This window comes from Selenomonas sputigena ATCC 35185 (assembly GCF_000208405.1).
GTDB lineage: Bacteria > Bacillota > Negativicutes > Selenomonadales > Selenomonadaceae > Selenomonas > Selenomonas sputigena.
Genome location: NC_015437.1, coordinates 1,679,000 through 1,736,670, shown reverse-complemented (window position 1 = coordinate 1,736,670; position 57,671 = coordinate 1,679,000). Strand labels below are relative to the sequence as shown.

Annotated in this window: 52 protein-coding genes and 2 pseudogenes (2 of these 54 running past the window's edge); 42 read left to right on the top strand and 12 right to left on the bottom strand. The window is 56.3% G+C overall.

Annotation, left to right across the window (positions count from 1 at the left end; translation table 11 throughout):
- On the top strand, nt 1–312 hold the 3' end of the coding sequence (locus tag SELSP_RS07980; RefSeq protein ID WP_232362318.1) for an ATP-binding protein. It extends 1,644 nt beyond the left edge of the window; only the last 312 of its 1,956 coding nucleotides appear in the window; the start codon falls outside the window, past its left edge; the stop codon is at nt 310–312.
- A 64-nt stretch (nt 313–376) separates the two neighbouring features.
- Here SELSP_RS07980 and SELSP_RS07975 read toward each other — a convergent pair whose 3' ends face one another.
- Nucleotides 377–712, bottom strand: a complete 336-nt coding sequence (locus SELSP_RS07975; protein ID WP_006191498.1) for a hypothetical protein — start codon at nt 710–712, stop codon at nt 377–379.
- A 184-nt stretch (nt 713–896) separates the two neighbouring features.
- Between SELSP_RS07975 and SELSP_RS07970 the strand changes: the two genes are divergently transcribed.
- The 8 genes from SELSP_RS07970 to SELSP_RS07935 are packed head-to-tail and all read left to right on the top strand — an operon-like array spanning nt 897 to nt 9,188.
- Nucleotides 897–2,810 carry a sigma 54-interacting transcriptional regulator gene (locus tag SELSP_RS07970; protein ID WP_006191499.1) on the top strand — a complete coding sequence of 638 codons (1,914 nt, stop codon included), beginning with the start codon at nt 897–899 and terminating at the stop codon, nt 2,808–2,810.
- Nucleotides 2,811–2,822: 12 nt separating this feature from the next.
- Nucleotides 2,823–3,473, top strand: coding sequence for a tRNA (guanosine(46)-N7)-methyltransferase TrmB (gene trmB, locus SELSP_RS07965; protein WP_013740904.1), 651 nt, complete (start codon nt 2,823–2,825; stop codon nt 3,471–3,473).
- 11 nt (nt 3,474–3,484) lie between these two features.
- Entirely contained in the window at nt 3,485–4,702 is a 1,218-nt protein-coding gene (locus SELSP_RS07960; RefSeq protein WP_013740903.1) for an FtsW/RodA/SpoVE family cell cycle protein, read from the top strand.
- 16 nt (nt 4,703–4,718) lie between these two features.
- A complete protein-coding gene (locus SELSP_RS07955) occupies nt 4,719–5,354 on the top strand; it encodes a GTP pyrophosphokinase (RefSeq protein WP_006191505.1) in 636 nt (211 codons plus the stop codon).
- Nucleotides 5,351–6,019, top strand: coding sequence for a response regulator transcription factor (locus tag SELSP_RS07950; protein WP_006191507.1), 669 nt, complete (start codon nt 5,351–5,353; stop codon nt 6,017–6,019). The genes SELSP_RS07955 and SELSP_RS07950 overlap by 4 nt, the downstream gene beginning before the upstream one ends.
- Nucleotides 6,020–7,258 (top strand): sensor histidine kinase, encoded by a 1,239-nt coding sequence (locus tag SELSP_RS07945; protein WP_006191508.1) that lies wholly within the window; start codon nt 6,020–6,022, stop codon nt 7,256–7,258.
- 12 nt (nt 7,259–7,270) lie between these two features.
- Nucleotides 7,271–8,293: a glycosyltransferase family 2 protein gene (locus SELSP_RS07940; RefSeq protein ID WP_006191510.1), complete on the top strand. Its 1,023-nt coding sequence runs from the start codon at nt 7,271–7,273 to the stop codon at nt 8,291–8,293.
- Nucleotides 8,262–9,188 carry a YitT family protein gene (locus SELSP_RS07935; protein WP_006191512.1) on the top strand — a complete coding sequence of 309 codons (927 nt, stop codon included), beginning with the start codon at nt 8,262–8,264 and terminating at the stop codon, nt 9,186–9,188. Before SELSP_RS07940 ends, SELSP_RS07935 begins: the two co-directional genes overlap by 32 nt.
- Nucleotides 9,189–9,323: 135 nt before the next feature.
- On the opposite strand, the gene SELSP_RS07930 is transcribed toward SELSP_RS07935, so the two are convergent.
- Nucleotides 9,324–10,553 (bottom strand): NAD(P)-dependent oxidoreductase, encoded by a 1,230-nt coding sequence (locus SELSP_RS07930; RefSeq protein WP_006191513.1) that lies wholly within the window; start codon nt 10,551–10,553, stop codon nt 9,324–9,326.
- 394 nt (nt 10,554–10,947) lie between these two features.
- On the bottom strand, nt 10,948–11,961 hold the full coding sequence (gene bioB / locus SELSP_RS07925; protein WP_006191523.1) for a biotin synthase BioB: 1,014 nt from the start codon (nt 11,959–11,961) through the stop codon (nt 10,948–10,950).
- 132 nt (nt 11,962–12,093) lie between these two features.
- On the opposite strand from bioB, the gene SELSP_RS07920 reads away from it, so the two are divergent.
- From SELSP_RS07920 to SELSP_RS07880, 9 genes and pseudogenes are all read left to right on the top strand, one after another.
- Nucleotides 12,094–13,188 carry a PhoH family protein gene (locus SELSP_RS07920; RefSeq protein ID WP_049781126.1) on the top strand — a complete coding sequence of 365 codons (1,095 nt, stop codon included), beginning with the start codon at nt 12,094–12,096 and terminating at the stop codon, nt 13,186–13,188.
- Nucleotides 13,185–13,643: pseudogene (gene ybeY, locus SELSP_RS07915) on the top strand (rRNA maturation RNase YbeY); the annotation flags it as partial. The gene SELSP_RS07920 and the pseudogene ybeY, both read left to right, overlap by 4 nt.
- A 61-nt stretch (nt 13,644–13,704) precedes the next feature.
- On the top strand, nt 13,705–14,598 hold the full coding sequence (era, locus tag SELSP_RS07910; RefSeq protein ID WP_006191527.1) for a GTPase Era: 894 nt from the start codon (nt 13,705–13,707) through the stop codon (nt 14,596–14,598).
- A 28-nt stretch (nt 14,599–14,626) separates the two neighbouring features.
- Nucleotides 14,627–15,328, top strand: a complete 702-nt coding sequence (locus SELSP_RS07905) for a DUF502 domain-containing protein (RefSeq protein WP_006191530.1) — start codon at nt 14,627–14,629, stop codon at nt 15,326–15,328.
- Nucleotides 15,309–16,082, top strand: coding sequence for a DNA repair protein RecO (gene recO, locus SELSP_RS07900; protein WP_006191531.1), 774 nt, complete (start codon nt 15,309–15,311; stop codon nt 16,080–16,082). Before SELSP_RS07905 ends, recO begins: the two co-directional genes overlap by 20 nt.
- 44 nt (nt 16,083–16,126) lie before the next feature.
- A pseudogene (gene galE / locus SELSP_RS07895) lies at nt 16,127–16,775 on the top strand (UDP-glucose 4-epimerase GalE); the annotation flags it as partial.
- Between the two features lie 85 nt (nt 16,776–16,860).
- Entirely contained in the window at nt 16,861–17,889 is a 1,029-nt protein-coding gene (locus SELSP_RS07890) for a nuclease (RefSeq protein ID WP_013740901.1), read from the top strand.
- Nucleotides 17,890–18,239: 350 nt separating this feature from the next.
- The gene (locus SELSP_RS07885) at nt 18,240–18,797 is read left to right on the top strand and encodes a gamma carbonic anhydrase family protein (RefSeq protein WP_006191537.1); all 558 of its coding nucleotides are present in this window, start codon (nt 18,240–18,242) and stop codon (nt 18,795–18,797) included.
- Nucleotides 18,798–18,902: 105 nt separating this feature from the next.
- Nucleotides 18,903–20,258: a sodium-dependent transporter gene (locus tag SELSP_RS07880; protein ID WP_006191539.1), complete on the top strand. Its 1,356-nt coding sequence runs from the start codon at nt 18,903–18,905 to the stop codon at nt 20,256–20,258.
- Nucleotides 20,259–20,359: 101 nt separating this feature from the next.
- On the opposite strand, the gene uraA is transcribed toward SELSP_RS07880, so the two are convergent.
- Nucleotides 20,360–21,619: a uracil permease gene (gene uraA, locus SELSP_RS07875; RefSeq protein ID WP_006191540.1), complete on the bottom strand. Its 1,260-nt coding sequence runs from the start codon at nt 21,617–21,619 to the stop codon at nt 20,360–20,362.
- A 71-nt stretch (nt 21,620–21,690) separates the two neighbouring features.
- Complete coding sequence (locus tag SELSP_RS07870; protein ID WP_006191547.1) at nt 21,691–22,584, bottom strand: RsiV family protein; 894 nt, start codon at nt 22,582–22,584, stop codon at nt 21,691–21,693.
- A 155-nt stretch (nt 22,585–22,739) separates the two neighbouring features.
- Here SELSP_RS07870 and SELSP_RS07865 point away from each other — a divergent pair, with 155 nt between their 5' ends.
- Nucleotides 22,740–23,897, top strand: coding sequence for an MFS transporter (locus SELSP_RS07865; protein ID WP_006191552.1), 1,158 nt, complete (start codon nt 22,740–22,742; stop codon nt 23,895–23,897).
- Nucleotides 23,898–23,971: 74 nt separating this feature from the next.
- On the opposite strand, the gene recQ is transcribed toward SELSP_RS07865, so the two are convergent.
- Nucleotides 23,972–25,753 carry a DNA helicase RecQ gene (recQ, locus tag SELSP_RS07860; RefSeq protein WP_006191555.1) on the bottom strand — a complete coding sequence of 594 codons (1,782 nt, stop codon included), beginning with the start codon at nt 25,751–25,753 and terminating at the stop codon, nt 23,972–23,974.
- Nucleotides 25,754–25,908: 155 nt separating this feature from the next.
- Here recQ and SELSP_RS07855 point away from each other — a divergent pair, with 155 nt between their 5' ends.
- The 4 genes from SELSP_RS07855 to SELSP_RS07840 are packed head-to-tail and all read left to right on the top strand — an operon-like array spanning nt 25,909 to nt 30,635.
- Nucleotides 25,909–27,507 (top strand): TolC family protein, encoded by a 1,599-nt coding sequence (locus SELSP_RS07855; RefSeq protein WP_006191559.1) that lies wholly within the window; start codon nt 25,909–25,911, stop codon nt 27,505–27,507.
- Nucleotides 27,504–28,646, top strand: coding sequence for an efflux RND transporter periplasmic adaptor subunit (locus SELSP_RS07850; RefSeq protein WP_006191565.1), 1,143 nt, complete (start codon nt 27,504–27,506; stop codon nt 28,644–28,646). Before SELSP_RS07855 ends, SELSP_RS07850 begins: the two co-directional genes overlap by 4 nt.
- Nucleotides 28,647–28,664: 18 nt before the next feature.
- A complete protein-coding gene (locus tag SELSP_RS07845) occupies nt 28,665–29,405 on the top strand; it encodes an ABC transporter ATP-binding protein (protein WP_006191570.1) in 741 nt (246 codons plus the stop codon).
- A gap of 12 nt (nt 29,406–29,417) precedes the next feature.
- Nucleotides 29,418–30,635, top strand: coding sequence for an ABC transporter permease (locus tag SELSP_RS07840; RefSeq protein ID WP_006191572.1), 1,218 nt, complete (start codon nt 29,418–29,420; stop codon nt 30,633–30,635).
- A gap of 136 nt (nt 30,636–30,771) precedes the next feature.
- On the opposite strand, the gene SELSP_RS07835 is transcribed toward SELSP_RS07840, so the two are convergent.
- Nucleotides 30,772–32,916, bottom strand: coding sequence for a methyl-accepting chemotaxis protein (locus tag SELSP_RS07835; protein ID WP_006191577.1), 2,145 nt, complete (start codon nt 32,914–32,916; stop codon nt 30,772–30,774).
- Nucleotides 32,917–33,103: 187 nt separating this feature from the next.
- Nucleotides 33,104–33,541, bottom strand: a complete 438-nt coding sequence (locus tag SELSP_RS07830) for a hypothetical protein (RefSeq protein ID WP_006191581.1) — start codon at nt 33,539–33,541, stop codon at nt 33,104–33,106.
- 208 nt (nt 33,542–33,749) lie between these two features.
- Here SELSP_RS07830 and SELSP_RS07825 point away from each other — a divergent pair, with 208 nt between their 5' ends.
- The 15 genes from SELSP_RS07825 (at nt 33,750) to sucD (ending at nt 50,847) form a co-directional block, all read left to right on the top strand.
- On the top strand, nt 33,750–34,610 hold the full coding sequence (locus SELSP_RS07825; RefSeq protein WP_006191586.1) for an Rpn family recombination-promoting nuclease/putative transposase: 861 nt from the start codon (nt 33,750–33,752) through the stop codon (nt 34,608–34,610).
- A 90-nt stretch (nt 34,611–34,700) separates the two neighbouring features.
- Nucleotides 34,701–36,161: a serine/threonine protein kinase gene (locus SELSP_RS07820; RefSeq protein ID WP_006191587.1), complete on the top strand. Its 1,461-nt coding sequence runs from the start codon at nt 34,701–34,703 to the stop codon at nt 36,159–36,161.
- A gap of 222 nt (nt 36,162–36,383) precedes the next feature.
- On the top strand, nt 36,384–36,632 hold the full coding sequence (locus SELSP_RS07815; protein ID WP_006191590.1) for a helix-turn-helix domain-containing protein: 249 nt from the start codon (nt 36,384–36,386) through the stop codon (nt 36,630–36,632).
- A 26-nt stretch (nt 36,633–36,658) separates the two neighbouring features.
- Nucleotides 36,659–37,021: a hypothetical protein gene (locus SELSP_RS07810; protein ID WP_013740900.1), complete on the top strand. Its 363-nt coding sequence runs from the start codon at nt 36,659–36,661 to the stop codon at nt 37,019–37,021.
- Between the two features lie 60 nt (nt 37,022–37,081).
- Nucleotides 37,082–38,008: a GTPase gene (locus SELSP_RS07805; protein ID WP_232362319.1), complete on the top strand. Its 927-nt coding sequence runs from the start codon at nt 37,082–37,084 to the stop codon at nt 38,006–38,008.
- Nucleotides 38,009–38,013: 5 nt separating this feature from the next.
- Nucleotides 38,014–38,436 (top strand): hypothetical protein, encoded by a 423-nt coding sequence (locus SELSP_RS07800; protein ID WP_006191602.1) that lies wholly within the window; start codon nt 38,014–38,016, stop codon nt 38,434–38,436.
- Nucleotides 38,437–38,451: 15 nt separating this feature from the next.
- Nucleotides 38,452–40,254, top strand: a complete 1,803-nt coding sequence (locus SELSP_RS07795) for a GTPase domain-containing protein (RefSeq protein WP_006191612.1) — start codon at nt 38,452–38,454, stop codon at nt 40,252–40,254.
- A 26-nt stretch (nt 40,255–40,280) separates the two neighbouring features.
- Nucleotides 40,281–41,447, top strand: coding sequence for a radical SAM/SPASM domain-containing protein (locus SELSP_RS07790; protein WP_006191613.1), 1,167 nt, complete (start codon nt 40,281–40,283; stop codon nt 41,445–41,447).
- Complete coding sequence (locus tag SELSP_RS07785; protein ID WP_006191614.1) at nt 41,434–43,206, top strand: B12-binding domain-containing radical SAM protein; 1,773 nt, start codon at nt 41,434–41,436, stop codon at nt 43,204–43,206. Before SELSP_RS07790 ends, SELSP_RS07785 begins: the two co-directional genes overlap by 14 nt.
- Nucleotides 43,207–43,220: 14 nt before the next feature.
- Nucleotides 43,221–44,981 carry a GTPase gene (locus SELSP_RS07780; RefSeq protein WP_006191615.1) on the top strand — a complete coding sequence of 587 codons (1,761 nt, stop codon included), beginning with the start codon at nt 43,221–43,223 and terminating at the stop codon, nt 44,979–44,981.
- A gap of 29 nt (nt 44,982–45,010) precedes the next feature.
- On the top strand, nt 45,011–45,379 hold the full coding sequence (locus SELSP_RS07775) for a hypothetical protein (RefSeq protein WP_013740898.1): 369 nt from the start codon (nt 45,011–45,013) through the stop codon (nt 45,377–45,379).
- Nucleotides 45,380–45,876: 497 nt separating this feature from the next.
- Nucleotides 45,877–47,301: a carbon starvation CstA family protein gene (locus tag SELSP_RS07770; RefSeq protein ID WP_006191617.1), complete on the top strand. Its 1,425-nt coding sequence runs from the start codon at nt 45,877–45,879 to the stop codon at nt 47,299–47,301.
- Nucleotides 47,302–47,496: 195 nt separating this feature from the next.
- Nucleotides 47,497–48,477, top strand: a complete 981-nt coding sequence (locus SELSP_RS07765) for a KpsF/GutQ family sugar-phosphate isomerase (protein ID WP_013740897.1) — start codon at nt 47,497–47,499, stop codon at nt 48,475–48,477.
- 252 nt (nt 48,478–48,729) lie between these two features.
- Complete coding sequence (sucC, locus tag SELSP_RS07760; protein ID WP_013740896.1) at nt 48,730–49,920, top strand: ADP-forming succinate--CoA ligase subunit beta; 1,191 nt, start codon at nt 48,730–48,732, stop codon at nt 49,918–49,920.
- Between the two features lie 21 nt (nt 49,921–49,941).
- Complete coding sequence (sucD, locus tag SELSP_RS07755; protein WP_006191625.1) at nt 49,942–50,847, top strand: succinate--CoA ligase subunit alpha; 906 nt, start codon at nt 49,942–49,944, stop codon at nt 50,845–50,847.
- A gap of 204 nt (nt 50,848–51,051) precedes the next feature.
- Here the strand turns inward: sucD and SELSP_RS07750 are convergent, their stop codons facing one another.
- Nucleotides 51,052–51,294 carry a hypothetical protein gene (locus tag SELSP_RS07750; protein WP_013740895.1) on the bottom strand — a complete coding sequence of 81 codons (243 nt, stop codon included), beginning with the start codon at nt 51,292–51,294 and terminating at the stop codon, nt 51,052–51,054.
- 120 nt (nt 51,295–51,414) lie between these two features.
- On the bottom strand, nt 51,415–52,770 hold the full coding sequence (locus tag SELSP_RS07745) for a sensor histidine kinase (protein WP_006191629.1): 1,356 nt from the start codon (nt 52,768–52,770) through the stop codon (nt 51,415–51,417).
- A 112-nt stretch (nt 52,771–52,882) separates the two neighbouring features.
- Here SELSP_RS07745 and SELSP_RS07740 point away from each other — a divergent pair, with 112 nt between their 5' ends.
- From SELSP_RS07740 to SELSP_RS07725, 4 genes are all read left to right on the top strand, one after another.
- Nucleotides 52,883–53,614 carry a LytR/AlgR family response regulator transcription factor gene (locus tag SELSP_RS07740; RefSeq protein WP_006191630.1) on the top strand — a complete coding sequence of 244 codons (732 nt, stop codon included), beginning with the start codon at nt 52,883–52,885 and terminating at the stop codon, nt 53,612–53,614.
- A 235-nt stretch (nt 53,615–53,849) separates the two neighbouring features.
- On the top strand, nt 53,850–54,515 hold the full coding sequence (locus tag SELSP_RS07735) for a DUF5105 domain-containing protein (protein ID WP_006191631.1): 666 nt from the start codon (nt 53,850–53,852) through the stop codon (nt 54,513–54,515).
- An 87-nt stretch (nt 54,516–54,602) separates the two neighbouring features.
- Nucleotides 54,603–55,394 (top strand): hypothetical protein, encoded by a 792-nt coding sequence (locus tag SELSP_RS07730; RefSeq protein ID WP_232362320.1) that lies wholly within the window; start codon nt 54,603–54,605, stop codon nt 55,392–55,394.
- A gap of 70 nt (nt 55,395–55,464) precedes the next feature.
- On the top strand, nt 55,465–55,707 hold the full coding sequence (locus SELSP_RS07725) for a hypothetical protein (RefSeq protein ID WP_006191636.1): 243 nt from the start codon (nt 55,465–55,467) through the stop codon (nt 55,705–55,707).
- Between the two features lie 164 nt (nt 55,708–55,871).
- On the opposite strand, the gene SELSP_RS07720 is transcribed toward SELSP_RS07725, so the two are convergent.
- A complete protein-coding gene (locus SELSP_RS07720) occupies nt 55,872–57,203 on the bottom strand; it encodes a threonine/serine exporter family protein (RefSeq protein WP_006191638.1) in 1,332 nt (443 codons plus the stop codon).
- Between the two features lie 127 nt (nt 57,204–57,330).
- A protein-coding gene (locus SELSP_RS07715) for a threonine/serine exporter family protein (RefSeq protein WP_006191639.1) crosses the window boundary here: on the bottom strand, nt 57,331–57,671 show its 3' end. It continues 991 nt past the right edge of the window; the window shows 341 of its 1,332 coding nt (coding positions 992–1,332); its start codon lies beyond the right edge, outside the window; its stop codon occupies nt 57,331–57,333.

The following is a 57,671-nucleotide window of genomic DNA, read 5'->3' as shown; positions in this document are numbered from 1 at the left end:
GTGAGCGCGGGGCAGCAGGAGCTTTCTTTCGCTGTGGAAGAGTCTGCAGAAGCAATGGCGGAGGAATCTGCGAAAGAAATCGTGAAAGAAGTTTTGGAAAAGCCTGTGGAGGTTTCTTCAGAAGAATCTATGGAGGAAAGGCTTCTCCATGTGATTCGAGAGAATCCCAAGGTCACGCAAAAAGCCTTGAAGGAAGCGCTCGGCGTATCGATCGCCACGGTCAAGCGCATGACGACGGCACTGCACAAGGCGGGCGTCATCGAGCGCACGGGAACGAACCGCAGCGGCGAGTGGCATATCCTCAAGGATTGAGAAGGCGGAAAGCAAAGAGAAGAAAATAACCCACCAAGCCGAGCGGGCATGGTGGGTTTCTGTATCAGGCAAAGTATTGGTAGTAGCAGATGGCCGCGAAGAGGGCGAAGGAGAGGGCGATGAAGAACATGCTGGAGCGCGTCATCCAGAGTTTCTCCTTCTCGCCGAAATTTCCCTGCTTGTAGCCGTAAATGAGGAGGAGGGAGGCGGCGAGGGAGCCGTACATCGAGCGGTTCAGCCATGTCATTTCCGACCAGCCGATGAACGCGATGAAGAACGTGAGCGCGATCATGATCAGGAGGAAGGTGTCCTTGCCCTTTTTTTCAGGGCGCTTCTCCGTGTTCGTGCCGCCCGCCTGCGGCTTCAGATTCCGGCGGATCTTCTTCAATTGTTTCGCCATATCGAATCCCTGCTTTCTATGCAATAAGTTCTTTTTTCATATCTTTTCTATTATACATGGGATATGAGAACTTGGCAATGTGCTTGTCGCTCTTAACATTTCGTAGTAGAATGAGATAGTATGATACGGAGGGAAACGAGATTGTTCATTCATAGAATACATTTGGCTGGGACGGGGGAGAGATATGATACGGGAGCAGCGCAGCAGGGAGAAGCTTGAGGCGTATTACCAGAGGTTTTGCGACGAAGGGGAGATCGACGTCAACGTGCATCCGTGGGTGGCTGAGGCATGGCGTGAGAGCAGGCGGATCGGTGTGCCGTCGATGGGGACGGAGCCGAAGCGCGTGCTTTCTGCGGAGGATTTTTGTGTACTGCAGAAGAGGCATGCCCCTGCCATCGATTGCCTTCTGCAGCTGACGGAGGGCGTGCAGGAGTTCTTTGCGCGTTACGGCTTGAGTCTCTTGCTGCTTGACGCCGAGGCGCTCGTCTTGAAGAGCTGCACGCTGCCCTTCATGCGTTTGCCTCCCGGCAAGGTTGAAGGCTCGCGCCTTGGCATCGAAGAGATCGGCGCTTCGAGCATCAGCATAGCGAAGGAGAAGCGTGTGCCGTTTTGGGTCTTCGGGCCGGAGATCTGGCGCGAGGCGTCTCACGAAAGCGATGCCTGTACAGCGCCCGTCCTCGTCGGCGGCGAACTTCGCTATCTCGTGAACATCGTCGTGGACGATCCGAAGCTCGTGCCGCAGGATGCCGTCATCGCTCAGCTTCTGCTCATCGCGCGTTCGCTTGAGGCCGCCTTGGCGCGCGACCTCAGACTGCAGGCGCAGGAGGCGATCTTGGATGCCGCGCCGTTCGCCGTCTATCATATCTTGCCGAGCGGCGAGGTCGCTTATGCGAACCGCTTGGGATTGGAGCGTCTCACGCGCATCGGAGCGCGCGATAAGGCGACGAGTCGTCTGTCGAATCTCAACGACATCGTTTTGAATTATCGTCACACGCCGATCTATCAGGGATTCAGCGGCACGCCCTGCTACAACAAGGAGGTCACATGGATCACGGAGGCGAAGACGTATGAGGATGTCACGACCGTCGTGCCGATCGAAAGCCCTGTGACGCGCGAGGTCAATGGCGTCGTGACCGTTTCCATGCCCATTGAGGATCTTAGAATGCTCGTCGCGCACACGGCGGGCTATACGGCGAAGTACAGCCTCGCCACGATGGCGGGCAAGGGACCGGCGTTCCAGGCGCTACGTGAAAAGGCGCTGCGCGTGGCGAGGGGAAAGAATCATGTGCTGCTGCAGGGCGAGGGCGGCACGGGCAAGCAGCGCTTGGCACACGGCATACATCAGGCGTCGGTGCGCGCGGCTGGGCCTTTGATTTCCTTCCGCTGCGGCGATGTGCAGCCGGAACTTCTGGACGAGGAGCTTTTCGGCGCGGCGCTTTCCCCCGATGTCAGTCGTCCCGGCAAATTGGAGCTTGCCTTTGGCGGCACGCTCTTTCTCGATGAGATCGAGAAGCTGCCGAAGAAGACGGCGGCCGCTCTCGCGGCGGCTCTGCGCGAGGGCAAGGCGCATCGTCTCGGCGAGACGGTCGTGCGCCCCATCGACGTGCGGATCATCGCCGACTGTGACGGCGATCTCAAGCGCTTGACGGAGCGAGGTCTCTTCGACCGGAGTCTCTACGACATCGTTTCACGCAGCGTCATACGCATGCCGGCGCTGCGCAACCGACGCGAGGATATTCCCCTGCTCGCCGAGCAGATTATATGCGAGCTAGCCGAGCAGCATCGCATGGAGAGGAAGCGGCTTCTGCCGGAGACACTGACGCTTCTTGAAGCGTACGATTGGCCGGGCAACATCAAGCAGATGCAGAGCATCTTGGAGCAGGCGTTCTTCCATACGGAGGGCATGGCAATTTCGCCCGAGAACATCAATCTCATGGGCGACGTCAAGCCCGATGATGACTGGAAGACGGATCGGGAAATATTCCTGCGTGCATGGAAGGCGGCGGGCGGCAACGTCAGCCGCTTGGCGAATCTTCTCGATGTCAGCCGCGTCACGCTGTATCGCTATTTGAAGAAGTTTCAGTTGGAAAAAGTGTAAGGAGGAAGTTCTGTGCGACTGCGCAGGAAGCCGTGGGTGGATGAGGCCATTCACGCATACGATGATTTTGTCTATCCGAAGGATCGCCCGGCGGGCGAGGCGGAAAGAGGACGTTGGCAGGAGATCTTCGGACGCGAGGCGCCGCTCTTCGTCGAACTTGGCACGGGCAAGGGCGATTTCATTCGTCAGATGGCGGAGCGCGCCCCTGAGGTCAATTTCATCGGTATCGAGAAGCAGCAGGATGTGCTCATCGCGGCGGCGAAGAAGGTGCGCGAGAAGGAGCTGAAGAATGTGCGCCTGCTCGTTTTCGACATCGCCCAGCTTGAGAAAATTTTTGCGCCGGGGGAAGTCGATCGTTTCTTCGTGAACTTCTGCGATCCGTGGCCCAAGGCGCGTCATGCGAAGCGCCGCCTCACGCACCGCAGTTTTCTTACTCGCTACAAGGAACTCCTCGTGCCCGGCGGCAAGCTTGTCTTTAAGACGGACAACCGCGCGCTCTTCGATTTTTCGTTGGAGGAGTTCCGCGAGATGGGGCTTTCGCTGCACGACGTTTCCTATGATCTGCACAGCGAGGCACGTCCCGACAACGTGATGACGGAGTATGAAAAGAAATTCAGCGGCAAGGGTGAGAAGATCAACCGCTGCGAGGTCACGTTCGCGTGAAGGAGGGGACTATGGAAAGACAGGAAGCCGCAGAAGACAAGGGCAAGAAGAGCTTCTGGGTCAGCGATATGGAGGCGGTGCTCGCCATCTTCATCGTGCTCCTCGTCTTCGGCAGCATCAACGTGTTCAGCTCAAGCTTCATCTTGGCGGAAACGACGTTCGGCACGCCGTACTTCTTCTTGCAGCGTCAGCTTTTCAACCTCGCGGCGGGCTTCTTCTGCTTCTTTCTTGGCTGCCGCGTGAATTATCATCGCTGGCGTGCGTGGATCGTGCCCGTCGTCATAATCACGATCCTCTCGCTCATCGCAGTCCTTCTCGTGGGAGCGGAGGTCAACGGCTCGAAGCGTTGGCTCGGCACGGCAGGCTTCCAGATCCAGCCGGCGGAAATTGCGAAGCTCGTTTCCCTGATGCTCATTTCTGCTTATGCGGCGTACCGTGTGCGAAATGACAAGCCCATCGACATTCTCTTCCCGAATCCACAGTATCTGCTCGTCCTCTTCATGGGATTGTTGATCGAGTTGGAGCCGGACGGCGGCACGATGTTCATTGTCATATCCGTGCCCTTCATGCTCCTTTGCATTGCAGGGCTTCAAAAGACGAAGGTGCTGGCGACAGTCGCCGTCTTCGCGGTGGCGGGCACGGCGCTGTCCATCCTGCAGCCGTACCGCCTGGCACGCCTCAAGGTTCTGCTCGATCCGTGGGCGGACTCGCAGGGCATCGGCTATCAGACGGTGCAGTCTCTGTCCGCCATCGGCTCGGGCGGCCTCACGGGCATGGGGCTTGGCATGGGCGTGAGCAAGTACAGCTACCTGCCCGAGGCGCATACGGATTTCGCCTTCGCCATCTTCAGCCAGGAGACAGGCTTTCTGGGCGTCATTCTCGTGCTCGTGCTTTACTCGGCGTTCACCGTCTACGGCGCACGCATCGCAAATGCCGCCTCTGACGCTTACGGACAGTTTCTCGCTACGGGCATCCTGCTGCTCATCAGTGGTCAGGCGGTCATCAACCTTTTGATGGTCGGCGGCCTCCTGCCCGTCATCGGCGTGCCGCTGCCTTTCATCAGCTACGGCGGCACATCGCTGATGATCAGCATGGCGAGCGTCGGCATCCTCTTGAACATTGGACAGCATGGCACGGGCGCGTCGAATCGCAGCAAGCTCCGGGAAGCCTTGGAGCGCGATGTGGCGAAGAAGAAAGCGGAGCGTCATCTGCGCCTCGTGAAGAAGTAGCAGGGGAGGGATTCTCTTGGAAAGCATCTATGGCAAGCAGAGAGAGGCGCTCCCTGAGATTCTCGGCGCGTTTCGCACGCGCATCGAGGAGATCAGCGCACGCGTCAAGGAGCGCACAGGATCGGCGCCCTACGAGCATCTGATCTGCCGCGTCAAGTCGGACGAGAGCATGCGTGAGAAGTGCCGCCGCAAAGGACTGCCCGAGACGCCGCAGTCGGCTCTCTGCAAGGTGCATGATGCCATCGGCGTCCGCGTCGTCTGCCGCTTCATCGATGACGTCTACGTCGTCGTGCGTGCGCTCAAAAATCTTTCGGGCGTGACGGTCTTCGAGGAGAAGGACTACATTCGCGACGTGAAGTCGAACGGCTATCGCAGTTACCACATGATCGTTTCGATCGAAGCGCCGTTCGAGGATGTGGCAGGGAGGAATCCCGGACATTTCTTTGTGGAATTGCAGCTTCGCACGCTCGCCATGGATTCCTGGGCGAGTTTGGAGCACGAGATGATGTACAAGCACACGGTCAAGAATCGCAAACTGTTGGCGGCGGAGCTCAAACGCTGCGCCGATGAGCTTGCCTCGTGCGACCTTTCGATGCAGACGATCCGCAACTTGATTCGAGAGACTGATGTGATGGGCGAGGTGATGGCATGAAGCTCCTGCTGGCGGAAGATGAAAAGGATATGGCGGCGGCGCTCGTCGCAGTTCTGGAGCATTCGGGCTACGAGGTCGACGCTGTTCGCGACGGCAGGGCGGCTCTGGCGCTCGCGCACAAAGGCACTTACGCCTGCATGGTCTTCGATGTGATGATGCCCGTGATGGACGGCGTGACGGCCTTGAAAGAGCTGCGTGCGGCGGGCGATACGACGCCTGTCCTGCTGCTGACGGCGAAGGCGGAAGTCGGCGATCGCATCGAAGGGCTTGACGCGGGGGCGGACGACTACCTGCCCAAGCCTTTCGCGATGGGGGAGCTGCTCGCACGCCTGCGTTCCTTGACGCGCCGCGCTGAAGTCTATGCGCCCGCCGAACTGTCGCTCGGCTCGGTCACGCTCGACGTCGGAAAGCAGGAACTGGCGGCGAAGAGCGCCGTGCGCCTTGCGAGCAAGGAGACGCAGCTCATGCAGCTCTTGATGATGAATGCGGGAAAGTGCGTCACGACGTCGGAGATTTACGAGCGCGTGTGGCAGGGAGCGGAAGAGGGCGCGGACATCGTCTGGGTCTACATCTCCTACTTGCGACAGAAACTCAAAGCGATTCATGGCGACGTTGCGATTCGCGGTGAGCAGGGGGGAAGCTACACGATCTGCGAGGTGGGCTAGATGGAAATGGTATCGCGGCTGCGGCGCAAGTTCATCGTCCTAGGCACGGCTGCCGTCGTCCTCATCGTCTTCGTCGTGCTCGCCGCCTTGAACCTCGCGAGTTTCTACGACGAGGGAAGCCGCATCGAGGCGGTGCTCTCCTACATCACGCGCCACGACGGCAAGCTGCCCGAAAAGCGCATTGTCGACGAGGGCTTCGACTATACGCCGGAGTTTGCCTTTCAGACGCGCTACTACTGGGCGAAATTCAGTGAGGATGGTGCACTCCTTGCGGCGGATGCGAGCCACATCGCCGCCGTCACCGACGAGGAAGCCGAGGCATTGGCGACGCGTCTCGCTCATGGCGTCAGCCTGCGCGGCAACTACGAAGCCGATGGCGCCTACTACGCCTATCTCGTCACGAAGCTTGAGGGGGGCGGCTCCTTCGTCGTCGTCATGGACTGTACGCGCGAGATGCAGATGGTTTGGAACGGCGTGCGCTTTTCCGTCCTCGTCGGCCTCTTCTGCGTGCTGCTCTACATCGCGCTCGTCGCGTGCTTCTCGCGCTGCCTCGTCGCGCCCTTCGTGCGCAACTTGAAGAGCCAGCGCCAATTCGTCACGAACGCGAGTCACGAGCTGAAGACGCCAATCGCCATCATTTCGGCAAACACGGAAGTGCTTGAGATCACGATGGGCAAAAACCAGTGGACGGAGACGATCTTGAAGCAGGTAAAGCGGCTCTCGGGTCTTGTCAACGACATGGTCGCGCTTGCGAAGCTCGAAGAGCGCGTCTCAGAGCATTTCCACCCGATCGACGTCAACTGCGCGGAGACGGCGCGTGAGGTTGCCGCCTCCTTTGAACTTCCCGCGAAGGAGCAGGGCAAGCGGATCGTGACAGAAATCGAAGACGGCGTTCATGTGCTCGCCGATCAGCGCATCATTTACACGCTGATGAACGTTCTCGTCGACAATGCCGTCAAATATGCGGATGACGGCGGCGACGTGCAGATTGCTCTCGCGAGCGGCAGGCGCGGGCGCGGTATGGTCTTTTCCGTGACGAATCCCTATGCGGCGGGCGAAGGTATAGACTATTCGCGCTTCTTCGAGCGTTTCTACCGCGAGGATGCGTCACATAACAGCGAGAAGGCCGGCTACGGCATCGGTCTGACGATCGCTGCTGAAATCGTCAGCTATCTCAAGGGAAAGCTCGCGGTTCGTTACAAGGATGGTGCGATCACTTTCGAGGCCGCACTGAAGTGAGGAGAAAAAAGATTGAAGCTTATTTCCATCGTTGTCCCCGTATTCAACGAGGAGGACAATCTCGAACATTTTTATCAGGCGATTTCTGAGGTCATGGCAGGGGCGAAGTACGATTTCGAGCTGATCTTTGTCGACGACGGCTCCAAGGACGGAAGCCGTGAGATCCTGCGCCGCCTGGAGGAAAAGGATGCACGCGTGCAGCCCATCTTCCTCTCGCGCAACTTCGGGCATCAGCTTGCCTTGACGTGCGGCCTCGACCACGCGGACGGCGCGGCTGTCATCACGATGGACGGCGACATGCAGCATCCGCCCGCGCTGATTCCGACGCTTCTTGCCAAGTGGGAAGAGGGATTCGATGTCGTGCAGACGATCCGTGAGACGACGGAGGGCGTCGGCTTCTTAAAGCGGGCGACGTCGTATTGGTACTACAAGGCGCTCAACAAGATTTCGCGCGTCCACATCCAGGAGGGCGGCTCGGATTTTCGCCTCATGGATCGCAAGGTCGTGCTGGAATTTCGCTGTTACCGTGAGCGTGCGCGCTTCATTCGCGGCATGATCGGCGCCATGGGCTACCGTCAGGTGCAGATCCGTTTCGTCGCGCCCAAGCGCTTTGCGGGCGTCTCCAAATTCTCGCCGCGAAAGATGCTGCACTTCGCGCTCGACGGCATCCTCGCCTATTCTACGGTGCCACTGCGGTTGGGTCTTTACTCGGGGTTCATCTGCGGCATATTGAGCATCTTGCTGCTCCTCCATGTGCTTTACATCAAGTTCATCGAGGGGAGCGCCGTGCCCGGCTGGGCGACGATCACGGCCTGCGTGCTACTTTTCGGCGGACTGCAGCTCGTCGCGCTCGGCATTCTCGGCGAGTACATCGGGCGCATCTTTGAGGAGGTCAAGCGGCGGCCTCTCTACCTCGTCGCACGCGGCAAGCCCAAGGAAATCGCACGCATGGCGAGCGAGGACGCTGGGAGGGAGGAGAAAAGTCGTGAGGAGAGGGAAGGACATGACGATGAAGAAAAAGGAAATCATCCATGAGGTGCGCCGCTACTTTGTAATCCTTTTCGGCTGCGCCGTCTGCGGCGTCGGCATCAACCTCTTCATACTGCCGGCAAACTTGCTGACGAGCGGCCTCGGAGGCATCGCCATCCTCCTGCACTACTTCGTCGGCTGGCCTGTCGGCGCGCAGCTCCTCGTCTACAATCTGCCGATTCTCTACCTCGCGCATCGCTTCGTGGGAAAGCGCTACGCCGTCGATACGATTCTGGGCACGGTGCTCTTCTCCCTCGGCATCGACGCTTTCAGTCCGCTTTCGGCGCTGCATCCAGTACATGACACAATGCTCAACGCCATCTTCGGCGGCGTCGTCTCGGGCATCGGCTACGGCATCATCTTCCGCTTCGGCTCGAATACGGGCGGCGTCGATGTGCTCGGCGCCATCTTGAAGAAGTATTGGTCGATTGACGTCGGCACGGGCGTATTCCTGCTCAACATGCTCGTCATCGCAGCGTCGGCGGTGCTCTTTGATTTGGAGACGGCGCTCTTCACGCTCGTCTGCATCTATGCGACAGCGGAGCTTACGAACCGCTGGGCGGCGGGATTCAATCGCGAGAAGGCGATCTTCATCATCTCAGAGGAAAGTGAGAAGATCGGCGACGCCATCATGGAGAGCCTGCACCGCGGCGTCACCTACATCGAAGGCCGGGGCGGCTTTCTGCAGGAAAAGAAAGCCGTCGTCTTCGTCGTCGTCTCCCTGACGCAGCTCGCACGCGTCAAGGCAATCTGCGATCGCTTGGATAAGAATGCGTTCCTCATCATCGCGAACGCTTCCGAAGTGCGCGGCAGGGGTTTTTCGCGCGAGCGCATCCTCTATCAGTTCGCGCAGCGCAAAGAGCTGATCGAGGCGCGGGAGCGGGAGAAGGGCGGGGCTTGATCCAAATGACCTCAGCAACGACAACAGGCAGAGTCGCATGGGATGGCGGCTCTGCCTGTTGTCATCTTTGCTTATATCTTTTTGCGGTGGTGCCGGCTTGATTCGCCCCGCCTCGATCGTCTTGTCAGCGAAGTCTCATTTCACGCCGCGCTTTTCGCGCAGGTAAGCGTCCATCGCCTCCGCCACATGTTTGGCGTCGTTGACGACTTGGACGACGTTGCACGGACCGAGGACGACGTCGCCGCCCGAGAAGACGCCGGGGCGGGTGGTGGCGCCCGTTTCATCGACCTCGACCAAGCCTTTTTCGTTCGTCTCTATGCCCGTGGTCGTGCGCACGATCTTGTCTTTCGGATCTTGGCTGACCGCGATGACGGTGCTGTCGGCAGGACACAGGACAGGATCTCCTTCGCCCGTCAGTTTGCCTTCTTCGTCGAAGTGGCGGTCGCGCATCAAAGGTCCGTCCTTCGTGATGGAATCGACGCCCTTGCAGAACTCGAATTCCACGCCGTCCGCCTGCGCGTACTCGAATTCGCGCACGCTGGCGGCGACCTTGTTGCTGCGTGAATAGACCGTGACGTAGCGGCAGCCCTTGCGGATCGCGGTGCGCGCGACATCCATGGCGGAGTTGCCCGAGCCGATGACGGCGACGCGGTCGCCGAGAGCGAAGGAGTCGGGGTTTTGCAGATAGTCGACGGCGAAGTGGCAGTTGCCGAGGCTTTCGCCCTTGACGCCGAGGCTGCGCGGACGCCAGACGCCCGAACCGATGAAGATGGCGTCGTGCCCGTCGGCAAAAAGCGTGTCGAGCGTCAGAAGGCCGCCGATCGTGCGGTTGGGTCGGATGCAGATGCCGAACTCACGCAGCTTTTTCTCATAGCGGTCGAGAATGCTCAGCGGCAGACGGAAGTCGGGGATGCCGTAGCGCATCATGCCGCCGATCTTGTCCATGCGCTCGAAGATTGTCACGTCGTAGCCCCTCTGCGCGAGCTTGATGGCGACGGTGATGCCGGCAGGACCCGAGCCGATGACGGCGACGGTCTGCCCCGTAGAAGGTGCACGCTCCAAGGCGACGCGGTCGAAGTAGGTATTCGAGATGTAGTGCTCGATGTTGGAAATCTGGATGGCGGATCCTTTGCGCAGTTGGATGCAGTTGCCCTCGCACTGCTTCTCATGGTCGCAGACGAGCGAGCAGATGATGCTCAGGGGATTGTTCTCGAAGAGCATAGCGCCCGCCTCGTTGATGCTGCCTTCGAGAAAGAGGCGGATCATCTCGGGGACGTTCGTCTGCACAGGACAGCCCTTGATGCGGCACAGGGGCTTTTTGCACTGGAGGCAGCGCCGCGCCTCGTCAATGACATGGATTGCCATGAAGATCACCTATCCTTTGTTGAAATTGAAATATATTCCACCCTTCAGTTTACTTCAACGCGAGGATATTGTCTGTTACTATTATCACATTTTCTTAGGGAATCACTGATAAATTCAGCCGCCCATCTTCACACATCTGCGCTGTCCTCTCGTCGTCGACAAATCCTCGACGTAGCACCGCTACGCCTGCGGTTTGTCTCCTTGCTGAGCTGTCCAAGAGCCAAGTCCGAAGGACGCAGGCGATTGGGCAACGGCTCGTATGCGAAAACGTCCCAAGAATGCAAGCGCGAAGCGCGCGGCATGATTGGCTGACGTTGACCGCTATAGATATAGCGCATCTGTGCAAATCTGGGCGACCTCATTTTATCAGCGCTTCCTTAGAAAAGATAAACCTTCACCCATTGGCTGTATGTGCGGTGTCCTGCCTGGTGCCCGCCGTCTCGTTGGAGAGACCGAGCCGCTGCAGAAGAGCCATGTCCTCGGCAATGGTTGTGCCCGAGGTCGTGAGCATGTTGCCCGTGATGGAGGCCGATGCGCCGTAGAGGAAGGCGGGCGTGCCGTTGTCCTCGATGAGCTTGCGTCCCGCGCCGAGGCGGATGTTTGCCGTCGGGTTGATGAAGCGGAAGAAGGCGATGGTGCGCAGGATCTCATCGCTCGTCAAGGGCGTTCTGCCCTCAAGCGGCGTGCCGGGAATCGCCATGAGGGAGTTGATGGGAATGGATTCGATGCCGAGTTCGGCAAGGCTCACCGCCATGTCGAGGCGGTCTTCCCACGTCTCGCCCATGCCGATGATGCCGCCCGAACAGACGTTAAGCCCTTCGCCCTGTGCGAGACGGATCGTGCGGATGCGGTCGTCGTAAGTGTGCGAGGTACAGATCTCGGGAAAGAAGCGGCGCGACGTCTCGATGTTGTGATGGTAGCTCGTGACGCCCGCGGCGCGAAGCGCACGGAACTGTTCACGCGAGAGAATGCCGTGCGAGGCGCAGAGGTCAATATGGAGCTTCTTGCGCATGGCGCGGTAGCAGTCGAGCGCGGCGTCGAACTCCTTGCCCGCGAGCGCCCTGCCCGAGGTCACGATGGAGAAGCGGTTGACGCCCGCCTCCTCGTTGGCGCGTGCGTTGGCGATGATCTCTTCCTGTGCGAGAAATGCGTATTCCTCGACGCCCGTCCTGTGGTGCGCGGATTGGGCGCAGTACTTGCAGTCCTCGCTGCAGTGACCGCTGCGCGCGTTGATGATCGTACAGAGGTCGATGTGCCTGCCGCAGAACTGTCGCTGCAGTTCGTGTGCGCCCTCCTGCAGCGCTTCAAGCGGCGCATCGAGGAATATGGAGAGGTCGTCCTCGCGCTTGATGCGGCGGCCGCAGAGAATTTCTTTCGTGAGTTTTTTGACGGCGTTTTCCTTTGTCATGGCAGAGCCTCATTTCTTTCAAGAAGTTTGCATTTCCTCCCATTATATTTCAGACGGCGCATATAGTCAACTGATATGGAAATCCGGGTTAACCTTGGACTGCTATTGCTTCCTCGACTGTCGCAAGGTATAATGGGAACGATGAATTTAGAAGAGAGGAGTCTTTCTTTGCAACAGGTTTTGGAGGAGAAGATCGCCTTTGCCGATCAGCGCGAGGCGACGGCGCTTCTCGGCGAGCACGACGAGTACCTGCAGGTGCTCATGGACAATTTCGACTGCCGCTTCATAAGCCGCGGCGAGGAACTTGCGATCGACGGCGAGGCGGCTGTCGTGCGGGCGGCGGCGCAGGTCGTGCGCGAGCTGCAGTACCTGCACCGGCAGGGCACGACGCTCACGATGCACGAGGTGCGCTACAGCGTGGGACTCGTCAAGCGCGGCAAGGGCGAGGCGCTGCACAGCCTTTTCAGCGACACGATCCTCGTGACGAGTCGTGGACGTCATGTGCGCCCGAAAACGCTCGGCCAGCGCATCTACCTCGACGCCATTCGCAAGAATTCCATCACGTTCGGCATTGGACCTGCAGGCACAGGAAAGACGTACCTCGCCGTCGTCATGGCGGTGGCGGCGCTTCGTGCGAGGCTGGTGGAAAAGATCGTGCTCACGCGCCCTGCTGTCGAGGCGGGCGAGCGGCTGGGCTTTCTGCCCGGCGATCTGCAGGAGAAGGTCGATCCGTACCTGCGCCCGCTCTACGATGCGCTGCATGACATCCTCGGCTTTGACACCTACCAGAAGCTCCTCGCCAAGGGCGTCATTGAGATTGCGCCGCTCGCCTACATGCGCGGACGCACGCTGGAGGACGCCTTTGTGATTCTCGACGAGGCGCAGAATACGACGCCGAGTCAGATGAAGATGTTCTTGACGCGCCTGGGCTTCGGCTCGCGCATGGTCGTGACGGGCGACTTGAGCCAGGTCGACTTGCCGCGCGGCGTGTTCTCGGGACTTTCTGAGGCGAGCCGCATCCTGAGCGATGTGCGCGGCGTGGGCGTCGTCCGTCTGGAAGCACTCGACGTCATCCGTCACGACGTCGTCGCACGCATCGTCGAGGCGTATGACCGCGCGGACAAGGCGCGTCGGGATTCTGAGAAAAAGTCGGCAGAGCTGCAGGAGAGAAAGACAGCAGCGCTGGAAAAAGCTGCGGCATCGGAGAGAGGGGAGGCGGACGCATGAACATCCTGCTCAGTCACGAGGTGGAAGACCTGCCCCTTGACGAGGGTCTTGAGGCGGAGATTCGGCGCGCTGTGGAAAAAGTCGGCGAGATTTACGATGTGGCGGACGCCGAGGTCAGCATCACCTTGACGGACGATGCGCACATTCATGTGCTGAACCGCGAGTACCGCAGGATCGACCGTCCGACGGACGTGATTTCCTTTGCGCTCAATGAGAGCGAGGAGCCGGCGATCGCGGGCGGGCCTGCCGTCAACGTCCTCGGCGACATCGTCCTATCGGTTGAGCGCGCCGCGGCGCAGGCGGCGGACTACGGGCACAGCCTGCGCCGCGAAATCGTCTTCTTGACGGTGCACGGCATGCTGCATCTCCTCGGCTACGACCATGTAGAAGAGGCGGAGCGGCAGGAGATGGAGGAGGAGCAGCGCCATGTGATGGCGGCTCTCGGCGTGACGCGCGAGGAAGCGGCGGAAGGCTCTGCAGAATGCACGGAGCAAGTGACAGCGAAAGGGGAGAACGATGGAAAAGGCAAAGCATAGATCAGGCTTCATCGCTGTCGTCGGGCGGCCAAACGTCGGCAAGTCGACGCTCATCAACAGCCTCATCGGGCAGAAGATCGTCATCATGAGCGACAAGCCGCAGACGACGCGCACGCGCATCCTCTGTATCCTGACGGAGCCAGACGCGCAGATCGTCTTCCTCGACACGCCGGGCATCCACAAGCCGCGCCACACGCTCGGTGAATACATGGTGCGCGCAGCGGAAAGCACCTTGAAGGAGGTCGACGCCGTCTTCTTCGTCGTCGATGCGACGGAGAAGATGGGACCGGGCGAGCGCTATATCTTAGAGCGCCTGCAGGCGACGAAGTGCCCGTGCATCCTCGTCGTCAACAAGCTCGACCTCATCGAGAAGCCCGTCGTGCTGCCGATCCTCGAAAGCTACATGAAGGCATATCCGTTTGCGGGCGCCGTTCCCATATCGGCGAAGGAAGAGGTGAACCTCGACTCGCTTTTGGCGGAAGTCAAGAAGTATCTGCCCGAAGGACCTGCTTACTACCCCGAAGACATGGTGACGGATCAGCCCGAGCGACTCATTGTGGCGGAGCTTGTGCGCGAGAAGGCGCTTCTCGCGACGCGCGACGAACTGCCTCATGCCATGGCCGTCGACCTCGATGAGATGAAGGAGCGCCCCAAGGGGGGCTTTTACATCCGCGCGACGATTTACGTGGAGCGCGAGTCGCAGAAGGGCATCGTCATCGGCGCAAAGGGCGCTCTTCTGCGCGAGATCGGCGCACAGGCGAGAAAGGACATCGAGATGCTTCTCGGCGCGAAGGTCTTCCTCGACCTCTGGGTCAAGGTGAAGAAGGATTGGCGCAACCGCGAGGGCGTTCTGCACAACTTTGGCTTTGAATGAGAGGAAATAGGGAAAGGGCGGCAGCAGGATGAACAAGGTATCGAAGCGCTTTATTAACGGTCTTATCCTTCTCGTGCCGTTGGCCATCACGGTTTTCGTCGTGACAGAGGTGCTGAACTTCACGGAGATCGTGCTCGGCAAGCATTTTCCCGTCTATTATCCGGGCATGGGCATCGTGACGGTGCTGCTCGTCATCTATCTCGTGGGCTGGCTCTCATCGTACTGGTTCATGAAGCGCGTGATTTCCTATGGTGAATGGCTGCTCGGCAAGATTCCCGTCGTGAAGTTCATCTACAACAGTGTCAAGCACCTTTCGACCGCCGTTTTTGAGTCGAACAACATGTTTGACCACGTCGTGCTCGTACCGTTCCATCAGTCGCGGGCGCTCGGCTTCGTCATGGCAGAGGTGCCGGCGGTTTTGCGCGAGAAGCTCGGCGACGACTACGTCTGCGTCTTCGTGCCGTGGAGCCTCAACATGACCTCGGGCACGAACCTCTTCGTTAAGAAGAGTGATGTCATCTATCTCGACATCAGCAACGAGTCGGCGCTGCAGTACATGCTGACGGCGGGCGCCGTCATGCCGCAGCGGCAGATGTCGACGAAATCACAGGAGGCGGGCAGTGCGATGAGGCTGGCGGACGAGGTCGTGGCGGCGTCGAAGACGCAGTCTGCGCGTGCAGCCGGGGAAGCGTGCGAGGAGGCCGAACCGCATGGCACGCCGCAGCGCTGAGGCGCTCGTGCTCGCCACGAGGAATTGGGGCGAGGCGGACAAGATGGCGTCGCTCTTGACGCGCGAGTGCGGGCGCGTCGAGGCGGCGGCATTCGGCTGCCGCCGCCCGAAGAGCGCACTTGCGGCAGGGATGCAGATGTTCAGCCACCTCGATGTGGAGCTTACGGAAGGCGGCAGGGTCTGGACGGTGCGGCAGTGTTCGCTCAAGGGGCGGTTTCGCCGCCTCTCGGAAGATCTCTCGGCCATGGCATACGGCTCCTTCGTGGCGGAACTAGCGCTTGAGCTTTTTCCCGAGCACGAGCCTGCGCCCGACGCTTTCGACCGTCTGCTGCAGTTTTTTTGCGCCTTTGAGGAGCGCAATCCGCGTCTCGTGGCGCTGGCAGCGGCGTATCAGCTCCTCGCGCTCGCAGGCCTTTCGCTTCATCTTGCAAGCTGCGTCCACTGTGGTGCGCCCTTCGAAGAGCCGATGTCCGTCGACATCGGCGAGGGCGGCGCATTGTGCGCGGATTGCCGCAAAGAGGATATGCCGCTCTTTTCCGCCGAATTGAAGGAGTTCATCGAGAAGCTGACCGCTCTCGATTGGCAGGCGTTTCTCTCGCCGCAGAAGGCGGCGGGCGTGCGCTCTCCGGCGCCGTTTTCCGTCAGAAAGCAGGAACTTCTGGCAGCGGAAAGCCTGCTGCTCGCTTACCTGCGTGCGCTTTTCGGCAAACCTCTTCGCTCGCTCGCCTTCATCGCACAGATCGGCGGCGTTTGAAGCGTTTGCTGTGTGCTTGTGGCGAAGGCATGAGGTGCGTTCCCTCGACAGCGGCGGCCTACGGCGAGCCGAAGCGCGTGCCGATTTTGGAGGACGATGCTACGGAGCTGACGAACACCTACGGCGAGACGAAACTGACGATGGAGAAGATGAATGATGAAGTGGGTCAGTCGTGCCGACGGCGTTCGCTATGTGTCGCTTCGCTACTTCAACGCGGCGGGTGCGCTCTCAGACGGTTCAATCGGCGAGGATCACAAGACGGAGACGCATCTGATCCCGCTGATCCTGCAAGTGCCGAACGGCAAGCGAGCGCACATCACGATCTACGGCGATGACTACAAGACGCCCGACGGCACCTGTCTGCTCAACTACATCCACGTCGTCGACCTCGCCGACGCGCATGTGCTCGCACTCGAATACTTGCGGAAGGGCGGCGAGAGTGACATCTTCAACCTCGGCGACGGACAGGGCTTCTCGGTCAAGGAAATGATCGCTGCTGCAGAGAAGGCGACGGGCAAGAAGATCGCGGCAGAAATCGGCGCACGCCGTGCAGGCGACCCTGCGCAGCTCATCGCTTCCAGCGACAAGGCACGCCGCATCCTCGGCTGGCAGCCGCACTTCACCGACGTGGAAGAAATCATTGCGATGGCATGGAAATGGCACGAGAAGCATCCTGCTGGGTATGGGGAGTAACTTTCTGGCTAAAGTGCGTAATCGGTGCTATAATGATAATAGAGGTGGAAGAGAAATAGTTCTCATACAACAAGGAGAAATCCTAATGGCAGAGAATGTAGGAGATTCCTATCAAGATCCGACATACGATCAACATGCCAAACGTTTGCTTTCACAAAGAGCGATCATGGCACGTCTCTTGAAGCGAACTGTGCCAGAGTTTAAGGATGCTGCAATCGCTGACATCGCAGAAAAATATATCGAGGGCACGCCACAGATCAGTGAGATTCCCGTGGACAGGGATAAGACGAATACCGTAAGAACTAGGAAAGATTCGCCGAAAGAATTCCTCGGTGATGCCACGGAAAATATCGGCATCACGGAAGGCTGGGTTCGCTTCGATATACTTTTTCATGCGAGAGTTCCCCAATCGGGTGAACGCATCACCTTGATTATCAACGTTGAGGCACAGCGGACACAGAAAAGAGCGAAGCTGGGCTATGCACTCCTGCGCCGAGCCGTCTACTATGCGAGCCGCTTGATTTCTTCGCAGAAAGAAACTGAATTTACAGGATCATCCTACGATGAAATCAAGAAAGTCTACAGTATTTGGCTTTGCATGGACTCCCCGGACGGCAGGAGCGCCATCAATCGTTATGACCTTGCCGAACATCATATTCTGCACCATCATAAAGGAAAGCGTGCTGACTATGATTTGATGAGCATCATCACGATCTATCTTGGAAATGAACGACAGCAGGACGAGGATTGGCTCATTCGATTCCTGCAGATCTTGTTCAAAGACATGGAAATATCTCCGGCAGCGAAGAAGCAGCTTTTAAAAAATGAATTTGATATGGATATAAGTGCAGATATAGAAGAGGAGATGAGGACAATGTGCAATCTGAGTACAGGCATCTATGAACAAGGCATGGAGCGTGGCATGGAGCGTGGCATGGAGCGCGGCATGGAGCGCGGCATGGAGCGCGGCATGGAACGTGGGCGCGAGGAAGGAAAGGTTGATATTGTCCTGGAGATGCTGCGAAATAAGCTGCCACTCGAAATGATCGCAAGTATGTCGAAGTTTTCTTTGGAAAAAGTGAAAGAACTTGGCAAGATGCACAGCTTGCTTTAATTCGTGGAATTTTCGTGTTCTGCTGAAGCTGGTTCTGATATGTATAAGCTACACGCACGAACGTCCACTTCGTGGACGTTCGTGCGCCGCCATTACAGAAGCCTAGCCAATCGGTCTGCACCTTCGGCTTGACCTCTTGGGGCTTCATGGTAAAACCGCTCCTCTACTGCTCGGACGAGTAAGGAAAGGAGCGGTTTATGTGTTTGATACAGAATTATCTTTCGCCATTGTCCCTTCTATGGGAGATCCTGTTATGTCTGCATTTGGGTACGATATATTCCCTTTCCGCGCCAATCGTTGTATAATAGAATGCAGCAAGAAAATTCAATCGGAGAAAAGGAGAGAGTCTTATGTATACGCTTTCCAGCACGGAATTTCATGGCATCAAGCCGCAGATTGATGAGGAGGCTTTCGTCGCGCCGCAGGTGTTTCTTTCGGGCGATGTGCGCGTCGCGAAGTATGCGAGCCTTTGGCCGGGTGTTGTTGCGCGCGGCGATGTGAATTACATCTCTGTCGGCGAGTGCTCGAATGTGCAGGATCTCGTCTGCCTTCATGTGGCGGACGACAATCCGTGCATCATCGGCGATTATGTGACGATCGGCCACAGCGCCGTCGTGCACGGCGCAGAGATCGGCAATCATGTCCTCATCGGCATGAATGCGACGGTTCTGACGGGCGCGAAGGTCGGCGAAGGCTCGATTATTGCCGCAGGGGCACTCGTGCGCGAGAACGAGGTCATTCCGCCGAATTCCCTCGTCGTCGGCATGCCGGGCAAGGTCGTGCGCACGATTGACCGCATCAAGACGATTCATGCGCAGGCGATCAAGTACAAGTGCGAGTGGGCGATCGAGTACGGCGTCTATCCCGAGATCGGCGGCGAGAAGTACCACGGCGAGCACATTATCTGACGTTTGCAGTTTACGGCTTTACAGTTTTGTTACGTATGATATAATGAAAGGCACAGCCTTCGTTTTGGCTGTGCCTTTCATTATATTTTTCAGGAGGTTTGATTCATGGCGCGAGAAACGCTGAAGAGCCGCTTCGGCTTCATTCTCCTCAGTGCCGGCTGTGCGATCGGCATCGGCAATGTCTGGAAGTTTCCATATCTCGTCGGGCAGAACGGGGGAGGAGCCTTTGTGCTGCTTTATCTGTTCTTTCTCATCGTGCTCGGCATTCCTGTCATGACGATGGAATTTTCCCTTGGCCGCGCCGCAAGGCGCAGCCCCGTGCGCATGTACCAGAGACTGACACCCGAAAAGTGGGGCTGGCATTGGCATGGCTACGCATGCTGGTTCGGCTGCATCATGCTCATGATGTTCTATACGACGGTCGCGGGCTGGATGCTGCTTTACTTCTATCAGACAGCGTGCGGCGCGTTTGCGGGACTTTCTCCGAAGGAGATCGGTGCGGCCTTTGGCTCGATGCTTGGCGATCCTATCTTGCAGGTCGTGCCGATGGTGATCGTCGTCATCAGCGGCTTCCTCATCTGCTCGCACGGCTTGCAGTCTGGGCTGGAGCGTGTGACGAAGGGCATGATGGTGCTCCTGCTCCTCATCATGGTCGTGCTCGCCGTGAACAGCGTTTTCCTCGCCGGCGCGTCTGAGGGCATTTCCTTCTACCTGCGCCCTGACATCGCGAAGATGGAGGAGATCGGCTTTACGAACGTCATTGTCGCAGCGATGAATCAGGCGTTCTTCACGCTGAGCCTCGGCATCGGCGCGATGGCGATCTTCGGCAGTTACATCCCGAAGGATCATGCGCTTCTCGGCGAGTCGGTCAACGTCGCTCTCCTTGATACCTTTGTTGCCATCACGTCGGGACTCATCATCATCCCCGCGTGCTTCGCTTACGGCGTCGAGCCGGACAGCGGGCCGGGACTCATCTTCATCACATTGCCGAACATCTTCAATCACATGGCGGGCGGCATCATCTGGGGAAGTCTCTTCTTTCTCTTCATGACGTTTGCGGCCTTTTCGACGGTGCTCGCTGTCTTTGAAAATATCATGGCCTGCACGATGGATCTGACGGGGTGGAGCCGCAAGAAGGCGGGATTCGTGAACTGCGCGGCGATCCTCGTGCTGTCCCTGCCCTGCGCCTTGGGGTTCAACCTCCTCGCGGGCATTCACCCGATGGGCGGCGAGAGCAGTTTCCTCGACATCGAGGATTTCATCGTGAGCAATATCCTCTTGCCCGGCGGGTCGCTTGTCTTTGTGCTCTACACGATGCATCGTTTCGGCTGGGGCTGGCAGAAGTTCTATGAAGAGGCGAATACGGGAAGCGGCTGGAAACTTCCCCGATGGGCGCGCGGCTACTTCGCCTATGTCCTGCCTCTTGTCGTCGGCGCGATCCTCGTGCTGGGATTGATGTAAGGCATGCACAAATTTTCGTGGATGTTTGTGCCACTTTTGTGAAAGCGAAAGAAAGAACCCGACGCACGGCAAACGTCGGGTTCTTTTCTTTCAATATTTGCCTATTTGCTTGCTGCACTCTTTTCGCGGCGCAGCCGAAAGATGAGGCGGAAGGACAGCGAGAGGATGATGGCGATGACGGTCGCGAGCGACATGCCTCTGAGCGTCACCGTGCCGAGCGTGAGGCTTGCCGTCGATACGCCGACACCCATGACGATAGAGGTCAGCAGGAGATTCGTGGGCTTGCCATAGTCCACCTTGGATTCGACGAGGATGCGGATGCCCGAGGCGGCGATGACGCCGAAGAGCAGCATGGAGACGCCGCCCATGACGGGCGTCGGGATGCTCTGGATGAGTGCGGCGAGCTTGCCGAGGCATGAGAGCGCGACGGCGAAGACGGCGGCGCCGCCGATAACCCATGTCGAATAGACCTTCGTGATGGCAAGGACGCCGATGTTCTCGCCGTACGTCGTGTTCGGCGTTGATCCGAAGAAGCCCGAGAAGATCGTCGATATGCCGTTGCCGAGAAGCGAGCGGTCGAGTCCCGGATCCTTCGTGAGATTGCGCCCGACGATGTTGTTCGTAACGATGAGGTGACCGATGTGCTCGACGATGACGACGATGGAGGCAGGCAGGAGGATGAGGATCGCACCTGGCTCGAATTTCGGCGTGTAAATGGTCGGGATGGCGAACCAGGGGGCGTTTTCGACGGCGGAGAGGTCGACGATGCCCGCTGCATAGGCGATGACGTAACCCGAAACGACGCCGATGAGGATGGGGATGATGGCGAGGAAGCCGCGAAACGCGATGGAGGCGAAGACCGTGACGGCGAGCGTGGCGATGGAGACGAAGACGACGGTCGGATCCGCCTCGGCATCGGTCAGTCCCGCCATCTTCGCCGCCGTCGGCATGAGCTCAAGTCCGATGACGGCGACGATCGCACCCATGGAGGCGGGCGGGAAGATCACGTCGATCCAGCCTGTGCCGATGGCATGGATGATGAAGCTCACGAGGCAGAAGACGACGCCTACGACGATGAAGCCGCCGAGTGCCGCCTCGTAGCTGTAGTCGGCGAGCACGAGGAATACGGGCGAGAGAAAAGCGAAGCTTGAGCCGAGATAGGCGGGGATCTTGCCCTTGCAGAGGATCAGATAGAAGAGTGTGCCGATGCCGTTGAAGAGCAGCACGGTCGCGGGGTTGACATGGAAGAGGATCGGCACGAGCACCGTTGAGCCGAACATCGCGAAGAGGTGCTGCAGGGAAAGCGGAATCGTCTGGAGGAGCGGCAGCCGCTCCTCGGGGGCAATGGTTCTTTGTGTCATGAAAATGCTCCTTTGGAAGATAGTTATACCAAAGAAGAATTTAGCACAGAATGGGTGCTTTGTCTAGCAACTCATATCGCTTCGTGTAGCGGCTGATTCAACGGATAAGTCTCGGTGAAAAGCTCGGGGGCGTCCGCGCGCTCAATGGTCAGCGTGAAGTCGCCGGAGGAGTAGGGGCCGAGGGCGTAGGGCGGGTAGAGGAAGACGAGTTCGCCGTGCGTGCCCATGTACCAGGAGAAGGTATCGAATCCTTTTTCCGGCCTGTGGAATCGTTTGAGCTGCTCTTCGATGTCGTAGGCGAAGAGATCCTTCTCGCGTCCCGGGTATTGGGTGCGGAAGGCGTTGGCTAGCGCTCGAAGCAAAGCTTCGCGGCTTGTGACGATGGCGGCGAGGGGGACTTCTTTTCCTGTCTTTGCGTCGAAGGTCGTGCCGCCTTCACCGTGCATCGGGTGCACGCCGCCGGTGTAGGAGATGCCGAAACTGCAGAAGCTGATCATTTGTTCGTCGACGCGTCCCCACTTCGTGATGACAGAGTAGTCGAAGTAGGCGATGTCTTCGAGGAAGCCGTCTTGGCGATCGCCGTTCTTGCATTCATAGGCGAAATCGAAGCCCTTTTTTGCAGCCTGCGCCTCGTGCTTGTTCCAGGCGTCGAGGGCGCGAGAGAGCGTTTCGCGCTCTTCGCCTTTGACGTGAAGTACGGGATGGCTGGTGTAGGTCACGCATTTGCCGTTGGCATTCAAGGCCTCGATGCGATGGTCTTCGACGAGGAGCCACGGAACGGGGGCTTTGACGGAGCGTTCCTCGTCGTTGTCGGTGGAAGTTTTTGCCGGACGCGTGTACTCTTTGATTGTATCCTGCTGCGCTGCCGCATGGACGACGGATGCGAGGGGCAAGTCGTCCGAAACAGGCGCAATGGGAGCGAGCAGGAGGACGGCTGCGAGGGAGAGTGCGTGGAGTTTTTTCATGGGATGAACCTCCTTTTTGATGGATCTGCATATACTTTACTTTTTCCCGTGTGCAATCGTGCGCGAAGTTGCAGCAAGACTTCGTTTAGGCTGCTGTCTATCGGTTGACAAGCTATCGGGAATATGTTAGTCTCCCTAAAACAAGGGGGTTGAATATGCAAAACAACGGTTTGCCTGTTGATCGTTCGCGCAGTTTGCTGCATCGCGCCAATCAGGCTTTTTTCTTTGTCGGCGGCTTCGGCGTGGCATCTTGGGCGCCTCTCGTGCCGCTTTTGAAGGCGCGGCTCGGCGTCGCTGAGGATGTGCTTGGACTCTTGCTCCTCTGCATCGGCGTCGGCTCACTGGTGACGATGCCCTTTGCAGGAGTATTGGCCGGGCATTTTGGTTGCCGCCGTGTGATTGCTGTCGATTCGCTCGTCTTTGCAGCGCTTCTTGTGGCTCTTGCCAGGGTGGACAATATCGTTCTTGCTGTGCCGACGCTTCTTTTGTTCGGCTCTTCCATGGGAATTATTGATGTCACAATCAATATCCATGCTGTACGCGTCGAGCAGCTTTTGAAGAGGCGCGTGATGAGCGGCATGCACGCGCTTTGGAGCGTGGGCGGCTTCATGGGGGCGGGACTTTTCGGTGTTTGGATGGCGCTCGGATTCACGCCCTTGGGCGCGACGGCGTGTTCGGCGGGCATCATCGTGCTCATGGTGCTCGCCTTCGCGCGATTTTTGCTCGCGGGCAGGAGTGCGCCTGAGGGCAGGGCACTCGCCGTGCCGCACGGCATCGTCGCTTTTGTCGCGGCGGTCGCCGGTATATCCTTCCTCGTCGAGGGCGCTGTCATGGACTGGTCGGGCGTGTTTCTCACGGAGGTGCGCGCGATGGACATGTCTCTTGCGGGCACGGGCTTCGCTGTCTTTTCTGCGGCGATGCTCCTCATGCGGCTCTTGGGTGATGCGATTGTCAATCGCCTGGGTGCGCGCCGCGTCGTATTCTTCGGTTCGGTCATTGCCATCGCGGGTTTCTTGCTCGTGATCGTTTCGTCCTCCGCGTGGCTCATTTTCCCCGGCTTCTTCGCAATCGGTTTCGGCTGTGCGAATATCGTGCCGATTTTCTTCTCATTGATGGGAAAGCAGCAGGATATGACGATCAATGCGGCGGTCGCGGCGGTGTCGACGTGCGGTTACCTCGGCGTGCTCATGGGGCCTGCCGCCATCGGTTTCATCGCACACAGCACGAGTCTTTTGGCGTCGTTCGCACTATTGGCCGTGCTGCTCTTCGTGCAGCTTCTCATTGGGCTGCATGTATTCCGCAAGGTGGCGTGAGGGAAATTTCATTGACGCGTGCTTATAAAGGCGGCGCAAGGGCAGCAGCAAAAGCTCTTGCGCCGCCTTTTCGCTTATGTGCGATGCTCTTTGATGCACGCGAGGAAAGCCTCGCCGTAACGCTCGCATTTTCTTTCGCCGACACCCTTGACGTGCAGGAAGTCGTCGAGCGTTTCTGGCAGCACTTGGCACATGTCGCGCAGCGTCGCATCGGAGAAGATGACGTAGGGCGGCACGCGGTCGCGTGCGGCTAGCTCTTTCCTGAGTGCTCGGAGGTAGTCGAAGAGCGAGATGTCGACGGGCTTTTCCTTCTGCTTTCGGGGGAAGTTTTGGAATACCTGCTCCTTGCCGCGCAGCACGGCGTAGGCGGGCTCTGCGAGCTGCAGCACGGGGTATTCGCTCTCGGTGAGCGAGAGATAGCCCGTGGCGATAAAGCGTTGAATCGAGCGCTTGATCTCGGCGAGCGGCTGCTCCTGCATGATGCCGTAGGTCGACAGTTCGTCGAGGTGCAGCGTGCGCACGCGCTGCTCGGCAGAGCCTTTGAGCACCTGCGCTGTCAGCGTCATGCCGTATCGTCCTCTCATGCGGTAGACGCACGAGAAGATTTTCTGCGCATCAAGCGTCACGTCGCGCCGTTCGAAGTCGCCCTTGCAGCTGCTGCAGCGCTCGCACGAGGCGGCGGGGCTTTCTTCGCCGAAGTAGCGCAGGATGAAGGAACGCAGGCATTCGGGCGTGTGGCAGTAGTCGGACATCTTTTGCAGGCAGCCGAGTTCGTGCGCCTTGCGCGCGGCATCCTCGGTCGAGATGTCGATCAGGTACTTCTGCGTCATGACGTCCTGCGGCGAGAAGAGCAGGATGCATTCGCCCGGCTCGCCGTCGCGTCCCGCGCGTCCCGCCTCCTGATAGTACGACTCGATGTTTTTCGGCATGTTGTAGTGGATGACGAAGCGCACGTTCGACTTGTCGATGCCCATGCCGAAGGCGTTCGTCGCGACGATCGCCTGCACGTTGTCGTAGAGGAAGTCGTCCTGCGCCTTCGAGCGCTCTTCGTCGCAGAGTCCCGCATGGTAGGGACGCACAGCGAATTTTTTTTGCTGCAGGAAGCGGCTCAGGGCGTCCGTCTCCTTGCGCGTCGCACAGTAGATGATGCCGGCTTCTTCGCGATGCGTGCGCAGGTAGTTCGCGATGAAGTCCTTGCGGTCGACGCCTGTGAGGACGCCGAAGAAGAGATTCGGCCGGTCGAAGCCCGCGACGTGCACGGCGGGGCGGCGAAGCGCGAGGAGAGAGATGATATCGTCCTTGACGCGCGGCGTCGCCGTCGCCGTGAAGGCGCCGATCAAGGGGCGCTTCGGCAAACATTCGATGAAGGGCGCGATGGCGCGATAGCTCGGGCGGAAGTCGTGCCCCCACTGCGACAGGCAGTGTGCCTCGTCGATGGCGATGAAGGAAACGGTCTGCTCTTGCAGCAGAGATTGGAAGAAGTCGGTTTCAAGCCGCTCGGGCGCGACATAGACGATTTTGTACGCGCCTCTCGCGATGGCGCTGAGCCTTGCGCGAGCTTCCGCCTGTCCAAGCGAGCTGTTGATGAATGTCGCGGGCGCACCGGCTTCCGTGAGCGCGTCGACTTGATCCTTCATCAGCGAGATTAAGGGCGAGATGACGAGTGTGACGCCCGGGAGCAGCAGGGCGGGCACTTGGAAGCAGATGGACTTTCCCGCGCCCGTGGGCATGATGGCGACGGTCTCGCGGCCTTCGAGCAGGCTCTTGACGACGGTCTCCTGCGCGGGGCGGAAGCTCTTGTAGCCGAAGGTCTGCTGCAGGATCTGCAGCGCACGGGCGAAGTTTTGCTCGGGCATGGGGATACTTCCTTTCCTTAACCTTTATTCTACACCTTTCGAGAAAAATCGTTAAATCCCTCTAAAGCTCAGCGATTTCTTATTGTTACACGAGGGGACGGGCAGTATAATAAGCAACATAAGTGGAAATATATCCCTCGGGGAGGAGAAAGACGATGAAGAAATGGCGCAGGAAGCCCTGGTCGCTTTTGTTGGCGGGAGCTTTCCTTTACAGCATGTCATCCGTGGCGGCGGCTGCCGACCTTTCGCTTGCGGGCGCGGTCGAGCTTGCGCTTTCGCAGAATGCAGATTTGAAGATCACGAAGCAGGCGGAGGAGTCGGCGCTTGCGTCGCTCGGCGAGGCGAAGAGTGAGAAGGGATTCTCCGTCAGCGCTTCGGGCGGCTATTCCATCGGCAGAAATTGGCAGGATCGCGGCAACACGACGTCGTCGGGGCTTAATGCGTCCGTCAAGAGCGGCGTCAATATCTGGGACGGCGGCAAGGCGAGCGGCGGTATCGACAGCGCCAAGATCGCTATCTTGACGGCGCGTCTCAAGACGGCACGCGCCGAGGAGAAGCTGCGTCTTTCCGTCATCGAGGCGTATTACAACGCGCTGCAGGCGAAGAAGACCGTCGGTGTGAACAAGGCATCCGTCGACAACTACCAAGCGCATTTGACGAACGTCGAGCAGCTTTTCTCGGCGGGCAGCAAGGCGCGCATGGATGTACTGCGTGCTTCCGTGGAGCTTTCCGATGCGCGTCAGACGCTCATCAAGGCGGAGAACGAGTACGAGATCAGCTTGGCGAAGCTTAGGAATCTTGTGAACATGGACAGGGACGAGCCGCTTCGCCTCACCGACGATGCCGTATACAGCCCGTTCGCCCCCGCGCTTTCCGACTGTCTCGCCTTCGGCGTCGAGAATCGCAAGGAGCTTTGGATCGACAATTACGATGTCGTGCGCAAGGAGCTTGACATCGAGGTGGTCAAAGCGGGCTATACGCCGCAGATCGACTTCTCGCTGAGCGCGTCGGCGAACAAGGACTTCGAGCCTGCGTCGGCCAGCAGCCGCGGTGTGACGGCAGGCATCAATATGAATTGGAACATCTTTGACGGCGGCAGAAAGAAGGCGCGCATCGAGGCGGCGGAAGCGGCGCTCGATGCCGCGCGGCTGCAGCTGGAAAAGGACAGGAACGATGTGGATTACGACATCCGCGCGGCGTACTTTTCGATGAAGGAGGCGGAAAACCGTCTGAACTCGACGCAGGACGCCGTAGACAAGGCGAAGGAGGACTACTTCATCGCACGCGAGAAGTACCGCGCGGGTGAAGGCATCATGCTCGACATCATCGACGCGCAGCTTGCGCTCTCGAAGGCGGAGATGAACCACATCAGCGCACAGTACGACTTTGCGCGCGGCAAGGCGCAGGTGGAAAACGCCATGGGGCAGAGCCTCACGGAGAGTGAGCAGCGTGCGGCGGACGCCATGGACGCCGTGCCGCTGGCGAGAGCTGAGATCAGCCGCAGGGATGCGGTGCACGCCTATGAAGAGAACGAGAAGGCGATGAAGGAGCGTCAGGACAGGACGGTCATTCCTTTCCGCGCGTCTGAGGCAGCGGCGGCAAAGCAGTCTGCCGTGCAGAAGGAAAGAGCGTCAGGCGCGAAGGTTTCGAATACAATGAATACAGCGAACGCGGCAAATGCGACGAATGCAGCTGATACGGACAGTGCAGCGAATGCGGCGGCAGCGGCAGCCGGAAATGGAGGGCGAGCATGAAGATTTTCGGCAAGGACATCACCTTCGGTACGAAGGCGAAGATAGCAGTGACCGTGCTCGTCCTCGCGGGCTGCGCTTTCGGCGGCTACAGCTACTATGAGGCGCAGCAGGCAGAAAAGGCCATGCGAGAGTCTGCGGGCGAGACGGCGACGGTCGTGCGCATGGAGATGAAGTCCACCGTGTCGGCGACGGGCACGATCATTCCCGTCGATTCCGTCGAGGTCAGCTCGAAGATCACGGCGCGCATCAAGAATGTGCTCGTCAAGGAAAACGACATCGTGACGGCGGGCGAGACGGTCGCGACACTCGACGCCAAGTCACTCGCAACGAAGCGCGATCAGGCGCAGTTCAAGGTCACGAACGCCAAGGCGAAGTACGACCGCGAAGCCTACCTCTACAGCATCGGCGCGAATCCGCAGACGACGTTCGAGGACGCGCAGTACAACTACGATGCCGCCAAGAGCGTCTTGGAAGAGACGGAGTCCGATCTCGCTGAGACGATCATCCAGGCTCCGATCAGCGGCATCGTAGTCGGCAAGCCCAAGACGGCGGGTACGATGGCGACGGCGGGAACGGACTATCCGACCGTCATCATGCGCATCGCCGACCTCTCGAAGAAGCAAATCATGGCGAAGGTCGACGAGACGGACATCGGCAATATCAAGGTCGACCAGCAGGCGACGTTCACGGTCGATGCGCACTCGGGCAAGACCTTCACGGCACGCGTCTCAAAGATCAGCCAGACGGACACCGCGAATACGTGGCAGACCGTCTCCTCTTCGAGCACGACGACGACCTCGACGGCGAGCGTCATCTACTACTATGTGACGCTCGATGTCGACGATCCCGAGAACCTGCTGCTGCCGGCCATGACGGCGCGTCTTGAAATTGAGACGGCGACGAAGCCCAGCGCGCTCGCCGTTCCCATCGCCGCATTGAAGACGGACGCCTCGGGAACATACGTCGTCGTTGAAATGCCCGACGGCACGAAGGAGAACCGCTCCGTCAAGACGGGCATCTACAGCGATGATTATGTGGAAATCCTCGACGGCCTGATCGAGGGCGAAACCGTGTCGATTTCCTACACGGCGACGCAGCCGCAGGTCATGATGATGGGCGGCGGCCACCCGCCGATGTAAGCGCGGAAAGGAACGATCATGGAGCAAAAGGCGAAGGAAGAGCGAGCGGCGCAGGAAAAGGCGACGATCGAGCTTCGGGGCATCAAGAAACTCTATCCGATGGGCGATCAAATCGTCGCCGCGCTCGCGGGCGTTGATCTTACGATACGAAAGGGCGAGTTCGCCGCCCTCATGGGGCCGTCCGGCTCGGGCAAGTCGACGCTCATGAACATCCTCGGCTGCCTCGACCGCCCGACGGAAGGATCGTACAAGCTCGACGGCGAGGAGGTCGCGCACCTCTCGGACGACGCGCTCGCTCTCACGCGCAATAAGAAGATTGGCTTCGTATTTCAGAACTTCAACCTGCTCTCGAAGAGCAGCGCTGCCGACAACGTCGCCCTGCCGCTCATCTATGCGGGCGTCGGAAGAGGCGAGCGGCGCGAGCGCGCCATGCACCTCTTGGAAGCCGTCGGGCTTGCCGACCGTGCCGACCATCAGCCCAACGAGCTTTCGGGCGGTCAGCGCCAGCGCGTCGCCATCGCGCGCGCCCTCGTCAACGATCCGCACATCGTCATGGCGGACGAGCCGACGGGCAATCTCGACACGAAATCGACGCATGAGATCATGGAACTCTTCGAGAAGCTTCACGCCGCCGGACGCACGATCATCCTCGTCACGCACGAGCCGGACATCGCTGCCTGCGCGAGCCGTCAGCTTCTCGTGCGCGACGGACTCATCACGCGCGACGAGGGCAGGGGCGTCAAGATGGATGTCGTATAGGAGGGAAGTCGCTTGTTGATTTGGGAAAGCATCACCATCGCCCTGCATGAGCTCCTTGCGAACAAACTGCGCTCCGTCCTCACCATGCTCGGCATCATCATCGGCGTCGCCGCCGTCATTGCGATGGTCTCCATCGGCATGGGCGTCAAGAGCAACGTCGAGGACTCGATGGCGAGCCTCGGCAGCAACATGCTCATCGTCACGCCCGGCGCGGCGAACTCGGGCGGCATTCGCGGCGCGGCAGGATCGCGCGAGTCGCTCAAGTACGACGACGCCGTCGCGATCAAAAAGAAGATCAAGAACATCGACCACGTTTCGCCCATCGTGCAGCGCTCCTATCAGATTGTCTACGGCAATCAAAACTGGAATACCGTTGTCATGGGCGTGACGCCCGAGTACATGTCGATCCGCTCGCTCACGCTGACCGTCGGCACCTTCATCTCGCAGACGGACAACGACAAGCGCCAGCGCGTCGCCGTCATCGGCCCGACCGTCGCTAGGAATCTCTTCGGCAGCGAGAACCCCATCGGCAAGAACATTCGCATCCACAATCAGCCGTTCAAGATCATCGGTGTTCTCGCGAGCAAGGGACAATCCTCCATGGGCCAAGATCAGGACGATGTGGTCATCGTGCCGCTGATGACGGAGCAGGAGCGTCTTCTCGGCATCACGCACATCCAGATGATCAACCTGCAGGTCAGCGAGGCCTCGAAGATCGTCCAGGTACAGAGCGAGGTCGAAACGCTGCTGCGCCAGCGTCACCACATCCTGAATGGTAAGGAGAATGACTTCACCGTCAACAACCTCACGAGCCTCGTCGAGACGGTGACGCAGCAGACGACGATGCTGACGATCCTCCTTGGCAGTATCGCGGGCATCTCGCTCCTCGTCGGCGGCATCGGCATCATGAACATCATGATGGTCTCGGTCACGGAGCGCACGCGTGAGATCGGCATACGGAAGGCGCTCGGCGCGACCTTCGGCAACATCATGCTGCAGTTCCTCATCGAATCCGTCGTCATGGGAGTCGTCGGCGGCATCCTCGGCATCGCTCTTGGTTGCGCCATCTCCGTCGCCATCTCTCATGTCGGCGAATTCAAGACCGTCATCACGGCGACGCCGATCCTCGTATCCTTCTCGTTCGCCGTCGGTATCGGTCTCTTCTTCGGCATCTATCCGGCAAGAAAGGCCGCGAAGCTCGACCCGATCGACGCGCTTCGCTACGAGTAAGAGGTCGTTGGAAAGTGACCTGCATGAGTTTGTCATTACCGTACGATGCGTGAAGCGCGGCAGAGAACTGCTGCATGAAGAATCCCCCGAGAAATCTTCTCGGGGGATTCTTCGCTTTTGCCGTTAAGGATGCGTCCTACACTTGGATCTTGGCGACTTCGCCTTGCAGACTTGTGGCGATTTCGGCGAGCCCTTCGCTTGCATCGGCGATATTCTGCAGGGACTGCGTCTGCGTCTCCACGGCGCTGTTGCCCTCCTCGCTCGTCGCGGCATTTTCCTGTGCGAGCGCCGAAAGGCTCTCGATCACTTGGGAAACGGAGTGGCTTTTGTCCACGATATTCCGCGTCGAGTCGTTCATCCTCTTGACGACCTGCTCCGTCTCCTCGACGGCTTCGTCGATGCGGCGGAATTTTTCCTGCGTTTCGTCGAGGCTCGTGCGCGTTTCGTCGACGAGATGCCGGGACACTTCCATCGTGTCGACCGCCTCTTGGGACTTCTCCTTGAGTCCGCCGATGATGGCGCTGATTTCGTCGGTGAAGCTGCGGCTCTGCTCCGCGAGCTTGCGGATCTCGTCCGCGACGACGGTGAAGCCGCGTCCTGCCTCTCCGGCTCGTGCCGCTTCGATGGCGGCATTCAGGGCGAGAAGGTTCGTCTGCTCGGAAATCGACTGGATCATCTGGCTGGCCACTTCAATCTTTTCCGCGCTCTTGTTCGTCTCGATGACGACGCGAGCCACTTCTTCGGTCGCTCGGGAGGTTTTTGCCGATTTCTTCATGACATCGGCGAGGATGGCGATGCCTTCATCCTTGCGCTGGCGCACGGCAGCGGTTCCTGCATTGATTTTTTCGAGGATTTCCTGATTGCCGTCGAGCAGGGTTTGGATTTCGTCCAGGTGATCGGAAGCCTCCTGCGTGTCCTGCGCCTGCTTCGATGCACCGTCGGCAATGTTGTGGATGGCCGTCGTCACGTTGCGCGCGCTGTTGGCCGTGCTCTGCGTCGTGGCGGTCAGTTCCTCGCTCGTGGCAGCGACGGACTGGGAATTGCCATTGATCTTTCCGACGATGTCGCGCAGGCTGCTCGCCATTTTGCCGCAGGCGCGTGTGATGATGCCGATCTCATCACCGCGCTCCAGGTATTTCGCGAGGTGCATATTTTTCTCTTTCTGCAGATCGAGTCCTGCAAAGCGCTCGATCATGCCCGCCATATCCTTCAAAGGTGCGGAGACGCGCTTGTGGATGAAGAAGCTCATGAGCGCGATGAGACCTGCGCCGCAGGCTACTGCAATCAGCAGCGATATGAGGACGAGATCCTTCGCCTCATGCGTGAACACCTCTGTGGAGACGGCGACGAGCGTCCCCCAAGGCTGTTCGATGCCCTTGAGCTTGATGGGATTGAAGATATAGGTGGTAGGAAGACCCGTGGATTCGGAGGTGCGCTCCATGGAGAAGAGCTCCTGGCCGAAGAATTTCTGTCCTTCGCTTTCGCTTACGCCCAGCATTTCATAGACGTTCTTGGAGACCGCGTCATCTTTCAGCCCGTGGGCAAGCAGCGTTCCCTGCGGGGTAAAGACGGCGAAGAAATTGTTCGGCGTGCTGATCGCCGCCATGTCGCTCTGGAAAGGAGCGGCGTCGAAATCCACCGTGACAGCGCCGACGAAACGACCGTCCTCGATGAGAGGGAAGGCGATGGTCAGCATGTAGGTGCGCTGGGTCGGCGTGACATCGTACCAGTAGGGATCGGTCAGCGTGATTTTCTGCGTCTTGCGCGGGGATTGATACCACTCGTCCGTCTCATAGCCGGCGAGCGGCGTGATCACGATGTCGGAGCCTTCCTTGCCCGCATAAGGGATGGCGCGCCCCGTGGCGTCGGAAGCGGGGGAGTTCACGAATGCGGCATCTTTGCCGTCGAAGGCGTTTGGCTCGAAGCAGATGCCCGAACCGACGATGTCGTCATTGGAAGCGACGGTCGAGCGCAGGGCGGCGATCAGATCGTCGCGATTGCGCTGCTCGGGCGGCAGAGACAGAATCTGTTGGACGCGCGATCTCAGATCCTGCCCCGATTGATAGACGGCAGTGTAGCGCGTCTCGATGGCGGCCGTCTTCATACCGACCTCGTTGTACTTTTCCCGTATGCCGTCTTCAATCATGGTGTTGTACGAGCGATAGCCGATGAAGCTCATGAGAATGGCGATCATCAGCGTGACGCCGAGGAAGATGACGACATTGACTTGCAGTCCGATGCCGTAGCCGCCCTTTTGCAGGGGTTCCCTTGTTTTGTTCATGTTGTACAGCTCCTTTTCGGGGAGGCGCGTGCATTTTTCGTCAAGAAATGCGCCTCCTAATTTAGTTGATTTCGTCTACTACTTTACAAAGACGTAATCTGGAATCTTTTAATATTATATCACATTTTTCAAAAAAAGTGGCACTTGAATATAATTTGACGATAAACTTTAGCGATACGAAGCGCTCCTACCCGAGCAAGGGGCTTTCGCCAAGCTTGTCGAGCAGCAAATTTGTTTCCATGACGCTCTTCTTGTGCGTGAGCGCGAAGATGAGGACGCTGTCCCAGCTCTTCTTGGCGTAGAGCTGCGGCAGATGAGCCGCGTGCAGCAGACGGCTCGTTTCCTTGAGGTCGAGTCCGAGCGCGAGGGCAAGCGCCAGAATTTTTGCGCGCGAGGGATTCTTGTCGCCGGAAAAGATATGGTAGGCGTATGTGGCTTCGAGTCCCGAGGCGCGGATGACATCGCTTTTCGTTCGATTCTTCTGCGAGAGAAGCTGCGCGAGATAATCATGCAGGGGCATTTTCTGCAAATGCTCCTCATTCATTTCGATGAAATGTGCGACGTTTTCTTCCCGCTTGAGTTCATGGAGCAGTTCGTCTGTATCCTTTTCCTGTTTTTTCGGCATGAAGAAAATCCCCCTTTGTTTTCATCATAAGGCAGGAGAGGACGGAAGGCAAGCGAATGTTAAGATAGATTTTGTTGTGGTGCGCATTGACGATGGACGGCGCTCGATTGAAACGGCGACGCTAGACACTGGATGCTGGTCATTTTATTGCAACAGGTGAGAACTTCGTAGTATAATAAAAAAAGAAAATATCGGTGAGGAGAAATTTATGGATTGGGATGAAGAGGAAGAACGGCGGAAAAGGATTCTGGCGGTCTTGGCTGGGTTTCGCCTACTCGATGATGATTTCATGGCAGCAGTGTTTCAAGACAGTTTGGAATGTATCGATTTGGTGTTGCAGATCATCTTGAGCAAGCCTGAAATCAAGGCGACGAAAGCGATTACGCAAGATACGCTGAAGAATCTGCAAGGACGCAGCGTGCGGCTGGACATTCATGCGTGGACAGATGAACAGGAGTTCAACGTCGAGATTCAACGCGGCGGCAAGGGCGCTGCAGAACGTAGAGCCAGATACAACAGCAGCCTTATGGACGCCAATACACTATTGGCGGGCGAAGACTACGACAAGCTGCCCGAGTCGTATGTGATTTTCATCACGGAGACGGACGTGCTTGGCAAGGGGTTGCCGATTTATATTGTTCGGCGCACGATTGAGGGAAGCAATGAGATTTTTCAAGACGGCTCTCATATCATCTACGTCAACAGCTCGATAACGGATGAAAGCACTTCGTTGGGAAAGCTCATGCACGACTTTCGTTGCACGCGGGCGGAGGATATGTATTATGAAGTTTTAGCAAATCGAGTGAGGTATTTCAAGGAAACAGAGGAAGGAGCGAGAACGATGAGTGAGGCAATGGAAAATCTTGCGAGGGATTTTGCGAAAGAGCTTGCGAAAGAAGCAGAAAAGCGTGGCATGGAGCGTGGCATGGAGCGCGGTCGCGAAGAAGGGAAGATCGACATGGTCGTAGAGATGCTGCGGGATAAGCTGCCTTTGGAAATGGTTGCACGCATATCGAAGCTCTCTCTTGAGCATGTGCAAGAACTTGGCAGAATGCATAGTTTGCTATAAGAAAAATTACACAAAAAGTGACAGGGGGCTGCTGTACATGGATTTTGTACGGCAGCTTGTTTTTGGAGCTAGAAGGGAAGGAGATGTATCATGGAAAAGCCCGTCGAAGAATACATCCGTGCGACCTTCTCGTTCCTGCGCGTCTTGAAAGAAAGCGAGCGCAGCCGCACGATGCTTGCTGCCAAAGAGGACGGCAAGCTCGTCGTCGTGCGCGAGATTTATGCGACGGGTCTGCCGTACAAGGAAATCAAAGCGATTGAGCATCCTCTTTTTGCCAAGATTTTCTTGACGGCGGAGGAGGACGGGCGCACTTGGGTCGTCGAGGAGTATATCGACGGCGAGAGCCTGCAGGCTCTTTGGGAAAGGGGCGAACGCTTTTCAGCGGCGGAAATCAAGGCGATGCTTCGAGAAATGTCAGAGGGGCTTGCCGCACTCCATCGTGCGGGCATCGTGCACAGGGACATCAAGCCCGCGCACATCCTGCGCCAAGGCGGACGCTTGCGTCTCATCGACTTCGATGCCGCGCGGCTCATGCGCGAAGACGCTGCGCCCGATACGCGCCATCTCGGCACGGTCGGCTACGCGCCACCCGAGCAATACGGCTACCGTCAGACGGATGGAAGAAGTGACATCTACGCGCTCGGCGTGACCTTTGAAAAGCTGCTGAAAGACGGCGAAGGTGGCGCTGTTCGGCGCGTGCTGCGCCGTGCGCAAGCCGTCGATCCGGCGGCGCGCTATGCTTCCGTCGAAAGTTTGATGGCGGCTATCCATCGATGGCATTGTTTGTATTTGCTAAAATCTATAGGCTCGATAGGAATATTTGGTATTTTTGTTTTAAGCCCGATTTTTTTATATTTTCCGCATGAAAAAGAACAGTCAATCATACAGGAGGAAAAAATTCCAGCTGAAGAAAATCAGGAAATGGTGGACGAAATAGCAGAAAAGGAAACAGATATCCCCCAAATTATCGAGAACGAATTGCCATTGAATGTTGATTCGCCGCAGCCGGCTGCATCGAAAGATGTTTTTCAAGATGGGCATCGCGCAAAAAAGGAGAGAGGACTTAATTTTCTAAGCGCAGATGGAAATCTTGCTGTGGAATGCCTTTGGTGCGGTGAATCTCATAAGAGTTCGGGCGCAATTATGATCAGTCGTCGTGCCCTTGAGGCACCTGTAATGGAAGGGAAGGCGCCAGTGCCGTCGGACTGGAGTGTGGGTTTTCGTATTACCAATGAAGGGAACGCGCCATTGCAGCAGCCGCGATTATTGCTTCGTACAACTTTTGCAGGAGCTGAAAACCTTACTGTGCAAGGTCCGGAAATGATTCTTCCTGGAGAAACAGCGGATATCATAGTCCCTTTGGGGCAGTATGAATTTTCGTTTCCCGGTGGGAGTGAAACACGGGAGTATATCGATATCAGCCTTTTTGATGCTTTGGAGCGGGATCGTCCGCTTGCATATTGGAGGCATACGATTTGTATAGCGCCATATTCTCCGGAATATATTTACGAACATGTCTATAAAGACAAGCACGGTTACTGGAAGCCTTAAAAGCAGAAAAACCGCCGTCATTGTTGTCCTGTGGGGACAGCAATGACGGCGGTTTTTCTGCTATGCTTGATTATATCGCTGGTTTATCAAAATGCGGCTTCTTGGTGACTCTTATGTCATTATATAGGTGGAAAGTATCCTTATTTGTGACAACATGAAGCTACAGTTTTAAATTATAATTAAGAAAGGGGAGTCGAATGGTATTTCTTCAAAGTGAAGGAGATGATTTCCATCACTGGGACAGATGGATTCCAGCGGGAGTTTCGCATATTGGGGCAGAGGATTGCTTATTATAGAAAATTGCAGGGTTTGTCGCAAGAGGAATTTTCAAAAGATGTCGGCATCAGCAAAAGTTATTTGAGCAAGATTGAACGCGGTGACATCCAGGGAATCTCTTTCGTCACCGTTATGGAAATTGCACGGAGTTTGGAGGCTAAGGTCACCAAATTGCTGGATTTTGATGAAGCATAGACGATATGGGAATAGGGGAGATGATTATGATGCATAGGAAAAATTTTTTGGTATGGATCTTCATGTTGCTTATTTGCGTAGGATATCAAATAGCAATATTTTCAGAAGCTTCGGCAAGAGATTGCTGGGCTGCTGATTATAATGGATATCAGCTTTATGTTGTTTCGGAATCCGTCAATCAAGAGCGGGGTGGGGCAATCAGTGCCTATGTAAAGTATGTGCGCGGCGGGGAACTTTCCTATGGGCTTCATTACATCTTTACGCGTGATGAAGGCGTATGGTGGTTTGCCACTCGACGGACAAAGAATGAGCCATATCTCAGGGGCGGCGACGCCAATGCGAGCAGTTATGCATGGCGTGTGTTGAGAACTTGCCAGGAGTGCCTCTGATCGATATTTATCAAGGTTGGATATGAGCTGAGTGTCCCCATGGGAAGGGGTTGGGGGTTTATGGAGAATATACAAAAGATTGTTGAAGACTTATCGGCAATGCGGCAAGACATGATTGCCGCAAGTGAACGGATCTATATTGTCAACGCAGGACGCATGAATCACGGCAAGAGCAGTCTGCTCAATTCCATTCTTGGCAGGGAGGCCTTTCGTGTCGCTGATATCCGGGAAACAAGGGTCAATCAGGAAGAATTGTATAAAGATGATGTGTTTCTTGTTGATACGCCGGGGTTGGATGCAGATGAAACGGACGATCAGGAAGCGTTCTCGGTTTACAAGAAAGCAAATTTTATTATCTTCGTCCATAATCCCAAGATCGGGGAATTTCATCGCTCAGAACTTCAGAATATCGGACGTATGGCAAAGACAGTGGGAGAAGACTACTTCTGGCGGCACTTTGCTTTTGTCCTGACCTTCCAGGAAGAATTTGAGGAAGAAGAGTTGTCCGTGATCGGGCAGAGTATGAAGGCGGCAATCAAAGAAGAATTTCAGACAGATGGAATTCCCTTGTTCATCGTATCGAATGTGCGGTATGAAAGAAGCCAGCAAGAAAGCGATGCCAGAAAAAAGCAGGCCTTTTTGGAAAGAAGCGGCATCCCCCAACTGCGGGAATTCCTTCAGGAGCATTTGGCTGTATGGCGAGATGAAAATCTTGCCTTGCAGGGAGCGCGGTTTGAAATGTGCAAGGCGAAGGCAATCGACCGGCTTGCAAAAGAACGGGACGAAATAACAGACGCTTTGCGGCAAAACCACGTCGATTTCCAAGAGAAAACGGCAGCCATAGAGCGGGCGTTTCATCAGGCATACTCGAACATCATTAACTACAAGACACAGTTGGAAGATGAGGAAGCAACAGTGGCTCAATTGGAACAAGAGGTTTGGCAATTGCAGGCGCAGCGGAAACAGGAACGTGAAGATTGGGGATGAACTAAATGCCGTTTGTAGCAATAATAGGAGGTGCAGTGGTCGTCGGTGGAGTTGCCTTGCACGGAAACTATAGCGATCATGGGAATTACAGCGAGTATTCCGACGCTCACTTGGTGGGGAAGATCAAGAAAAAGAAAGCTCTGTATGAGCAGCACCAACAAGGTGTGAAACGCCTGAAGCAATCCGTCAGAGAAAGCGTTGCGACAGAGATTGCAGAGCTGGAGAAAAATCCGGATATTGCCCCGGTGCTCCAGAATGTGGAGGCCGGGAGAATCGGGGAGATGCAGCTGAATCGCCTGTCCACGGAGACCATCGGTCGGCTGGAAGAGAAGCTGCGGCAGGAGATTGCTGCGGATGAGCAAAGGCTGAGGGCGTTGGAGCAGATGATTCAGCAGATCAATCATATGCAGCTGACGAAAGGATTCTGAGAGGAGGCGGGAGACGTGGCTGAAAATTATCTGGTAAAGACGGCGGAGGAATTTTTTGCTGCATTGGATCAGGCAGGGGAAAAGTTGCAGGCCTTCTCGCAGGAATTGAGCGAAAAAAATGAGGCGGTTTATTCCGCCCTGGCACGTTTTGAAAAGGCTAATGCAGAGTATCGAGGAACGATTGGGACGCGAGAAAAATCGACGGTTGTGGACGAGGCTTTGCAAAAGGTGATCCAAGGCTTGCAGGGCGCCGTCCATAGGTGGCGCGTTGGTATCGAGGCAAGCAAAAAGGGGCAGGAATTTATGCACGACCATGAGAAATACTTGGTCGTTATGATTTTTGGCGCAGTAAAATCTGGGAAAAGCACATTGGGAAACTTCTTCGCAGGGCGTGAATGGCTCGAAGCGCCCTTTGAAAATGTTTACAAGCATCGTCCGCCGACGGAATTTGCCACACAGGAAAAAGGCCGGAACACGGGCGATATTGAGATGGTCGATGGACGATATTGGTTCAGCGAAGGGGTTACGGATACGACCGGCGATATCCAATACTTTACGTTGAGCGGTCTGCGGTGGTTTGATTCGCCGGGGACGGGCGCTTTGTCGAAGCAGGGCGACAAGCGGAATATGGAAGAGATGGTCAAGGAATATCTGCAATATGTGGATATGTGCATCTTTCTTGTGAATTCCTCAGAACCAGGGCTGATGGAAGATATGAAATATATAGAACAGCTTTCACGCACCGAACAGGAGGCGCTTGTTGTCATTACGAAATCTGATCGGGTGGAGGAAGACGTCGACGAAGCGGGGGAAATCGTCAAGATATATTTGCCCAAAACACCTGAGGGACGGCGCTTGCAGGAGCAGGATATGTGCGAGCGGCTTGCAGCCGCCTATCCCCAGGTGGATGTCGATAAATTCCGTGCGATGAGTATATCGACTGTTTTGGGCGACCATGCAATGCGAACGGGAAATGAGAGAGAGTTTCGCGACAGCCAGCTTGATCTGTTGATGCAGAGATTGACAGAGAAGGCTCGGGGCGATGTCGTCGGCCTTAAAACAGCACGTCCGAAGAAAGCGATGAATAAATTCCTGCGGGATATCGTTGAGGGCGATGAGATGATTGCAGGGATCAAGGGCTTGCACAATCATGTGCAAACGGTGCTTGATTCCGTGGAAGATTACCGTGGAAAGATCAAGCAGCGCACGAAAAATTTGACGGATCGCATCACCCGTCGAGTCAAAGCGTCTGCCTTGAAGGAAACGAATCGCATGGCGCATCAGGCGGAGGCTGGCGGAAAGGAGACAGAACCTGCAACCATTGCCCAGATGGTTTTTTCTGTCACGCAGCCGATCTTGGCGGAGGAAATCAACCAAGAGATTTCGAAGATTATCGGGATGTCGCAGGAACTTGTGGGAGATTTGGAGATAAAGGCTGCCCAGCCGGAGATCCGCGCCCCTGGCATCAAGCGTCAGATGAAAGAATTCGAACAAACGTACACGGTGATTGAAGTAGTCCCGCGTTCCCCAGATGGTTTTATTGAGCATGTGCAGGATGTTTTCAGCTTGTTCACCAAGAAGTTTTACAAAAAGGTGGAGCGCAAGGTTACGAAAAAAATGACGGTGGATGCCGGAGTGAATGTGGAAGACGTCATCAGGGAACTCATACCGCAAATCGAGACCTATGTCGCTCGGACGGTACGAGAGAACCTTGAGACGATTGCGGACAATTATTTTGCCCCACAGGAAAAATTTGTGCAGGAAATTGAAAAAAATCTCGAGCGGCTACACGAGGAACTGGAGGCGCTGCGCTTCTAAAGCTATATGAAATTGTAGGTGATGAGATGCAGTTTATTGTCAAGACGACTACGGCTTGCAACTTTCAGTGTGTCTATTGCAGCGAGGGGGATAGAAAAGAAGAATTTCTTGCAGAAGATGTTTTTTTTAAGTTAGTTGACGAAATTCCGTCTTTGCTGGAACGAAAAGAGGAGCGCTCCGTTGGAATCCTCTGGCATGGCGGGGAACCGCTCTTATGGGGGCATGACCGCTTGGCGAGAGCGATGGAATATGCCGAGAATAAATTGGCGGACTATGCGCTGCATTTTACGATGCAGACGAATGGATATTTGCTGGATGAGGCCTTTTTGGAGCTCTTCAAACGACATTCCGTTCAAGTAGGGGTTTCTTTGGATGGCTATGAGGAGATGCATGACCGCAATCGTCCGACCAGGGATGGGAAACCGACCTTTTCCGTCGTGTGGGACAACATACAACGCATTCGAAAGGTGGGTCTGGGCGGCAGTGTCCTGATGGTCTTGAATACAGCGGAACCCGTTGACATTGATCGGCTCTTTGCCTTTATTGAAGAAAATGCTTTGGTATGTAAGATCAATCCCCTGCTGCCCAGCGGGAGAGCAGCGGGATGCGATGATGCCCGCAGGATATATCAAAACTATGTCTCCCTTCTGAAAAGGCTGTACGAAAAAATAATGGATGCTCCGGCAGAGATCGTGATCGAGCCTCTGGATAAAATGATGAACGGGATTCTCATGGGAACCTGCATGAGGGAATGTTCCTATAATGGAATTTGTGCGGCTGGGATAATGTGTCTCTACGCCGATGGGATTGTCGGGCTTTGCGGGCGCGATGGAGAAAAGATGCATTTCGCCTATGGAAGTCTGCAGGAACAATCCTTGTTGGATTTGTACGATTCGCCTGCAGCGCAGAGCGTGCGCGCCCGTGACGCCTATTTGCGAAATCATGGCTGCAAGGAATGTGCTGTCTGGGAACTCTGTCATGGCGGCTGTACATTTGAAGCCTGGTTGGAAAACGGTACGACGGAGGCGGCGTTTCCTTTTTGTCGGGAACGCAAGGATTTGTTGGAATACCTGCAGACCGTCGGAATCCAGTTGCTGAAAAAGCGCTTGGTTCGGGAGAAGATGGTATATCGCCTGCGTTTGGCGGAAAAGAAAAAGATATTGAAGGAAGCATTGGAATATGCGGGAAAATGATATTGTTTTTTTCAACATCCATCGGCGCTACCTCGACCATATGCCAAATTTTGACGGGTTTTTGGGTATTTATCTCTTGGCCGCTTTTGTCAATGAAAATGGCTACCTAGGCCAGGCTTATGCAGGATCCCTGTATAGGGGCATGGAAGTGCTCAATGAGCTCTGCACGCAGCAAAAGACTGCGATGATTGGGCTGTATTGCGATTATGCGAATGTTACGGAAAATCAATTTGTGAGCCGGTATATCAAAGAGCGATATGGCATTCCTGTAATTGTGGGCGGACCGCAGGCGACGAGCTTGGATGAGGCGTTTTTCAAGGAAGCGCTATGCGATGCCGTGGTCTATCATGAAGGCGAATTGACGGTGCTGGAACTCATGGATTTCCTTCTTGACGGAACCGGGCGGCTGGCGGACATCAAGGGCATTGCCTATTGGCAGAATGATGAAGTGAAGACTACTACGCCTCGGCCTGTTATTGAAAATCTCGATGCTTTGCCTTTTGTTGATGAAGACTGTTATCTATTGCCGCAAAAGAATCGTCGGGATTTATGCATCATGACGGGACGCGGCTGCCCTTTCCGCTGCGCTTTTTGCTATGAAGGACGTTCCTCCGGGAAAGTCCGGTTTCGGTCTGTGGAAAATGTACTGGAAGAGATCGATCGTTTTCTGGAAGAAGTGCCGCGTGGAGTTGAGCCGTACATTTTGTTTACGGATGATACCTTCACTTTGGATGAAAAGCGCGTTCATAGGTTGTGCGAAGGCCTGAAGGAAAGGCAGGAGAAGCGTCACTTTCATTGGTTTTGCGAAGGCCATGTCCATACGTTGAAGCTGCATCCCGATATGATCAAGGATATTGCAGCGGCGGGGGCGTTGCGCATCCAGTTGGGAATTGAAAGCGGCGTTCCTCGGGTGCTGGAGGCCTATCGAAAACATACGACGCCGGAAGAAATTAAGGAAGTCATTGCGGCTTGCCGGGAGGCGGGAATAAAGCAGATTTACGGGAATATCATCTTGGGAAGCGCGTTTTTCTCCAGAGAAACATATGAACAAGACCTTGCTTTTGGCAAAGAATTATTGGACTGGGGACAAGGAACCCTGGAGTTGGGTGTTGTTTGTTACTGGCCGCTGCCCGAAACATCAATAACAAAAGAGCCGGAAAAATATGGCATACAAATTGTCGATTATAATTTTTACACATCGGCGGAAGATTTTCCGCAAACAGAAACAGAGGAGATGTCCCGTTGGGAAATTTTGCGCTTGGCGCAGCACATGGAAAAAGAATTTGCTGCAAAGCGTAAAGAAATGTTGCTAGAGGGGCGAGTGCCGCTGGAGCAGATCCTTTCTTGGTACCCACGGGAAAATACAGCCAAGGCATATGGGCTTTGGTATCAGACCTTGCAGCAGATGCCGAATTTATATGCGTATGGGCGGATGCTGGCTGTTCGTGAGGGAATGACGGGAAGGGAGGCGAAAAGTTATGGCAGAACAGCGCATCCGATGCGTGTGCTTTCTCTGCAGCGCTATCTGCAGTTTTTTGAGGGCGGACGATGCAGTATAGAAGGCACGATATTGTCCGATTTGGAAATGCAGATCCTGATATTGTCTACAGGCAGAACGAACTGCCAGTGGATATATGAACATTTGAAAGCCAAAAATATGCTTCATTGCTATGAGGAAATGCAGGCAGCTTTGGAAAGGCTGGAAAAGGCTTATCTGATTGTCTACAGCAGGGAAAGTGTCTTTAACAGGAGCTTATAGGGGGGAAGAGCAGCATGGATTATCGTTTGATGGATTTCAAAGGTGAAATGGGCGCACTCAGAGAAACGGTGGAAAAGCATGCGCGTCCTTATACTGAATTACCGGGAGTTTCGAAGGGTTTGAAGGAGATCCAAGAAATATATGCTACGAAACTGGATGCCACAAAGCCTGAAGTCATGGTATTCGGCATATATAATGCTGGAAAGAGCAGCATCATCAATGAACTGATCGGTGCAGACCGTGCCAAGGTGGAAGATGTACCGACGACAGATAAGGTGGACTATTATGAATGGAATGGCTACCGTTTGGCAGATACACCTGGTGTAGGCGCTCCGATCGAGCACCAGAATGTAACGATGGAGCATCTGAAGAAAGCGGATGTTGTCATTTTTGTCATGAGCACGACCGGTTCCAACGAACGACGTCAGAATTATGTGCGCATGAAGGAGATTGTCGATGCGGGAAAAAAGATTATTATCGTCTTGAACGACAAGAACGGCGATCTTTTCAGTGAAGACGGCGACAGAACGATACAGACAATCAAGGATAAAGTAGCGGAAAATATGCGCCAGGTAGGCATAGAAAATGTGGAGAAGAAATACTATATTGTGGCAGTGAACGCCGCCAGGGCAAAGAAGGGACGTGAGAAGAGCAGTCAAGCTTTTTGGGATAAGAGCAATATGGCGGAATTGACGAATGTCATCATGCAGGAACTAAAGAAAACAGGACCGTTCCATATCTTGAGTAATGCCATACAGGATGTGGAACGCGCTTTGCAGCCCATGATCGCATGCCTGGCCGAGCAAGATAATGACGAGGGCGTAAAAAGTGCCAATGAACTTCTGGAAAAGCTGCGCATACGGCGCAAGGAACTGCGCGAGGAAATGGCGGCTTCTATCGATGTCAGGGCGGATCGCTTGGGGCATAAATTGCCCGGGATGATTTGGTCGCTTCGAGAGAAGCCGGAGGAAGCGCAGGACCAGGTTCAGGCAGAAGTGACTAAAACGGCGGAGATGATTCAACAGGATTTTGAAAATCGGCTTCACGAGTTGACGGGAGACTTGTTGGAAGATGCTGAAGGTTTGACATTGAAAATCGAGAAACTTGATTTCACGGCAGATGACATACAGGTGGAAGTATTGCCTGATATGGAAGAAGGAGAGTCTTCTTTTGAAGTGGCTTCTGTTCTGAATAAAGTGAAGGATGTACTAGAGGTGTTGAATGAAATAGCGATTCCGTCGTACGGGAAAAACAGCAAAGGCGGGAACGCCTTGGCGAATACAGCTCTTAGTATGATGGTTTCAAAAGGAGTGAAGCAGGCTGCAGGAACTGCGTTGGGAAAAAGCCTGTTGGCAACAGCCTTGGGGAAATCGGTTTTGGTGCCTGTGATGCCGTATGTCGGGGCTATAACTGCAATTTTGCCTCTGTTGGCCAGCCTCTTTGGCGGGAAGGATAATTTTGCGGAAATGCAGGCTGAGGCTGCAGTCCAAAATGAACGGGAAAAGCGTCGAATTCAGGCGGAAGCGCAGGCAAGAGAGGAGCTGGCGCAGAAATGCATGTATATGGCAGCGGATTTGGCTGATAATTTCAAGATTGCAATTGATTCGTCCCTGCAAGTGGTGGCGGAAGAGATCGCAAAGCCCTTCAAGGAAGAAAGCAAGCGTATGAAACGAATCAGCGGGAATCTTCAGACCGATTTGAATGCACTGCGTGAGGCAGCGGATAGTTATAATGCCTTGCAGAATAAATTCAGGTCTGTTGGGACTGAGATTTGAAGGAATTGGTGAGCGAGAGGAGGATTTTTATGTGGAAAAGAATCTTGGTGGGCATCGCGTTTTTGCTGGTCGTCAGCGCGGGAGGACAGATGATGCTTCCATCGGAGGCTTCGGCGCAGGATGTGTGGGTATATACGGTGCATGATTCGTCGTATGAACAAGGATATCAGGTCTTTGTCATGACGGAGACGATTCAGTCCAATGGGAATAACTGGGTACATGTGAGCACGAAAAACGTGCGAAATGGACGTCTGGTGGAGCGCGTTGACTGGCGCTTTAACAGAATGGGAGACGAGTGGCGCTATGCTACGGGGAAGATGCGGGGCAACGACAGTCGGGTTTATGGAGGATCGACAGAGGCTATATTGAACTACTGCTTGGCGTATATCAACAACTAAAAGATTCAAAAGAGAGCCGCCGAATCACTTCAAAATGGTTCGGCGGTTTTTTATTATGGGTCGTGACCCAGTGTCGCATGCAAAGCATGCGATACAATAAAGGGGGGCTGTTGCACATAAATCATGTGCGGTAGCTTTTTTCGTGCACTAAAGGTGCCTCCGCCCTAGCAAAACAACCCTGCCTGCCCCGGTCAGACGTTTCGAGAACATGACATATCTCAGAGACAAGGAGGACTATCTCTGTGCCGCCGGCAGGAAACTCACGGTTACGAGTACGAGGACGGTAAAGAGCAAGACTGGCTATGCGAGCGCCAAAACCTGTTACAAGGCAGACCGGGTGGTCGTGATTGGAAAAACACTATTGACAACTTGGCGAAAAAGGTTTACATTGAACCCGTAAATACATTTCAACAATAGTCCGAATATTGCCTATATGAAGGAGAGGAGGGGCGGCACGACGGTCTATAGACTGACGGACAGAAGGAGAGTGATTTGCGATGGTTACATTTTTGGTGGCATTGCTCGCTTTGATTCTGGGCTACGTCATCTACGGCAGGGTTGTCGATGTGATTTTCTCGCCTACGGACAAGCCGACGCCTGCATTGGTGCACGATGACGGCGTGGATTATATTCCTCTGCCGACGTGGAAGGTCTTCATGATCCAGCTTTTGAATATCGCTGGTCTCGGACCGATTTTCGGCGCTTTGCAGGGGGCGCTTTGGGGACCGTGCGTCTACTTCTGGATCGTTCTCGGCACGATTTTCGCGGGCGGCGTGCACGACTATATGTCGGGCATGATTTCTCTGCGTGAAGACGGCAAGAGCATCTCGGAGGTCGTCGGCAATCACATGGGCAAGACGATGCTCTTCATCATGCGCATCTTCTCGGTCGTGCTTCTCGTCCTCGTCGGCACGGTTTTTGCGACGGGGCCTGCTATGCTCATCGACGGCAAGTTGTTGTCGCTCGGCTCTGTCGGTGCGATCAAGATCTGGCTCATCATCATCTTGGTTTATTACTTCCTTGCTACGCTTTTGCCAATCGACACGTTGATCGCGCGTTTCTATCCGCTTTTCGGCGTCTGTCTCATCGTCATGGCGTTCGGCATCATGGGGGCGATGCTTGCGGGCGTCGGCGGTCATGTCATGCCGGAGATGGTCTTGGCGAATCTGCATCCGAAGGATATGCCGATCTGGCCGCTGATGTTCATCACGGTTGCCTGCGGCGCTGTTTCGGGATTCCACGCTACGCAGTCACCAATGATGGCGCGCTGCCTGAAGGATGAGCGTCTCGCGCGTCCCGTCTTTTACGGCGCGATGGTTTCTGAGGGCTTCATCGCTCTCGTCTGGGCGGCGGCGGGCGTGACCTTCTACGAGAGCACGGGCGGTCTCGGCGCTGTGCTTGCTTCGGCAGGTCCCGGCGGCGTCGTCTACGATATCTGCGTCGGCTTCCTCGGCCCTGTCGGGGCGGCTCTCGCGCTGCTTGGCGTCGTCGCCTGCCCGATCACTTCGGGCGATACGGCGTTCCGTTCGGCGCGCCTGACGATCGCTGACTGGCTCGGCCTTGATCAGAAGTCGACGAACAAGCGTCTCGCGCTTGCCTTGCCGATTCTTGGCATCGGAGCTGTCCTCACACAGATGGACTTCTCGATCATTTGGCGCTATTTCTCATGGACGAACCAGACGCTCGCCATGATCGTCCTGTGGACGGGATCTGTCTACCTCTATCGTACGTTCCGCGGCAAAATCTACTACATCATCGGCATGATCCCTGCGACCTTCATGTCGGCCGTCACGGTGACGTACATCCTGCAGGCGAAGGAAGGTTTCGGCCTTTCGACAGATGTTACATATCCCGTCGGTATTGCCGCCGCTGCGCTCTTCTTGTTCCTCTTCCTGCGCACGACGGTGCTGCGGCATGAGTGAAGAAATTTTCTGTCTGTGCGGCAGACGAGGACGAGTCGTGGAATGCTAAAGACGAACAGCAAGCCGAAAGTTGCCGAATCGCCCGAAAGATTCGGCAACTTTTTTCGCGCTCTACCCAGAATTTCTCGCGCGGTGTATAATAGGGAGGTAGATTTCTTAGTTGATTTACAGTCGAATGGAAAAGGAGAGCAGCGAATGAAACGAGATGTGATATGGGAAAAGGCGGTAGAGACGCTTTCGATGGAAGCGGCGGCGGTGAAGAAACTGACGGAGAGTGTGGATGAGGAGTTCTGCCGTGCGGTTGAGTGCGTGCTGGACTGCACGGCTCGCATCGTCGTCACGGGCATGGGAAAATCCGGGCATGTCGGACGCAAGATTGCCGCGACGCTTGCGAGCACGGGAACGCCTTCGTTCTTCATGCACCCGGCGGAGGCGTTTCACGGCGACCTTGGCATGGTGACGGACAAGGATGTAGTCTTGGCGATTTCCAACAGCGGCGAGGTGCAGGAAGTCGTGAAGATCCTGCCCGTCATCCATCGTATCGGTGCGACCATCATCGCCATGACAGGCAACCGTTCTTCGCAGCTCGCCGAGTACTCCGATTACGTCATCGACATCGGGCATGAACCGGAGGCCTGCCCCTTGGGACTTGCGCCGACGACGAGCACGACGGCGACGCTTGCCATGGGCGACGCCATCGCCGTCGCCGTGATGTCTGTGCGAAATTTCAAGAAGCAGGATTTCGCGCTCTTCCATCCGGGCGGCGCGCTCGGTCGGCGGCTATTGCTCAAGGTGCAGGATGTCATGCACACGGGCGAGGAAAACCCTGTCGTCTCGGGGGAGAAGACGGCGAAAGATGCACTTTTCGTCATGACGGAGAAAGGCTTGGGCGCCGTCTCTGTCACGGATGCAGCGGGCCGGTTCATCGGTCTTCTGACCGACGGCATCATTCGCCGCGCACTCGCGAAGGACTATGCTTTCCTCGATGAACCTGTGCACGAGATCATGTTTACTGAGCCGCTGACGATCCATGCCGATGAACTGGCGACGGCGGCGCTCTCCGTTATGGAGAAGCACGAGCCGCGCCCTGTGACGGTACTGCCCGTCATCGACGAGAAGGGGGCGCCAGTCGGCATGATCCATCTGACCGATCTTTTGAAGCAGGGCGTGGTTTGAGCCGCATCCTGCCGTTGGGAATGGATGTGCCATAAAGTGTCGGGGCGTGTCGTTGGTACGTTGAGAGAAAATGGGTTCGGAGCGCGAGAATTTTTCGATAAATCCAGGATATGATAAGTTCTGCCTATGATAATATTTCTAAGAAATCACTAGACAAACGAGCAAAAAAATTATACAATATAGTTGTTTATGGGATGAAATCAGAGGAAGTAATATCCTCGTCCCGAGAACCATCAACAGGGAGGCATGGTTATGAATATTCATGAGTACCAGTCCAAGCAAGTCCTGCGGGAATTCGGCGTCAATGTGCCGAACGGCCTGCCGGCGTTCAGCGTGGAAGAGGCGGTCGAGAACGCGAAGAAGCTCGGCGCCGCTGTCACGGTCGTCAAAGCGCAGATCCACGCGGGTGGCCGCGGCAAGGCGGGCGGCGTCAAGATCGCCAAGTCCGTTGAAGAGGTCGAAGGCTACGCGAAGGAGCTGCTTGGCAAGGTTCTCGTCACGCATCAGACGGGTCCTGAGGGCAAGAAGGTCGGTCGCCTCCTGATTGAAGAAGGCTCGAACATCAAAAAGGAATACTACCTGAGCTTTGTCGTTGATCGTGCCACGGCGAGGATCGTCATGATGGGTTCTGAAGAGGGTGGCGTCGAGATCGAGAAGGTCGCTGCCGAGACTCCGGAAAAGATCATCAAGGAGTATATCGATCCGGTCATCGGACTTGCTCCGTTCCAGGCGACGCGCATGGCGTATGCCATCAACATCCCGGCTCCTGCGATTCGCAAGGCGGCGGCTCTGATGGAGAAGCTTTACAATGCGTTCATTGGCAAGGACTGCTCGCAGGTTGAAATCAATCCGCTCGTCGTCACGGCCGAGGATGATGTGATCTGCCTCGATGCGAAGCTGAACTTTGACGACAGCGCATTGTTCCGCCATCCCGACATCGTCGAACTGCGCGATGAGACGGAAGAGGATCCGAAGGAGCGCGAAGCTGCGGCTGCCGGCCTCAACTACGTCAACCTCGGCGGTGATGTCGCGTGCATGGTCAACGGCGCAGGCCTTGCCATGGCTACGGTCGATATCATCAAGCATTACGGCGGCGAGCCCGCCAACTTCCTCGATGTCGGCGGCGACTCCGAGCCTGAGAAGATCGCGAAGGCGTTCAACATCATGCTCGAAGGCGGCCAGGCGAAGGGCATCTTTGTCAACATCTTCGGCGGTATCAATCGCTGCGACAACATCGCGAACGGCATCATCGAGGCTGCGAAGATCATCTCCAAGGACGGCAAATCCCTCCCGGTTCCTGTCGTTGTCCGCCTTGAGGGCACGAAGGTCGAAGAAGGCCGCGAGATCCTGAAAAATACGCCGATTTCTAACGTCTTCCCTGCACCCACGATGGAGGGCGGCGCCGAGCAGATTGTCAAACTCGTTGCTGAGGCGAAGGCTTAAATCGAAAGGGAGGTCAAACACATGTCAGTTTTGATTGATAAAGATACAAAGGTTATCGTGCAGGGCATCACGGGCAAAGCGGCGACGTTCCACACGAAGCAGATGCTCGACTATGGCGCGAAGATTGTCGCAGGCGTAACGCCGGGCAAGGCGGGTCAGAAGGTCGAGGGCGTCCCTGTGTTCAACACGGTTGCGGATGCTGTGAAGGCTACGGGCGCGACGGCTTCGGTCGTCTATGTTCCCCCTCGTTTTGCGGCGGACAGCATCATGGAGGCGGTTGACGCCGATCTCGATCTCGTCGTCTGCATCACGGAGCATATCCCTGTCCTCGACATGGTGAAGGTGCGCCGTTACATGGAAGGCAAGAAGACGCGTCTTGTCGGTCCGAACTGCCCGGGTCTTCTGACGTCCAAGCAGTCGAAGCTCGGCATCACGCCGGCCACGGTCAGCAAGCCCGGTCATGTCGGCGTCATTTCGCGCTCCGGCACCTTGACGTACGAGGCTGCCTTCCAGCTCACGAATGCCGGCATCGGCCAGACGACGACGGTCGGCATCGGCGGCGATCCCGTCAAGGGCACGGACTTCATCGACGCTCTGCAGCTCTTCAAGGACGATCCGGACACCTATGCTGTCCTTATCATCGGTGAAATCGGCGGCACGGCGGAAGAGGATGCTGCGAAGTGGATTCAGGAGAACATGAAGGATAAGCCGGTTTCCGCCTTCATTGCAGGCCGTCAGGCGCCTCCGGGCAAGCGCATGGGTCATGCCGGCGCGATCATCTCGGGCGGCAAGGGCACGGCGGCTGACAAGGTCGCGGCTCTGAACGCTGCGGGCATCCCCGTTGCCGATACGGTCGCTCACATCGGTGAGACGATGGTCAAGCTCCTCAAGGAGAAGGGGCTCTTCGAGAAGTGCCATACCTGCTGAGTTCCGGCGAGATGAAGAAGCGCTGATGAGAGGAAGCTGGCCGGATTAGTGCAGCTGGATGTATCCGTACTTCCTAAATAGCGAGAAGCCACTGCGATCTGCGGTGGCTTCTTCTTTTGCCTCGCGAAAAAGAAGCGCCGCATGTGACGAATCCGTCCACATGCGGCGCTTTGAAGTCTTTGCGATTTTCTGGAAAATGCTCTCTTAATACGAGCCAGTCTCGTCGTAGGTGCTGCCGTCTGCACCCTCGGCGCTGACGGAGTAGTTGCCGTCCGCATCCACGGCTACGGCAGCGACGTTGCCCTCATCATCCGCTACGGCGTAGACGTAGTTGCCGTTCTCATCGTACCCTTCATACTCGTATTCGTCTGCCGAAGCGACGCCTGCCGTGCCGAGCATGATGGCGCAGGAAGCCATGACTGCGAAAGCTTTGAACCAGTTTTTCATAAGTAACATCCCCTTTGTATGTGCCTTTCTCTATTCTTTCTCTAGTGTAACAGGAAGGTGGATGCCTTTCAACAAATGGGAAAAAAGTGTCGAGATCTTGCATGAAAGTGGTCATTTGCCTCATTTTTCCATGCGTTCGACCTGCGGCACATGCAGCAGGATGCTGAACCAGCCGTCCTTTTGCTCCGTGAAGAACTCGGCGCCGTACTTTTCCGCGAAGAGCAGAAGGGAGCGCGTGCCGTAGCCGTGGCCAGGCAAGGAATCTCTGCTTCTAGGCAGGCCGTTTGCGGCGAGCGGTACGGGTGTGCTGCGGCGGTTCTCGATGGAGAAGAAGATACTGGCACCCTTGGTACGCGCGAGGAGGCGGATGGCTCGCTGCTGCTGCGGCTCTTCCTCTTCGGCATGGATGGCGTTTTCAAAGAGATTGCAGAGGACGAGCGAGAGATCGACTTCCGCGGCAAAGGAGGCGGGAAGGTCGATCCGAGCCTCGACGGCGATGTCCTTTTGGCGCGCTTGCCGCACATAGACGGAGAGCGCTGCATCGATCAGGGGATTGCTGGCGAAGTGCTCGACGCGCGTCGCATCGATCTGCCCGCTCATCCTTTGGACGAGACGCATGGCGGCATCATCTTCGCCGCGCGAGATGAGGTCGGCGAGCATCTGCGCATTGTGTCGGAGGTCATGGCGCACGATGGAGAGGCGCGCCTGCTTTTCCTGCAGGGTGCGCGTATACTCGCCGATCGAGTTCATGCGCGTCAGGAGCGCGAGATTTCGTTCCGTCGTTGCTGCCTGCTGGAGGATGTACTCAAGGCCGCGCCATGCGGCGAGAGCGATGAGCACGCCGCAGACGAACAGCAGAACGCGAGGGAAGAGGTAGCGGGAGGCAAGAACCTCCGGCGAGGTGGAGAAGTAGACATCGTGAGCGAGCATGAGAAGCGGCAGCGGGCAGATATAGAGCCAGAAGCGGTCGGTGCTGATCGTGGAAAAGCGCAGGAAGATTTGTCGGAAGAAGGGGCGCACGACGGGCAGTACGGTGAGATAGATCGTGAGATTCAAGGCGCAGTAAGTGGCGAAGTGGTCGAAAAAGTCGCTTTCGCTGCTGAATGTCAGTACGAGGAGAATCGCGATCGTCGAGACTGTGCTGCTGAGAATGAACTGCGTGCCGAGGATGAAGATATGCTGCGCGGCGTACGGTCGGATCATGCAGAGGTTCAGCAGAAAGTAGGGAAGAAAGCCGAAGAAGATGTAAAAGAGTTTGAACGTATGAAAGCTGTAGGACAGAACGCCGGAAAAGAAGAGCAGCAGAGAAGCGGCAAGCTCCGCAAAGAAGATAAAGGCATACCCCTGCAGCAGCCGTCGCCGTGCCTTCGGCGCAAGGATGGTGCGAAACGGCAGGTAGCGCAGGTAGACGGCCGGCAGGAGCGAGAGGAGGAACAGGAAGGTGTTGAAGACGACGGCAAGATTGTTTTCGTTCAAGACAAACCCTCCAAACTGTTTGCTTATGTATGGTTTTGTGGTATTATACGATAGAAGTCATGCTTCGTCAAATGAATGACGGAGTCATACGGAAACAGAAAGGCGGGAAAGGATGCGCATTGCTATTGTCGATGATGAGGAAGAGGTGCGCGAGGCGGCGCGGCGCTATCTTGCGAAGATGCTCGCGCGATATTGGTCGAAGGAAACAGCCGTCGTGCAGCTTGACCTCTTCGATTCAGCCGAAGCGCTCCTGGAGTGCTTTGATCGGCAGTCCTACGATCTCGTGCTCTTAGACATCTGCATGCCCGGTCTTGACGGCATGGAAGCGGCGCGGCGCTTGCGTGCCGAAAGCGCCGACATCGGCATCATATTCCTCACGACGAGCGAGGAGCATCTGATGGAGGGTTATCGCGTCTTTGCCGACGGCTACTTCCTCAAGCCTCTGGGGACGGATGAGGAGGCTTTTCAGGCCTCTCTGCGTCATGTCTTCGCACGCCGCGATCAGTCGGCGCACGTTCTCAGCGTGGAATACAACGGACGCGCCTTGGAGATCCCCTTCCAAAAGATTTTCTATGCGGACATCGAAGGCGGCAGGCTGCACATCGTCCTCGAAGAGCGTGATTTTCACCTCTCGCGCCCTTTTACTTATGAGTGGAGCGCGGAGCGGCTGCTGCGCGACAAGCGCTTCCTTGAATGTTACCATCGCATCATCGTCAATATGGACAGAATCGAGCGCATGGAAGAGGGGGTGTTCGTGCTCACGAGCGGCATGAAATTGCCGATCAGCCGCAGGCGGTACGGTGCGGTCAAGGTAGAGTATATGCAGTATATGCTGAATAAGTAGCAGCAAGTTGGGGGGCTTAAGATATAAGTCCCATGGGTCTTTCTGCGGGCATATCTGTGACCACTTTCGTACAAGAAAAAGCCACTTTTTGCAGATTCTTTGCAGGAGGTGCTTTTTTTTTGCTACAATTTAAGCGAAGGGGAAATTCGGCAAGGATGTTCGATAGCGGGCTGAGGGTTTCATCTCCTTGCCCATTGCCGTACTTTTCCGAAAAAATATAAAAGGAGAGGGTAATATGAAGAGGAAGATGATGTTGGCAAAGAGGTTGCTGCTGCCGTTCATCGCCGTTTTGGCGATGTTCCTCGTCGCGGGCTGCGGCGACAAGCCGAAAGACACGGCGGACAAAGCTGTCCTCGCTTATGCGGAACTTTACGCTTACGGCGACACGGACAAGACCGAGGCGACGGGCTTGACGAAGGAGCAGAAGGAGAAGATCAGTGAGGCGCTCCTGACTGAGGTCGATCAGCAGTTCCAGAGCATGATGCTTTCCAAGGACAATGCGGTCGCTGTCACGAATTACTATATTGCCGATCGCAAGGCGAACATCACGCTCAAGGCGAAGGTCAAGAAGGACGACAGCGAGCATCCCGTCGTCGAGCTGACGGCTACGCCGGTCGACAAGGCGGAGTTTGACAAGATTATGCAGACGAACGAGGATCTCGTCGCCTTGGGTGTTGTCCTCGGTCTTGCACAGCAGCAGGGCGTCGACGTCCGCAACGATCCCTCTTATCAGCAGGGAGCGATGGATGTCTTGCGCAAGTTCATCGACGAGATTCCTTACGACGATGAAAAGACGCTCGATGTGCCGTGCGATATGGTGAAGAGCGACGACGGCAAGACGCTGCACTGGGCGCCGAAAGATCCGAAGGCGATCCAGAAGTTCCTCGACGGCGAGAAGTAAGGCGCTCGTATCTCCGTGGGGGAAGAGCGGCTGCTTTGTATGAGCAATATGCAGCAAGATAAAGGGAATCGCGAAGGAGGGAATATGATGATGAATCGTTTTTGCCGCATACTGCGACAGGCTTTCGCGGTTCTTTTGATGACATTCATCATTGCAGGCGGCGGCTATGGTGAAGCGGTGAAAGCGGGATGGTGTTTTGCCGCTTCCCTTGACCTTGCGGGACTCGAAGATCGCGCCGTCGATATTGATCCGTCGGATGGAAGCGTTTCCGTTACGCTCAGTGAAAGCGAAATGGAACTCCTCTCGTCCGTGCGCTGCAACCTGCTCTATCTCGACGAAAATGTCGTTATCCACCTCGGCAGCGATGCGAACATCGACGCCGATTGGGATACGGGCGTTTTCCGTGACAACTTCGACGGTACGTGGCCGATGCTCGACGGGCATCCTGTCTACATCGAGCTCACCGAAGAAGGCGACGATTACAACCTCTATTCCATACCCATCAAGCTCAACGGCGAGGAGTGCATCCTGCAGGTTTCCTATAACTACAACGATGAGACGTATCACATCCTCGGCGCGCAGCGCGAGCCTGAGGAAAGCGGCATGAGCGATCAAGGGCTGATTCCCTTGCGGGAGGGCGATATGGTCACGACGATCCATTTCGCGAAGTCCGTTTCCGACAATGATGATGATGAACTCGCTGCTGTCGAAGCCGAGACCTTCCAAATCGGCAGTCATCCTGCGGTCGAGGACGAAGAACTCGGCGACGGCACATACGGCTATATATTTGAGTTTCTTGCGCCGACGGGTGAAAGCGCCCTCTCGGAGATAGCCGTATTCAACATCGAGGGCGGGAACATCACGACATTTGATGAATGAGCGGCAGACCTTCTGCCGCCGGCATTATTCCAGTATATAGGTCATACAACATCCAAAGGAGAGATTCATTATGAGCAAAAAAAGTCCTATTCTCGGAGCGATTCTCGGCTTCTTTGTCCTCGGCATTTTCTACAGCACGGGCTTCAACAAGCAGGGCATCATTGCCTTTGTCGGACTGATTGTCGTCAGTTGGCTTCTCAGTATGTTTGTCAGCCCGGAAGTCTCTGTGATTGTCAACCTCGTCAGCGCGTTCCTCGGCTACAAGTGGGTGAACGATCACAACGCGTCAATCGAGGGCGGAGGAGAGATGTAAGGAGACGCATCATCCAGTTTACGTCTTTTGGCGCATCTTTTGCATCATTTCTAGTAATCTCGAAACGATGTGCTTGTAACCGAGTTTGGCCGATAAAAAGCGTGCAGCGGAATCGAATCTGCTGCACGCTTTTTGCATGTTGATTTCATGGGAGCATCGCTCTGTCAGTCCTCCTGATCGACGAATCTCGATGCGAGGAGTTTCTTCTCCTGTGCGATTTTGTTGCGCTGGATCTGGCGCGACCAGAAGATGCTGGGAATAGCGACGCCGATGGCGATGCCGGCGATGATGGTCGCGGCTTCGACGCCGTTTCTAAGCGCCGCGAGCAAGAGGGGGGTGCTGACCTCGTTGATATTTAAGAGTGTGAAGAAGAAGCGGTAGAGAAGAACGCCGGGAATCAAAGGAATGGCGGAAGGGATCGTCAGCACGATGTTCGGCGTGTGAAACCAGTGGATGGCAAAGAGCGCGAGAACGCCGACGAAGGCGGAGGCGAGGAATGTGCCGGCCGCTTGGCTCATGCCAAGCTCGAACATGCAGATGTTTCTGAGGAGGATCGTGATGATGCCGCCCGTGGAGACGACCCACAGCAGGCGGCGCGGCACGCTGAAGATCAAGGAGAAGCCGCCGGCTGCGATGGCAGCGGCGAGCGGGTGGTAGAGGTATATTTCGCCGGGACTGAGGCTCACGGTCGTGAATGAACTGACGTGTCCGAGGCGCAGGGCGATCGCCATGCCGAATGCCGTGCTGCAGACGATGAGGAGCGTGTCGAATGCTCGCGTCATGCCCGAGGTGATGAAGTGGTTCAGAAGGTCGTTCGCCGCGTTGATCAGAGGCACGCCGGGCACAATGAAGAGCGTGCAGGCGACGATGGGCAGCATGGGCGTCGCAGACAGATCGAGGCCTTGCAGCAGCACGGCGGCGAGCGTCGCAGCAAAGGCGGCGATGGCGATGCCGGCATAGACGTTGAAGCCGTGCTCGTTGCAGAAGCGCCGCGCATAGAATCCAATGAAAGCGGAGAGCGCCGTGATGAAGAAGGCGGCGAGGTCGCAGCCAAAGAGGGCGCATGAACCGGCACATGCAAAGCTTGCACCGAGCGCCGTCAAGAGGCCGCTGTAAGGTGCTTTTCGCTCATCGAGTTTTTCCATCTCGCTCTCGAAGCGTTCAAGTGACCACGCGTCGCGCATGGCGCGCCAGATCATGCGGCTGACGGCGGAGAGGACGAGCATGTTCACGCGGTGCGTGCGGCACTTGCTGAAGCGCGTGTAGGTGCGCTCCTCGTCCTTGATGTTGAGCATGATGGTCGTGTAGGCGATGTGGCAGCTGACGTTTTCCGCAGGGATGCCCATGTATGCCGCCGTGCGCATGATGTACTGCGAGGTGCGGTCGGAATCGGCGCCGTTTTCCATCATCGTGCGTGCGACGAGGAGGATCAGATGCATCTTGTAGATGATCTGGGAGAAGGGGTGGGTGAGAACATGTTCTTTCGTTTCTGCCATGGGAAGACTCCTTTCCTGTGCAAGGGGTGGTGCAAAAGCTGCTATGCCTTAAAGGTATTTTATGATAATAGTTTGGAATATTGTGACGATTCTTCATAGACTGCCCAGCGGGCAATCTATGAAGCGGTCAGTCCTCCTGATCGACAAATCTCGACGCGAGCAGTTTCTTTTCCTGTGCGATCTTGTTCTTGCGGATCTGACGTGACCAGAAGATGTTCGGTATGGCGACGCTGACGGCGATGCTGATGATGATGGTAGCCGCCTCGATGCCGTTTCTGAGTGCGCCCAAGAGGACTTCGGTACTAACGTCGTTGATGTTGAGGAGTGTGAAGAGCAGGCGGTAGAGCAGGATGCCGGGGACGAGGGGAATGGCGGACGGCGTCGTGAGGACGACGTTCGGCACATGGAAGCGATGGATGGCGGAAAGCGCGGCGATGCCGACGACGCCGCCGCCGATGAGCGTTCCCG

Bases quoted from the DNA above. Each gene is read 5' to 3' on its own strand.
- SELSP_RS07975 (WP_006191498.1), bottom strand. From the start codon at position 712: ATGGCGAAACAATTGAAGAAGATCCGCCGGAATCTGAAGCCGCAGGCG.
- SELSP_RS07970 (WP_006191499.1), top strand. From the start codon at position 897: ATGATACGGGAGCAGCGCAGCAGGGAGAAGCTTGAGGCGTATTACCAG.
- SELSP_RS07960 (WP_013740903.1), top strand. From the start codon at position 3,485: ATGGAAAGACAGGAAGCCGCAGAAGACAAGGGCAAGAAGAGCTTCTGG.
- SELSP_RS07950 (WP_006191507.1), top strand. From the start codon at position 5,351: ATGAAGCTCCTGCTGGCGGAAGATGAAAAGGATATGGCGGCGGCGCTC.
- SELSP_RS07945 (WP_006191508.1), top strand. From the start codon at position 6,020: ATGGAAATGGTATCGCGGCTGCGGCGCAAGTTCATCGTCCTAGGCACG.
- SELSP_RS07935 (WP_006191512.1), top strand. From the start codon at position 8,262: ATGACGATGAAGAAAAAGGAAATCATCCATGAGGTGCGCCGCTACTTT.
- SELSP_RS07930 (WP_006191513.1), bottom strand. From the start codon at position 10,553: ATGGCAATCCATGTCATTGACGAGGCGCGGCGCTGCCTCCAGTGCAAA.
- bioB (WP_006191523.1), bottom strand. From the start codon at position 11,961: ATGACAAAGGAAAACGCCGTCAAAAAACTCACGAAAGAAATTCTCTGC.
- SELSP_RS07920 (WP_049781126.1), top strand. From the start codon at position 12,094: ATGGGAACGATGAATTTAGAAGAGAGGAGTCTTTCTTTGCAACAGGTT.
- era (WP_006191527.1), top strand. From the start codon at position 13,705: ATGGAAAAGGCAAAGCATAGATCAGGCTTCATCGCTGTCGTCGGGCGG.
- SELSP_RS07905 (WP_006191530.1), top strand. From the start codon at position 14,627: ATGAACAAGGTATCGAAGCGCTTTATTAACGGTCTTATCCTTCTCGTG.
- recO (WP_006191531.1), top strand. From the start codon at position 15,309: ATGGCACGCCGCAGCGCTGAGGCGCTCGTGCTCGCCACGAGGAATTGG.
- SELSP_RS07890 (WP_013740901.1), top strand. From the start codon at position 16,861: ATGGCAGAGAATGTAGGAGATTCCTATCAAGATCCGACATACGATCAA.
- SELSP_RS07885 (WP_006191537.1), top strand. From the start codon at position 18,240: ATGTATACGCTTTCCAGCACGGAATTTCATGGCATCAAGCCGCAGATT.
- SELSP_RS07880 (WP_006191539.1), top strand. From the start codon at position 18,903: ATGGCGCGAGAAACGCTGAAGAGCCGCTTCGGCTTCATTCTCCTCAGT.
- uraA (WP_006191540.1), bottom strand. From the start codon at position 21,619: ATGACACAAAGAACCATTGCCCCCGAGGAGCGGCTGCCGCTCCTCCAG.
- SELSP_RS07870 (WP_006191547.1), bottom strand. From the start codon at position 22,584: ATGAAAAAACTCCACGCACTCTCCCTCGCAGCCGTCCTCCTGCTCGCT.
- SELSP_RS07865 (WP_006191552.1), top strand. From the start codon at position 22,740: ATGCAAAACAACGGTTTGCCTGTTGATCGTTCGCGCAGTTTGCTGCAT.
- recQ (WP_006191555.1), bottom strand. From the start codon at position 25,753: ATGCCCGAGCAAAACTTCGCCCGTGCGCTGCAGATCCTGCAGCAGACC.
- SELSP_RS07855 (WP_006191559.1), top strand. From the start codon at position 25,909: ATGAAGAAATGGCGCAGGAAGCCCTGGTCGCTTTTGTTGGCGGGAGCT.
- SELSP_RS07850 (WP_006191565.1), top strand. From the start codon at position 27,504: ATGAAGATTTTCGGCAAGGACATCACCTTCGGTACGAAGGCGAAGATA.
- SELSP_RS07845 (WP_006191570.1), top strand. From the start codon at position 28,665: ATGGAGCAAAAGGCGAAGGAAGAGCGAGCGGCGCAGGAAAAGGCGACG.
- SELSP_RS07835 (WP_006191577.1), bottom strand. From the start codon at position 32,916: ATGAACAAAACAAGGGAACCCCTGCAAAAGGGCGGCTACGGCATCGGA.
- SELSP_RS07830 (WP_006191581.1), bottom strand. From the start codon at position 33,541: ATGCCGAAAAAACAGGAAAAGGATACAGACGAACTGCTCCATGAACTC.
- SELSP_RS07825 (WP_006191586.1), top strand. From the start codon at position 33,750: ATGGATTGGGATGAAGAGGAAGAACGGCGGAAAAGGATTCTGGCGGTC.
- SELSP_RS07820 (WP_006191587.1), top strand. From the start codon at position 34,701: ATGGAAAAGCCCGTCGAAGAATACATCCGTGCGACCTTCTCGTTCCTG.
- SELSP_RS07815 (WP_006191590.1), top strand. From the start codon at position 36,384: ATGATTTCCATCACTGGGACAGATGGATTCCAGCGGGAGTTTCGCATA.
- SELSP_RS07810 (WP_013740900.1), top strand. From the start codon at position 36,659: ATGATGCATAGGAAAAATTTTTTGGTATGGATCTTCATGTTGCTTATT.
- SELSP_RS07805 (WP_232362319.1), top strand. From the start codon at position 37,082: ATGGAGAATATACAAAAGATTGTTGAAGACTTATCGGCAATGCGGCAA.
- SELSP_RS07800 (WP_006191602.1), top strand. From the start codon at position 38,014: ATGCCGTTTGTAGCAATAATAGGAGGTGCAGTGGTCGTCGGTGGAGTT.
- SELSP_RS07790 (WP_006191613.1), top strand. From the start codon at position 40,281: ATGCAGTTTATTGTCAAGACGACTACGGCTTGCAACTTTCAGTGTGTC.
- SELSP_RS07785 (WP_006191614.1), top strand. From the start codon at position 41,434: ATGCGGGAAAATGATATTGTTTTTTTCAACATCCATCGGCGCTACCTC.
- SELSP_RS07780 (WP_006191615.1), top strand. From the start codon at position 43,221: ATGGATTATCGTTTGATGGATTTCAAAGGTGAAATGGGCGCACTCAGA.
- SELSP_RS07775 (WP_013740898.1), top strand. From the start codon at position 45,011: ATGTGGAAAAGAATCTTGGTGGGCATCGCGTTTTTGCTGGTCGTCAGC.
- SELSP_RS07770 (WP_006191617.1), top strand. From the start codon at position 45,877: ATGGTTACATTTTTGGTGGCATTGCTCGCTTTGATTCTGGGCTACGTC.
- SELSP_RS07765 (WP_013740897.1), top strand. From the start codon at position 47,497: ATGAAACGAGATGTGATATGGGAAAAGGCGGTAGAGACGCTTTCGATG.
- sucC (WP_013740896.1), top strand. From the start codon at position 48,730: ATGAATATTCATGAGTACCAGTCCAAGCAAGTCCTGCGGGAATTCGGC.
- sucD (WP_006191625.1), top strand. From the start codon at position 49,942: ATGTCAGTTTTGATTGATAAAGATACAAAGGTTATCGTGCAGGGCATC.
- SELSP_RS07750 (WP_013740895.1), bottom strand. From the start codon at position 51,294: ATGAAAAACTGGTTCAAAGCTTTCGCAGTCATGGCTTCCTGCGCCATC.
- SELSP_RS07740 (WP_006191630.1), top strand. From the start codon at position 52,883: ATGCGCATTGCTATTGTCGATGATGAGGAAGAGGTGCGCGAGGCGGCG.
- SELSP_RS07735 (WP_006191631.1), top strand. From the start codon at position 53,850: ATGAAGAGGAAGATGATGTTGGCAAAGAGGTTGCTGCTGCCGTTCATC.
- SELSP_RS07730 (WP_232362320.1), top strand. From the start codon at position 54,603: ATGATGAATCGTTTTTGCCGCATACTGCGACAGGCTTTCGCGGTTCTT.
- SELSP_RS07725 (WP_006191636.1), top strand. From the start codon at position 55,465: ATGAGCAAAAAAAGTCCTATTCTCGGAGCGATTCTCGGCTTCTTTGTC.
- SELSP_RS07720 (WP_006191638.1), bottom strand. From the start codon at position 57,203: ATGGCAGAAACGAAAGAACATGTTCTCACCCACCCCTTCTCCCAGATC.